A 41,829-nucleotide genomic window follows, 5' to 3' on the forward strand; every position below is an offset into this window, starting at 1 on the left:
CGAGTACGTTACACCACCCGGAAGTCGCGGGCCAACACGTAGACTTCGGGGGATCGGGCCCGGGAGGCCTCCGGTTTGCGGGTCTTCACTCGCTGATAGCCGGCCTTGAGTCGGGCCATGAAGGGGTCGAACCCCTCCCCCTGGAAGGCCTTGGTCACCAGGCTGCCCCCCGGGCGCAGGACGCGCCCCGCCAGGTCCTCGGCCAGCTCCACCAGCTCCATGCTGCGCGGCTGATCCACGGCCTTCACTCCGCTCATATTGGGGGCCATATCGGAAAGGACAAGGTCTACCGGCCGATCGCCGACGACCTCCAAGAGCGCTTGCAGGGTCGCCTCCTCGGTGAAGTCGCCTTCCAGGATCCGTACCCCGGGGATGGGGTCCATGGGCAGGATATCCAGGGCGACCACCAGCCCGGAGTCGCCCACCTGCCGAGCGGCGTACTGGGACCAGGCGCCGGGGGCGGCGCCCAGGTCGACCACGGTCATGCCGGGGGCCAGTAGCTGCTCCCGCTCATCCAGTTCAGTGAGCTTGTAGGCGGCGCGGCCGCGGTAGCCTTCGCTACGTGCCCGCTGCACCCAGGGATCGCGCTCGTGTTCGTCCAGCCAGCGGCGGCTCGAGCCTCCCCGTGCCATCAGCCCCCCTCGCGTTCGCGGCGCCGGACCCACCAGGCGCGCCCCAGGACCCACAGGGCGGCGAGCAGCGAGAAGGCGGCCAGCCAGCCGGCCTGCGCTTCGGCGCCGGTAACCACCCGATGGATGACGAGCCAGGCCAGGGGAAGCAGGATGAGGATGAGACCGAGGTCGCGCTTGACGGCATTGAAGGGGCTGGGCGCCACTGTCATGCCGCCGGAGCCGCGGGTTACACTATCTTTTTGCCTTCGGAGCCCCATCACCCATGCCCCTGAATCCGCGCCAGCGCCAGTTCCTGCGCCGCCAGGCCCATCATCTCAAGCCGGTGGTCACCCTCGGCCAGGCCGGCCTCTCCGAGGCCGTGGCCGCCGAGGCGGATCGCGCCCTCACCGACCATGAACTGATCAAGGTGCGCATCGCCGCCGGTGACCGCGACGCCCGCTCGGCGATGTCCAAGGAGCTGGCGCGGCTCACGGCGGCGGAGACGGTCCAGGTCCTCGGCCGGGTGGTCATCCTCTACCGCGCCCCGGCCGAGGGCGAGCCGAAGATCGCCCTGCCCCGGTAGCCTCACTCGTAGCGGACCTCGGCGATCTCGTATTCCTTCAGACCGCCGGGGGTCTCCACGCGGGCAATGTCGCCCTCCTCCTTGCCGATGAGGCCCCGGGCCACCGGGGAGGTGACGGAGATGAGGCCCGATTTGATATCGGCCTCCTCGTCACCGACGATCTGGTAGGTAAACTCCTCGCCGGTGGCCTCGTCCACCAGGTCCACCGTGGCCCCGAAGACCACCTTGCCATCCGCCTTCACGGTGGTCGGGTCGATGATCTGGGCATCGGCGAGCTTGGATTCCAGCTCCTGGATCCGCCCCTCGATGAAGCCCTGCTGCTCGCGCGCGGCATGGTACTCGGCGTTCTCCTTGAGATCGCCGTGCTCGCGCGCCTCGGAAATGGCATCGATGACCTTGGGGCGGTCCTCGGTCTTGAGGCGATGCAGCTCCTCGCGCAGCTTTTCCGCGCCCCGCACCGTCAGCGGCATCTTCTGTTCGCTCATTGGGTCAGCTCCCTGTGCAGTCGCTGCATGCTGTTCACGTCGAAGGGGTCGTTCTGGTGGATGGCGATGGCCGTCGCCTCCGCCCCGGCCAGGGTGGTGGTATAGGTCACCTTGTGCATCAAGGCCTCGCGCCGGATCTCGTAGGAGTCGGCGATGGCCTGCTTGCCATCGGTGGTATTGATGATGAGGGCGATCTCGTCGTTCTTGATCATGTCGACGATGTGCGGCCGCCCCTCGGTCACCTTGTTCACCACCTCACACTCCAGGCCGGCCGCGCGCAGGACCTCGGCGGTCCCGCCGGTAGCCACCACCTCGAAGCCGCTGGCCACCAGGCGCTCCACCACCGACGCGATACCGCCCTTGTCGGCGTCGCGGACGCTGACGAAGACCCGCCCCTCCCGGGGAAGGATGACGCCGGCGCCGAGCTGCGCCTTGGCGAAGGCCTCGCCGAAGGTACGGCCCACACCCATGACCTCGCCGGTGGACTTCATCTCCGGGCCCAGCAGGGGGTCCACGTTGCGGAACTTGATGAAGGGGAAGACCGCTTCCTTCACCGCGTAGTACTGGGGCACGACCTCGCCGTGGATCCCCTGGTCGGCCAGACTGCGGCCGGCCATGCAGCGCGCGGCGATACTCGCCAGCGGGCGGCCGGTGGCCTTGGCCACGAAGGGGATGGTCCGCGAGGCGCGCGGATTCACCTCCAGGATGAAGACGTTGTCCCCCTGGACCGCGAACTGGACGTTCATGAGCCCGACCACGGAGAGCCCCTGGGCGAGCTTGCGCGTCTCCCGGCGCAGTTCTTCCTGGAGTTCGGCGCTCAGATGGTACGGCGGCAGCGAGCAGGCGGAGTCGCCGGAGTGGACCCCGGCCTGCTCGATATGCTCCATGAGCCCGCCGATGACCACCTCCTCGCCGTCGCAGACGGCGTCGACGTCCACCTCGGTGGCGTCGTCCAGGAATCGATCCAGCAGCACCGGCGCCTCGTTGGAGACCTGGACCGCCGCGTCCATGTAGCGCTGCAGCTCTGCCTTATTGTAGACGATCTCCATGCCGCGCCCGCCCAGGACATAGGAGGGGCGGACCACCAGCGGGTAGCCGATCTCGTCGGCGAGCTTCTCCGCCTCCTTCTCGGTCCGCGCGGTCCGGTTGGGCGGCTGGCGCAGGTCCAGGTCGTCCAGCAGCTGCTGGAAGCGCTGGCGATCCTCGGCCAGGTCGATGGAGTCCGGCGCGGTGCCGATGATGGGGGCACCCGCGGCCTCCAGATCCCGGGCCAGCTTCAGCGGCGTCTGGCCGCCGTACTGGATGATGATCCCCTCGGGCTGCTCCAGGTGGACCAGCTCCAGGACATCCTCCAGGGTCAGCGGCTCGAAGTAGAGCCGGTCGGAGGTGTCGTAGTCCGTGGAGACGGTCTCCGGGTTGCAGTTGACCATGATGGTCTCGTACTCGTCCTCGCGCAGCGCCAGGCTGGCGTGGACGCAGCAGTAGTCGAACTCGATCCCCTGGCCGATACGGTTGGGGCCGCCGCCCAGGACCATGATCTTGGGCTTGTCCGTGGGCGCGGCCTCACAGGCGCGCTCGTAGGTGGAGTACATGTAGGCGGTGGTGGAGGCGAACTCCGCCGCGCAGGTATCCACCCGCTTGTAGACCGGTCGCAGCCCCAGGTCCTGGCGGCACTTGCGCACCGCCGACTCGCGCACGCCGGTGAGCGTCGCCAGGCGGCTGTCGGCGAAGCCCAGCCGCTTCAGGCGGCGCAGACGCGGCTCGTCCAGGGCATCGAAGCCCTGCTCGCGGACCTCTTCCTCCAGCTGCACCAGGGCCTGGATCTGCTCCAGGAACCAGGGGTCGATGCCGGTGGCCTCCTGGGCCTCCTCGCGGGTCATCCCGGCCCGGAAGCCGTCGGCGAGGTACCAGAGCCGGTTGCTGCCGGGGAAGCGGCACTCGTGCCGGATCCGCTCCAGGGCGTCGGCCTCGTCGATATCCACCCGCTCGGTGAGGCCGTCGGCACCCGTCTCCAGGCTGCGCAGCGCCTTCTGCAGCGACTCGGGGAAGGTCCGGCCGATGGCCATGGCCTCCCCCACCGCGCGCATCTGGGTGTTCAGGCGGTCGTCGGCCTGGGGGAACTTCTCGAAGGCGAAGCGCGGGATCTTGGTAACGACGTAATCCAGCGCCGGCTCGAAGGAGGCCGGGGTGAGCCGGCCGGTGATGTCGTTGCCCAGCTCGTCCAGGGTGTAGCCCACCGCGAGCTTCGCCGCGATCTTGGCGATGGGGAACCCGGTGGCCTTGGAGGCCAGCGCCGAGGAGCGCGACACCCGGGGATTCATCTCGATGACGATCATCCGGCCGGTCTTCGGGTCCACGGCGAACTGGACGTTGGAGCCGCCGGTATCCACGCCGATCTCCCGCAGCACCGCCAGGGAGGCGTCGCGCATCACCTGGTATTCCTTGTCGGTGAGCGTCTGCGCCGGGGCCACGGTGATGGAGTCGCCGGTGTGCACCCCCATGGGGTCGAGGTTCTCGATGGAGCAGACGATGATGCAGTTGTCCGCATGGTCGCGGACCACCTCCATCTCGTACTCCTTCCAGCCGAGGACCGACTCCTCGATGAGCAGTTCGTTGGTCGGCGAGAGCTCCAGGCCGTTCTCGCAGATCTCGACGAACTCCTCCTTGTTGTAGGCGATCCCGCCGCCGGAACCGCCCAGGGTGAAGGAGGGCCGAATGATGGCCGGGAAGCCGATGCGCGCCTGGACCTCCAGCGCCTCCTCCATGGAGTAGGCGACATCGGACTCCGGGACCTCCAGGCCGATACGGCGCATGGCCTGCCGGAACTGGTCGCGGTCCTCGGCCATGTCGATGGCGTCCACCGAGGCGCCGATGAGTTCCACGCCGTACTGGCTCAGGACCCCCTGGTGGTTGAGGTCCAGGGCGCAGTTGAGCGCCGTCTGGCCACCCATGGTGGGCAGCACGGCGTCGGGCCGTTCCTTCTCGATGATCCGGGCGACGGTGCGCCACTCCACCGGCTCGATGTAGGTGGCGTCGGCCATGTCCGGGTCGGTCATGATGGTGGCCGGGTTGGAGTTCACCAGGATGACCCGGTAGCCCTCCTCCCGCAGCGCCTTGCACGCCTGGGCGCCGGAGTAGTCGAACTCGCACGCCTGGCCGATGATGATGGGGCCGGCGCCGATGACCAGGATGCTCTGAATGTCGGTACGTTTCGGCATGGGGGTGGCGCTACCTCAGTGGGCACTCCGGGAAGCCTTCATGAGCTCCACGAAGTGGTCGAACAGGGGGCGGACATCATGGGGACCCGGGCTCGCCTCGGGGTGGCCCTGGAAGCTGAAGGCCGGGCAGTCGGTGCGCTCGATGCCCTGGAGGCTGCCGTCGAAGAGCGACCGATGGGTCGGCCGGAGATTCTCCGGCAGGCTCGCCTCGTCGATGGCGAAGCCGTGGTTCTGGCTGGTGATCATCACCCGGCCGGAGGCGATGTCCTGCACCGGGTGGTTGGCCCCGTGGTGGCCGAACTTCATCTTCTCCGAGCGCGCCCCGCTGGACAGCCCCAGCAACTGGTGGCCGAGACAGATCCCGAACAGCGGCACCCGCCGCTCGGTGAGTTCACGGATGGCGTCAATGGCATAGTCGCACGGCTCCGGGTCGCCGGGGCCATTGGAGAGCAGCACCCCGTCGGGCGCCAGTTCCATGACCTCCGACACCGGCATCCTCGCCGGCACCACGGTGACCCGGCAGCCGCTCTCGGCCAGCATGCGCAGGATGTTGCGCTTGATACCGTAGTCGTAGGCGACCACGTGCCAGGGGTAGTGCTCCTCGATGGGGTGGGGCGCCTCCGGATACCCCTCACCGTGGCGCCAGGCCTTCTGGACCCACTCGTAGGGGGTGTCCGTGGAGGCGACGGCGGCGAGGTCCATGCCGGAGAGGCCGGGGAACTCCCGGGCGGCCGCCACGGCGGCGGCCTCGTCCACCTCGCCGGCCATGAGGCAGCCGCGCTGGGCGCCCTTTTCCCGCAGCAGGCGGGTGAGCTCACGGGTGTCCACCTCGGCGATGGCCACGGTCCCGTGGCGGCGCAGGTAGTCACCGAGTTCTTCCCGGGAGCGGTAGTTGCTCGCCTCCAGGGGCAGGTCGCGGACGATGAGGCCGGCGGCCTGGATGCCGTCGGACTCCTCGTCGTCCTCGTTGACCCCGGTGTTGCCGATGTGGGGGTAGGTCAGTGTCACCAGCTGGCGCAGATAGGAGGGATCGGTGAGGATCTCCTGATAGCCGCTCATGGCGGTATTGAAGACCACCTCGCCGACGCTCCGGCCCTCGCTGCCGATGGCGACGCCGTGGAAGATCGTCCCGTCCTCCAGGGCGAGAATGGCAGGCTTTTCCAAGGCAACCCTCCGGTCTGGACATGCAAAGCGGGAGCACCCCTCGGGGTGACTCCCGCACAACGTTCATCGTCGACTCGTGAATGGCGTCAGTTTAATGGACCCCCGCACAGGCCGACAAGCGCCCGATACCCCGGGTGGTCAGCCACCGGCCCCGCGCAGACCGAGGACATCCTCCATGTCGTAGAGCCCGGGCTTCTGCCCCGCCAGCCAGGTGGCCGCCCGGACCGCGCCGCTGGCGAAGGTCTGGCGGCTGGAGGCCTTGTGGGTGATCTCCAGGCGCTCACCGTCGCCGGCAAAGAGCACCGTGTGCTCGCCGACGATATCCCCGGCCCGGATGGTCTCGAAGCCGATGGTATGGCGATCCCGCTCGCCGGTGTGGCCGTGGCGGCCGTAGATGGCGTGCTCGGACAGGTCGCGACCGGTGGCCTCGGCCACCACCTCGCCCATGCGCAGGGCGGTCCCGGAGGGGGCGTCCACCTTGTGGCGGTGGTGGGCCTCGATGACCTCCACGTCCACGGTGTCCCCCAGGGCCCGGGCGGCCAGTTCCAGCAGCTTGAGGCTGAGATTCACCCCGGCGCTCATGTTCGGGGCGAAGACCACGCCCACCGACTCGGCGGTAGCCGCGATAGCGCGCTTGCCCGCCTCGTCGAAGCCGGTGGTCCCGATGACCAGGCCACAGCCGGCGCGCTGGCAGGCGGTAAGGTAGGCCAGGGTCGCCTCCGGCCGGGTGAAGTCGATGAGGACATCGCACTTCGCTGCCGCCGCCTCGATATCGTGGCCGATGGGCACACCCAGCGCGCCCTCCCCGGCCAGGGTCCCGGCATCGGTGCCGATGACCTCGCTGTCGGGATGCTCCACGGCCGCCGCCAGCTCCGCCCCGTCGGCGGCGGCCACGGCGGTGACCAGGTTGCGCCCCATGCGCCCGCCGGCGCCGGTGACTCCGATTCGGGCCATTATGCGTCTCCCCTACCAGGCGATATAGGCGTAGCCATCTTGCTGCAGCTCCATGAGTTCGGCGGCGCCGACCTGGACCACGCGGGCGAAGTCGACCATGTCGTCCTCGCCCCAGCCCAGGCCCTCCATGGTATTGCCGCAGGCGACGAAGTCCACGCCGTACTGGGAGAGGCTGGAGATCCGCTGCTGGATCTCCTCGCTCACCGGCCGTTCCGGCTCCTTCGCCAGGGTGTGGATACCCTCGGCGAAGGCGACCACGGCCACCTCCACGTTGTCCCCGTAGCGGCGGATCATCTCGCCCACGGAGAAGATGACGTGGTCGTGGTAGTCGGGATCGGCCCGGTTGAGCTGGTAGACCACCTTGTGCTCGGCCGGGTCCCCGGGGAAGCGCATCTCGTCCGCCGATTCCTGGGCCCGCGCCCGGCCCCCGAGCAGCCAGCCGGCGGCGCCGGCGGCCAGGGCCCCCACACCGCCGAGCATGCGCCGTCGGCCGGAATCGACGGCCGGCGTCGTGGTTTCCGTCTCGCCTCTGCGTTCCATATCGCTACCCCTCTGGCTGTGGCCGTTCACCTACCGCCTACGACTTCAGGCTATCGAAGAAGTTCTTCACCCCGTCCAGCCAGGAATGGGCGCGCGGCCGGTGGGTGGCGCGATCCTGATGGAGGGATTCCTCCAGCTCCTCCAGGAGTTCGCGCTGGCGCTCGTTGAGCTTCACCGGCGTCTCCACCACCACGCGGCAGACCAGATCGCCGGCGTCGCCGCCGCGCACCGACTGGACCCCCTTGCCGCGCAGGCGGAAGGCCTTGCCGGTCTGGGTCTCCGCCGGGACCTTCACCGAGGCCTTGCCCTCCAGCGTCGGCACCTCCAGCTCGCCGCCCAGGGCGGCGGTGGCGAAGGAGATGGGCACCTCGCAGTGGAGGTCGTTGCCCTCGCGCCGGAAGATGGAGTGGGGCTTGACCTGGATGTGGACATAGAGGTCGCCGGCCGGTCCGCCGTTCTCGCCGGGCTCGCCCTCGCCGGCGAGCCGGATGCGGTCGCCGGTATCGACGCCGGCGGGCACCTTCACCGAGAGGGTGCGCTCCTCTTCCACCCGGCCCTGGCCGTGGCAGTCGGGGCAGGGGTCGGTGACCACCTGGCCCTGGCCATGGCACTGCGGGCAGGGCTGCTGGATGGTAAAGAAGCCCTGCTGCATCCGCACCTGGCCCTGACCGTGGCAGGTGGGGCACTCCTGGGGCTTGCTGCCGGGCCTGGCCCCGGAACCCTCGCAGGTCTCGCAAGCCTTGGCGGCCGGGAAGCGGATCTTCACCGTGGTCCCGGCGACGGCGTCCTCCAGGTCCAGGGAGAGGTTGTAGCGCAGGTCGGCGCCGCGGAAGACCTGCGGCCCGCCGCGGCGACCACCGCCGCCCCCGCCGAAGATGTCCCCGAAGATATCGCCGAAGATGTCGTTGAAGCCGCCGGCCCCGCCGCCGAAGCCACCGAAGCCGCCGCCTCCGCCCATGCCGCCGCCTTCCACGCCGGCGTGGCCGAACTGGTCGTAGGCGGCCCGCTTCTGGGAGTCGCTGAGGACGTCGTAGGCCTCCCGGGCCTCCTTGAAGAGGCGATCGGCCTCCTCGTCATCCGGATTGCGGTCCGGATGGTACTTCATGGCCATGCGCTTGAAGGCCTTCTTGATCTCGGCCTCGCTGGCATTCTTCTGGATGCCGAGGATCTCGTAGTAGTCGCGTTTTGCCATGATCCCTTCGCTGTTCGGGCACCGCTCGCGGTGCGTTTACCAAGGTCCCGACGTGCAAAGACAGGCGAGGTCGCCCCCGCCTGTCGGACCGTCGGCCGGACCGCTACCTTCGCGGTCTAGCTCTGGTTGCGCTTGTCGTCGTCGACCTCTTCGAACTCGGCGTCGACCACGTCGTCATCGGCGGAACCGCTGCCCGCCTGCTGGCCGCCGGCGGCCTCTTCACCGCTGCCGGCCTGCTGGTAGGCCCGCTCGGCCATGCCGGACGACGCCTCGGAGAGCGCCTGCATCTTGGTCTCGATGGCCTCCTTGTCCTCGCCCTCCATGGCCTCCTCGAGCTCCTTGATGGCGTTCTCGATGGTCTCCTTCTCGTCGCCGCCGAGGTCATCGCCGAGATCGGACATCGCCTTGCGGGTGGCGTGGATGAGGTTGTCCGCCTGGTTGCGGGCCTCCACCACCTCGCGGAACTTCTGGTCGTCCGCGGCGTGCTGCTCGGCATCCTGCACCATCTGCTCGATCTCGTCCTCGGAGAGGCCGCTGGAGGCGCGGATGGTGATGGACTGCTCGCGCCCGGTGGCCTTGTCCTTGGCGGAGACGTTGAGGATACCGTTGGCGTCGATGTCGAAGGTCACCTCGATCTGCGGCACCCCGCGGGCGGCCGGCGGGATGTCGGAGAGGTCGAACCGGCCCAGGGACTTGTTCTCCGAGGCCTTCTCGCGCTCGCCCTGGAGGACGTGGACGGTCACGGCCGTCTGGTTGTCCTCGGCGGTGGAGAAGACCTGGCTCGCCTTGGTCGGGATGGTGGTGTTCTTCTCGATGAGCTTGGTCATCACACCGCCCATGGTCTCGATACCCAGGGAGAGCGGGGTGACGTCCAGCAGCAGCACGTCCTTGACGTCACCGCCCAGGACGCCGGCCTGGATGGAAGCACCCACGGCCACCGCCTCGTCCGGGTTCACGTCCCTGCGCGGATCCTTGCCGAAGAACTCCTTCACCCCCTCCTGCACCTTGGGCATGCGGGTCTGACCGCCCACGAGGATGACATCGTCGACATCGGAGGCGGAGAGGCCGGCATCGGAGAGCGCGGTCTTGCAGGGGTCGATGGAGCGCTGCACCAGGTCCTCCACCAGGGACTCCAGCTTGGCCCGGGTCACCTTGACGTTGAGGTGCTTGGGCCCGGTCTGGTCGGCGGTGACGTAGGGCAGGTTCACCTCGGTCTGCTGGGCGGAGGAGAGCTCGATCTTCGCCTTCTCCGCCGCCTCGCGCAGGCGCTGCATGGCCAGGTGATCCTGGCGCAGGTCGATACCCTGGTCCTTCTGGAACTCGTCGGCCAGGTACTCGATGAGGCGGCTGTCGAAGTCCTCACCACCCAGGAAGGTGTCGCCGCTGGTGGAGAGCACCTCGATCTGGTGCTCGCCCTCGATGTCGGCCACCTCGATGATGGAGATGTCGAAGGTGCCGCCACCCAGGTCGTAGACCGCCACCTTGCGGTCGCCGCGCTGCTTGTCCATGCCGTAGGCCAGGGCCGCGGCAGTGGGCTCGTTGATGATGCGCTTGACCTCGAGGCCGGCGATCTTGCCGGCGTCCTTGGTGGCCTGGCGCTGGGAGTCGTTGAAGTAGGCCGGGACCGTGATGACGGCCTCGGTGACCTCTTCGCCGAGGTAGTCCTCGGCGGTCTTCTTCATCTTCTGCAGGACCCGCGCGGAGATCTCCGGCGGGGCCATCTTCTTGTCCTTGACCTCCACCCAGGCGTCGCCGTTGTCGGCCTTGACGATCTTGTAGGAGACCAGGTCGATGTCCTTCTGGACCTCGTCGTCCTCGAACTTGCGGCCAATGAGGCGCTTGACGGCGTGGAGGGTGTTCTGGGGGTTGGTGACCGCCTGGCGCTTGGCCGGCTGTCCGACCAGGACCTCGTCGTCGTCGGCGAAGGCGACGACGGAGGGCGTGGTGCGGTCCCCCTCGCTGTTCTCGATTACCCGGGCCTGGCCGCCCTCCATGACGGCGACGCAGGAATTGGTGGTACCCAGGTCGATGCCGATAATCTTGCCCATTGTCTTGACTCCGATTCTGATTCGCGTGAATTCGTCGATGCTGCGTGAATCTTGACTCTCAGGTGGGGCGCCCTGCCTCCCCTTTCAAGGGGCTCCGCTCAGGAGTCGGCCGGCGCCTTGGCCACCATGACCATGGCCGGCCGCAGGAGCCGGTCATTGAGGAGGTAGCCCTTCTGCATCACGGCGGTCACCCCGTTGGGCGCCACCTCGGTGGATTCCTGGGTGGACATGGCCTGATGCCGCTCCGGGTCCAGCGTGTCGCCGATGGCCGGCTCCACCGGCTGGATCCCGAACTTCTCCACCGCCGAGCGCAGCTGCTTGAGGGTCAGCTCCATGCCCTCGCGGGTCTTGGCGGCCACATCGCTGCCGCCGTCATCGTCCGGGATGCTGGCCAGGCCCATCTCCAGGCTGTCGATGACCGGCAGGAGTTCGTTGGCGAACTTCTCCAGGCCGTACTTGTGGGCGTTCTCCAGCTCCTTCTCGTGGCGGCGCCGGAGGTTCTCCATCTCCGCGTGGGCCCGGAGGTAGTGGTTCCAGTTCTCGTCCGCCTTGGCGCGCAGGTCCTCCAGGAGCGCCTCGGGGTGCTCCTCCAGATGGGCCTCGGAGTCCTCTTCCAGGGGGGCCTCGCCCTGCTCGCCGGTCACCTCTTGGGTCGGCTCTTCCGCCGGTTGCTGCTCGTCGTCTCGTTCCGCCATGGGTCTCTCTTGTCCGTTTTCTGGATTAAAGCCGGGGCGCGCAACGGCGCCGATTCCCTCGCCTATGTGGGGTTCTTTGGCCGCGTTTCAAGGAGGGGTCACGTACCCCGGTTCAGGGCGGCCCCGAGCAGCCGGGCCGTTACGTCCACCACCGGGATCACGCGGTCGTACGCCATCCGGGTGGGCCCGATGACACCGAGTACCCCCAGGGTGCGGCCGTCGGCGCCGTAGGGGGCAGTGACCACCGAGAGGTCCTCGAAGACCTCGTAGCCGGACTCCTCGCCGATGAAGATCTGGACGCCGTCGGCCACCGAGGCGCGATCCAGCAGGTCCATGATGTCGCGCTTGCGGGAGAAGGTCTGGAAGAGTTCCCGGAGCTTGTCGGTATCCGCCATCTCCTCGTAGTCCAGGAGGTTGAACTCCCCCTCCATGACGTAATCACCGCTCTCCTCCTCCGGATCCGCGGCGAAGGCCTTCTCCGCCATCTGGATGGCGGTGACCATGAGCCGGTTGGCCGAATCCCGGGCCTGGCGCATCTCGCGCAGCAGGCCGGCGCGGATATCATGGAGGTTGCGCCCGGCGAAGTGGTGGTTGAGGTAGTTGGCCGCCTCCTGCAGCTCCGACTCGGAGAAGGCGCGCTCGGTATGGATGATCCGGTTCTGGACGTCGCGCTCGTTGATCACCCAGATGACCAGCACCCGCTCGTCATCCAGGCGCAGGAATTCGATGTGCCGGAAGGCCGCCTGCTCCTGGCGCGGGAGCACCACTACCCCCGCCATCCGGGTGATGGAGGAGAGCAGGGACGAGGCGTGGGAGTAGAGCTCCGGCGTGGTCGTATCCGGGTCGAGCTGGTCACTGAGGCTGTCCAGCTCGCCCTCGTCCAGGGAGCCGACGGTGAGCATACTATCCACGAAGAGCCGGTAACCCCGCGCGGTAGGGATGCGCCCGGCGGAGGTATGGGGCGAGCGCACCAGCCCCATCTCCTCCAGGTCGGCCATGATGTTGCGGATGGTCGCGGGGCTGACGTTGAGCCCCGAGGCCCGGGACAGGGCGCGCGACCCCTGGGGCTGACCCTCATTGATATGCCGCTCGACCAGGGTCTTGAGCAGGGTCAGGGCTCGCTCGCTGAGGTTGTGGGTCTCGTCGGTCACGGTCTCTCGTCGGCGTCCGCCCTCTGGCACTCACCCATCGCGAGTGCTAACGAACGCTATCAGCGCCCCGCACGCCCGTCAAGCCGGGCTTGGTGGCCTCCCCGGCCCGTGCTAATTTCCCTGCAAGGAGGGAATCCCAATGACCCACGCGCGCTTCGACACCGTCGGCCTCATCGGCAAGTACAGCGACCCCGGCATGAGCGATGCCCTGGGCCGGGTGGCCGACTTCCTCACCGCCCGCGACCGCCGCGTACTCCTCGACGAGAGTACCGCCGCGGTCTGCGCCGGCCACGACCTGGAGGTGGCCACTCGCGCGGGGCTGGGGGAGCACGCCGACCTCATCATCGTCGTCGGCGGCGACGGCACCCTGCTCAACGCCGCCCGCACCCTGGCCGACTACGGCCCCCTGCTGGTGGGCGTGAACCTGGGCCGACTGGGCTTTCTCACCGACATCTCCCCGGACCACCTGGAGGACCGCCTGGAGGCGATCCTCGAGGGCTACTACCACGTGGAGGACCGCTTCCTTCTGAAGGCGAGCATCCAGCGTGACGGCCAGACCATCAGCGAGGCCACCGCCCTCAACGACACGGTCATCCACAAGTGGGAGATCGCCCGGATGATCGAGGTGGACACCTACATCGACGGGCGCTTCCTCAACTCCATCCGGGCCGACGGGCTCATCGTCTCCACCCCCACCGGCTCCACCGCCTACGCCCTCTCCGGCGGCGGCCCCATCCTGGAGCCGTCGCTGAATGCCATGACCCTGGTGCCCATCTGCCCGCATACCCTCTCCAACCGCCCCATCGTCGTCGGCGGCGATCGCCACGTGGAGCTGCGGGTCAGCGCCAACGGCCAGCCCCAGGCGCAGCTCACCTGCGACGGCCAGATGAACCTCGGCCTGGCCGCCGGCGACCGGGTCATCATCAGCAAGCACCCGGCCCCGCTCCACCTGCTCCACCCCGCGGACCACGACCATTACGAGATCCTGCGCGCCAAGCTCCACTGGGGCGGCCCCCCGCTCGGCACCGACTAGGGGCGACGCTTGTCCGGGCCGTGCAGGAGGCCGCATACTTGCTCCATGCTGCGCTCCATCCACATCCGCGATTTCGCCATCGTCCAGGCCCTGGAGCTCGACTTCGAGGCCGGCCTCACCGTGCTCACCGGCGAGACCGGCGCCGGCAAGTCCATCCTCCTGGACGCCCTGGGCCTGGCCCTGGGTGACCGGGCCGACAGCGCCCATGTCCGCGCCGGTGCCGACCGGGCCGAGGTCAACGCCGAGTTCGATACCACCGGCCTGGAGGCCGTCCAGAACTGGCTGACCGAACAGGAGCTGGACGAGGACGAGCCGGAACTCCGCGTCCGCCGGACCGTGGGCGCCGATGGCCGCTCCCGCGCCTGGATCAACGGCCGGCCGGTGGCCATCTCCGCCCTGCGTGAACTCGGCGAGCGGCTGGTGGACATCCACGGCCAGCACGCCCACCAGTCGCTGCTCCGCCGCGAGGCCCAGCGCGACCGGGTGGACGAGTACGCCGGCGCCCACGAGCTGCGCAGCCGGGTGGCCGCCGCCCACCGTCGGGAGCGCGAGCTGGCCTCGGAGCTGGCGGCCCTGCAGCAGGCGGACAGCGACCGCGAGGCGCGCCGGGAGCTGCTGGCCTACCAGGTGGAGGAGCTGGAGGCACTGGCCCTGGAGGAGGGCGAACCCGACCGCCTGGAGGCCGAGCACGAGCGCCTCTCCCACGCCCGCCAGCTGCTGGAGGCCTGCGAGCGCGCCATCGCCGTGCTGCACGAGGGCGAGGAGATCACCGCCGCCGGGCTCCTGGGCCGGACCACCAGCGAACTCGGCAGCCTGCGAGAGGTGGATGCCGGCCTGGGTCCCGCGGCCGACCTGGTGGAATCGGCGGCCGTCCAGATCAACGAGGCCACCACCGAGCTGCGCCACTACCGCGACGGCCTGGAGCTCGACCCGGAGCGGCTGGCCGCGGTGGAACAGCGGCTGGACACCGCCCACGAACTGGCCCGCAAGCACCGCTGCGAGCTGGACGAACTGCCCGGCCTGCTACCCCGGCTGCGCGAGGAGCTCGACGGCCTGGACGCCTCCGGCGACCGGCTCCAGCGGCTGGAATCCGAGCGCGCGGAGGCCGCCGCCGAGTACCGCGAGGCGGCCGAGGCGCTGACCGCCGCCCGGAAGGCCGCCGGCGAGGCGCTGGCCGAACAGGTCAACGGCCACCTCCCGGAGCTGGGGCTGGCCAATGCCCGCTTCGAGGTCGCCCTGGAGCCCCTGGAGAGCCCCGGCGCCCAGGGCGCCGAGGCGGTCCAGTTCCAGGTCACCACCAACCCCGGCCAGCCCCTGCGGCCCCTGCAGCGGGTGGCCTCCGGCGGCGAACTGGCCCGGATCAGCCTCGCCATCCAGGTGGTCACGGCGCGCAACGCCGCCATCCCGGTGCTGGTCTTCGACGAGGTGGATGTGGGTATCGGTGGCGGCGTCGCCGAGATGGTGGGCCGCCGGCTGCGCCAGCTCGGGGAGGAGTACCAGGTGCTCTGCGTCACCCACCAGCCCCAGGTGGCCGCTCAGGCGCACAACCACCTGCAGGTGGCCAAGGCGACCGATACGGATTCCGTGGAGACGGTCATCACCCCCCTGGACGAGGCGGAGCGGACCCGGGAGGTGGCGCGGATGCTGGGCGGCGTCGAGATCACCGACCAGACCCTCTCCCACGCCGAGGAGATGATCCGGCGCGGCCGGGAGGCGGCCGCCGCCAGCGCCTGAGGCAGTTGCCGGGAGAGTAGCGGGAGGGTTCCGGAGGCCTTTACTTGGCCTTTTGGCAGTCGGGGCAGACGCCGTAGATGTAGAGGCAGTGGCCTGTCATCTCGTAGCCGTAGTCATCGGCGATGGCCTTCTGGCGCTGCTCGATGGTCTCGTCCATGAACTCGTCGATCCGTCCGCAGCGCACGCAGAGCAGGTGGTCGTGGTGCTCCCCCTCGTTGAGCTCGAAGACCGAGTGGCCGCCCTCGAAGTGGTGGCGTTCCACCAGACCGGCCGCCTCGAACTGGGTCAGCACCCGGTAGACGGTGGCCAGTCCGATCTCCTCGCCGGCCTCCAGCAGGGCCTTGTAGACATCCTCGGCGCTCATGTGGCGCTCGGTGGCGTGCTCCAGGATCTCGAGGATCTTGAGCCGCGGTAGGGTGGCCTTGAGGCCCAGCTTCTTCAGCTCTTGGCTTTGCACGTTTGCCCCCTGTAGGATGCTCGTTTTGGCCCTGTCAGAGCCGGCTGGAAGCGTAAATGCAACGCACTCTCGTTACAACCACACTTTCCCTGTCACTACTGGTGGTGCTCCTCGGCGGGTGCGTTCACAAGCCGGATATCCAGCAGGGCAACCTGGTCACCCCGGAGATGCGAGACCAGCTCCGCGAGGGCATGTCGGCCAGCCAGGTTCGCCGCGTTGCCGGCTCCCCCATGCTGGTGGATCCCTTCCATCCGCGGCAGTGGGTCTATGCCTATCGCTACCGCCGCGACGGCGAGCAGGTGGCCGACTACACCCTGACCGTCCGCTTCGACGAGGCCGGACAGGTAGCCAGCATCCGGGGCGACGTGCCGCCGGAGGGTCGCCACCGCGAACTCGTGCGAGGGAGCGAGGCCCGCACCACGCCCACCGATCCGGGTCAGCCAGTGGCGCCCAGCTCCCCCGCCGGCGGTGGGGGTGGCGCGCCTCAGCCCGGCGGCGGCATGCCGGCGCCGGGCACACCCTGATCACGGCCCCGGGCCGCCGCCACATCTAGCGGCCGTCAGGCCTCTTCGCCACTCCCCTCGCCGGCCGATTCCTCCGGCTCCCCGGCCGGGTCCTTGCCCTTCTTCTGCTTGGCACGCTGACGCCGAACCTCCTTGGGGTCGGCGATGAGGGGGCGATAGACCTCCACCCGATCGCCGTCGCGCAGGGGCTGGTCCGGCTTGATCAGCTTGCCGAAGACACCGAGCTTGTTCTCCCCCATGAGGTCGATGTCGGGGAACTTGTCCAGGATCCCGGAGCGCTCCACCGCCTGCCGGGCCGTGATCCCCGGCTCGGCCTCGAAGCTCAGCAGGACCTGGCTCTCCGGCCGTGCATGGGCCACTTCAACCTTGATGGGCCCGCTGCTCTCCTGGTTGGCCGCCTCATCCGCCATGCACGGCCTCCGCACGCTTGCTGAAGGCATCCACCAGGCTGTTGGCCACCTGGGTAAAGACCGGCCCCATGGCCATGCCGACGATGCGGCTGCTGAACTCGAAGGTGAGATCCAGCGAGACCCGGCACCCATCCTCCCCCAGCGGCTCGAAGCGCCAGAACCCCTCCAGATGGTGGAACGGTCCATCCACCAGATGGACCTCGATAAGGCTGGGCCAGTGGTTGTAATTCCGCGTGGTAAAGGACTTGTGGATGGAGCCGTAGGCCAGCTCCAGGGTCGCCTTCACGGAGTCCTCGTTGCGCTCCAGCTCCTGGGCCGAACGGCACCAGGGGAGGAATTCGGGGTAGTGCGGGATATCGTCCACCAGGCGGAACACCTGTTCCGCGGACTGGGGGAGCAGCGCCTGACGATGGATGGTGGTCATCCTACCCTCCGATAAGGCCGATGGCGTGGAGGAAGACGATCCCCACCCCCACCGGCGTGACGTAGCGAACCAGGCCGTACCAGACCCGGAACAGGAGGCCGGTCAGCCCCACCTCCTCTATGACAGCCGAGCGCGGCATCACCCAGCCGGCAAAGATGGCGATGAGCAGCCCGCCCAGCGGCAGCATGATATTGGTGGTCAGGTAATCGGCGAAGCCGAACCAGGTCAGGCCGAAGAAGATATCGAAGCCGGAGGCCACGTTCAGGGAGACCACCGACCCCAGGCCCACAACCCAGGCCGCCCCGCCGCTGGCCACCGCGGCCGGAATCCGGCCCCAGTCCCGGTTCTCCACCAGGTAGGCGACCATGGGCTCGATGAGCGAGATGGCCGATGTCCAGGCGGCGAAGACCAGGAGCAGGAAGAAGAGCGTCCCGAAGAACACCCCGCCCGGCATGGCACCGAAGGCCAGCGGCAGGGTCTCGAAGATGAGCCCGGGCCCGCTGCTCGGGCTGAGACCGTGGGTGAAGACCAGCGGGAAGATGGCAATGCCGGCCAGCAGGGCGACGGTGGTGTCCATCACGGCGATGGTGGCCGCCGTGCGCGGGATGGAAGCATCCGCCGGCAGGTAGGAGCCGTAGACCATGATGGCCCCCATCCCCAGGCTCAGGGTAAAGAAGGCCTGCCCCATGGCCGCCAGGATCCCATTGGCGGAGAGGGCGCCGAAGTCGGGCCGCAGCAGGAAGGCCAGCCCCTCGTCGAAACCGCTGCTCTGCATGGCGTAGCCGGTGAGCACCACCAGCAGCAGGAAGAGCGCCGGCATGAGATAGCGCACCGCCTGCTCCAGGCCGCTCTGGACCCCCCGGGCGACCACGCCGATGGTCAGGGCCATGAAGAGGGTATGCCAGAGGAGCAGCCGCCACGGGTCCCCTTTGAGATCGTTGAACAGCGCCGTAATGGTGGCCGACTCGACACCCACGAAGGCACCGGACGCCGCCTCCCCCACGTAACTCAGAGCCCAGCCGGCCACCACGCTGTAGAAGGAGAGGATGATGAAACCGGCCAGCACCCCCAGCCAGCCCACGAAGCGCCACCCATCCCAGTGGGCGCCGTCGGCTACCAGGGCCCGCATGGTGTTGATGGGGCTCTGCCGCCCCCGTCGGCCGATGAGGATCTCGCCGATCATCACCGGAAGCCCGATGATGGCGATACAGGCGAGGTAGACGAGGACGAAGGCGCCTCCCCCGTTCTCCCCCGCCATGTAGGGGAACTTCCAGATGTTCCCGAGCCCCACGGCGGAGCCGGTAGCGGCCATGATGAAGATCCAGCGCGAGGACCACTGGCCGTGATACGAGGTGCGTTGAGCGGACATACCTGCCTCTCGGGCTGCCGGAACCGCGAGGCGGTATTGTGGTGGAAAGCCCCCACCCCCTCAAGACGGCGGGGCAGAAAGCGGTATCAGCCAGCGGCTTGCGGGCGTTATAATGCGTTCATGGCTAAGGGGACGAAAAAGGGCAAGCTCGGCGAGAATGTCATCGCCGTCAACCGCAAGGCCCGCCACGACTTCACCATCGAGGAGACCTTCGAGGCGGGCGTGGCGCTGGAGGGCTGGGAGGTCAAGGCGCTGCGCGCCGGCCGGGCCCAGATCCAGGAGGCCTATGTCCTCATCCACCACGGCGAGGCCTTCCTCCTGGGCGGGCTCATCACCCCTCTGCCCACCGCCTCCACCCACGTCGTGGCCGACCCCCAGCGCACGCGCAAGCTCCTGCTCCACAAGGACGAGCTCAAGAAGCTCATCGGCGCCACCGAGCAGAAGGGCTACACCGTCGTCCCGCTGCAGCTCCACTGGAAGCGCGGCAAGGCCAAGCTGGACATCGGCCTGGCCAAGGGCAAGAAGAAGCATGACAAGCGCGCCGACATCAAGGAACGCGACTGGGAGCGCGAGCGCGCCCGTCTGCTCAAGGAAAAGAATCGCTGATCACCCTTGGAAGGGAACCCTCCCGACCCTATACTGTCTTATGTAGCAACGGGGGCGACCTGGGTTCGACGTGGAAGAGGACGCCCGAGGTGCATGCCGAGGATGCAGAGTCCCTCGTAAATCCCTCTGCAAAAAAGATAGTTGCCAACGACGACAACTACGCCCTAGCCGCTTAAAGACGGCTAGCCTCCGCCCCGAGGTGTGCCTGTTCACACGGGTAGCGGGGGTCGCCAATAACAGGATCGCGGGAAGGTTCGTCCAGGGCCGACCCGTTAAACCCCAACTGGACTAGTTGGCCGTGCTCCCTGTCCGTCGGGTAGCGGTCAGCGAATGTAATGGACGGACTAAGCATGTAGAGCCGACGGTAGAATCTCCGCGGACGCGGGTTCAATTCCCGCCGCCTCCACCATCCATCCCGGAGAATCAATCACTTAGGAGCGATTCTCCAACGGGTATGCCAACCGGCATGCCATCCCCGAAACGGTAGGATCGGCCTTCCCTGATCACACGGACCACGAACAGGAGAAGCGCCATGCAGTACCTCAACACCCGCATCCCCGAAGGTCGCACCGTCGAGGGCCTGGAGTACGGGAGCCACGTCACGGCCCCCGACCGTAGCTGGAGCGGCTACCACGTCCGGCCGGCCGATAGCGACCTCCCCATGATGGTGGCCCGCCTGACCCCGGCCACGGATGAACAGGAAGACAGCGACGCGGAGACGGTGGAAGCCATCGAAGCGGAGATCCTGGAGCGGATGACCACGGCGGAGCATGTGGTCACCGCGTTCGGCAACGACGGCCAACGCTGGACCCACCCGGTCAGCGGCGACACGCTGGCGGAGTTCGCGGAAGCCCAGGGCGCCAGGGTCGAGCGCCAGGAGGAAGGGCTGGACGAAGCAACCCGCTTCGCATTCCAGGACGGCTCGGCCATCGTCGCGAAGGGCGGCGGCTGGGATATTGAGGGCGCGGAGCCCTATAGCTGGGAAGGTGCGGAGTGAGGTAGACTCGCCCGCACAACGCGAAGGGAAGCCGGATCGGGGCCGCTCAGGGATGGGCGGCCCCTTTTCGTGCGCGCATGAAAAAGCCCCGCGCGCTGGCGGGGCGTGGATGGTGTGGTCACAGGGGGCGAGCCGGGCCGGCTACAGATCGTCGGCTTCCAGGCTCGACCCGGGGCCGCCGATCCGCTCCGGTAGGAGGTCGTCGAGGCCCAATCCCCGCGCCTCCAGGTTCCGCCGGAGCTTCGCCAGGGCCTGCGCTTCGATCTGGCGGGCGCGTTCCCGCGTGACCCCCAGCTCGGCGCCGACTTGCTCCAACGTGGCGCCGCCGCGCGGGATTTCGTCCCGGCTCGACCCGCTCATGGCTACCGGCCCCAGCCCGCCGGCAGGTCATCGAGGGTCAGCAGCCCTTTACCCACGGCCTGCTTGGCGGCGGTCTGGAGCCCCTGCCCCAGCGGGCCGCGAAGGGCGAACGGGGGCAGCCCGGCCGACTCGGCGGAATTTCCGGGTAGCTGGTCCTGGATGGCGTGATAACGCTCCATCGCCGCGGCCAGCTCGGCCACCAGCCGGGCTTGCTCGGCCACCAGCGCATCCCACCCGGGCCGGATCGCATCGCCCACCGCGCGGGCGGCCTGCCTCTCCAGCGCCTCTACACGCTCGGCCGCTTCGGCGGCGGCCACGCTGGCCTGGTGGCGGCGGGTCTGCAGTGCCTCCAGCTCCGCCCGGTTGCTCTGGACCGGCTCGGCCAGGGCCGCGTCCAGGTCGTCGGCGTCCAGCAGCGCCGACGGGTCCGGCGCCTCGGACAGCCGCCGGGACTCCTCCGCGATCTGGCTGTCCAACCGGCTGACAGCGGCCCGCAGCTCGTCCCGGCGCTGGCGGGCGGCCCGCAGCTCCGGCGACAGGTCATCCACAGCGGGGACGTTCTCGGGGGTCAGTTCGTTCTTGCGTTTCATGTTGGCATACCTCTTGCTTGCTAGTGGTGGCCGGCTACTCGCCGGCGGCTACTCGCAGGGCGGCCGCCGCCTGGCGACCGTCGATCTGCCCGTGGTGGGCCAGGCTCTGCGCTACGGCAAGCAACCCGGCCCGGTATTTGTGGATGGCGGCGAGGGCCAGCGCCTCGCCCCGCAGTCGAAGCCGGCGGCCCGCGGACTCGTCGGAGCCGGCCAGCTCGAAATCGACTAGCCGCTGGTCGTCGGCGCTGATACAGTCCGGCCACTGGCCGCCGGCCAGGTGACGCTCGGCCAGCGGGCCACCCAGCGCACCGGCGATCCGCGGCGCCGACGTGGTGAGGTTCGGCAGGTCGTACCGGCAGCGGCCGCCCTCGGCGTAAACCTCCCCGCCACGGAGCGTGGCCCCGTGAGCCCAGGCCACGGTGAGGTGGCCGGCCTCATGGACGGCAGCCCGCCACCGCTGCAGCCCCACGCCGGGAGGGGGCGGCGCCGGTCGCGGCGGCGGTCGGCGTTGCTCCAATTCCACACGGGCCTCGGCCCTCGCGCGTGCGCGCGCACGACTGGCGGTTGGCATGGTACTTGCACCTTGCTTCATGGGGTTTCTCCCGAAATATTCCCGGCAAGCGATCTAGATTGGGTGCCCGCCCTGCTCCGTCGCCTCCAGGTTGTCAACTTTTTTCCAGCTTCTCGCCGCGAAAAGTAATCCCCCGGCTATGCGTGTGTTAGCGGTCAGAATCGAGTTCCCGCGCCGTTCCGCCGCCGCCAGCCCCTGAACTTTTTTCCGACTTCTGCGCATCGAAGCGACCGCCGGGGGCTGGCGGTGGCGACGGTCAGCCGAAGCGCGGTGGCACCAACTTCGCCGCCTCCCAGGCTGCCCCCAGGTCGCCAGCTTCGGCGGCCCACAGGAGCGCGTCGGCAGCGGCAAGCGCCTTCACGGCGGCCGGGTACGGGTTCGGGCTGTCGGCTCCCTCGCTGCCTGCCATGATTTTTGCTGCTAATTCCACACGGAATTGCTGATCGTCGCTCATTTTTCTGTCTCCTCTGAAATTTCACAGTTTTGATGACTCGAATGACGGGTCTGACGCTTCGCCCATTTTTAGCCGTCATATGTATTAGGGATGGTTTCTCGCGGACGCCGAAAATATGTGCAAGCGTCAGACCCGTCAGGACCGTCATGGCCGCATGGCGTGACCATCCAGCCGGCGGGCATCCTCGGTCCTCCGAATGTGGAAACCGCGCTCCCTCAACGCTTGCCCGAACGCTCGCTGACTCCACGGCCGCTCGCCCCGCCGGGTGGTCCACGCGGTATGCGCCGCGTGCAGCTCGCCCACTGGGACTCCGGGGCCGGTCGGGTCAGCGGTCACCAGCTCGGTCAGGAACTGCCCCAGGGTGTCCTCCCCGGCCAGGTACTCCGCCGCGGCCGCGTGGACCCGCTCCGGCGCCTGGAGCCCGTCTCGATACCACGCGACCGCTCCCTCGATGGCCCACCGCAGGATGGCCGGGAACTCCGCTCGCAGGATGGCCGGGAGGCCGGGGTCCTGTCGTTCCGGCGGCAGGCTCTGGTCGAAGGGGATCAGGTGCAGGCGCCGGGTGATGGCGGCGTCCACGGTCCCCAGGCTGGGCAGGTGGTTCCCCACGACCGTCAGCAGGCATTGCGGCCGGAACTCGAAGAAGTCTGACCGCATCCGCCGGGCGGCGATGGGGTCACCGCTCGAAAGATCCTTCACCAGGCTCGCGTTCCAGGAGCGCCCGGCCGGGATTTCACTCGTCACCGCCAGCCGGGCGCCGGCCAGGCTGGCGAGGTCGGTCGGGTGCCGCTGGCCACTGGTAAGCAGCAGCGCCTCGGCCGGCAGCCGGACGGCGTAATCCGCCAGCAACTCGAAAAGGGCATTGATCAGGGTAGACTTCCCGTCACCGCCCGGGCCGTGGATGAAGGCGACGGCGTGCTCGTCCACACGGCCGGTAAGCATGTAGCCGGCCAGCCGCTGCAGGTAGTCGGCCAGCTCCCGGTCGCCGCCGGTCGCCGTCTCCAGGAAGGCCAGCCAGCGGGCGGGCGTGGCGCCCGGCTCGGCTGGTGTGGCCGCCGTCAGCTTGGTCACACCATCGGCCGGTGTGGCCGCCCGCAGCTCGCCGCTCCGCAGGTCCACGACGCCGCCGGGTGTCCCCAGGAGGTCGGCGTCGGCGTCGAACTGATCGGGGCCGGCGGTCAGGTCGGGGTTGCTACGTGCCGTCGACTCCACGTTGGCCCTGCTCTGCGCCTGGCGGAGCTGACGGGATTCGCCCCTGGCCCACTTTTGCAGCTTCTCGCCGGCCTCCGGCTCCATCGTCGCCGCGCGGGTGGCGGCCCACCGCTCCAGGTCGGCGGCCACGGTGCGCAGAAAATCGCGGACCTCCGATAGGTGACGCAGGCGCTCGTCGGGCTTCCAGCGGCTCCCGGTCCAGAAGAGCCACCGCCCCCAGGCGGCGACGTAGCGGGCGCGGTCATTCCAGCCGCCGGCCGCACCCAGGGCGAGCGCGAGGCCGTCATGGGACAGGTCCGGCGTCCCCGGTTCGTCGGGATCGAATACCGCCCCACCCGTGGCCGCTGGCTCCACCCCGCCCCGCTGGTGGACCTCCGTCTGGCGCTCGCAGGCCCGGGCGATGGTGCGCGGGAGGTAATCGGCCCTCTCCCACTTCTCCCGGGCCAGCTCGGAGCGGCGCATCAACCGTTCCATCCGGCCTGTATCGCACCCGGTCCAAAAGGCGAGATGCTGGGCAAGAGCGGCGTCGGCGTGGCTGGCGTCGAAGGCTCGCCCCTGCTCCGGGTCGGGCCACTGGCGCCCCAGGGCGTCCTCGTCGCCGTGCCACAGGTCCGCGAAGGTCACACCGTGGCCGAATACGGCCCGGGCGCCGCCGGACTCGAGCGCAGCGGCCAGGAGGTCGTCGTCATCGGCGTGACCATCCCAGTCCGACCGCGGCCCCTCGTCGGGGACCTCGCCGCCGGTGCCGCCCGCAGGCGCGGGGAACAGGTCGTGGATCGTCTGGTACAGGGCGAGCGTCTGGTCGGCGTCCATCGAGCCCCGGGCGCCGCTTCCGGTCAGGGCGATGAAGCGGCCGCTGGTGTAGAGCTCCAACCCCTCGGCCACGTTCTTGCAGCCGTGGGCAGGCTCGGGGCCGGTATAGCTGCCGATGATGTGGAGCCCGTCGCCGGAGTAGCCGACCTCCACGTAGGCGCCGGCGAACCGTTGGCACAGCTCCACCGCCCGGGGGCTCCACTGGCCGTCGCGCAGGCAGTGGTCTAGGTCCAGCGCGAACAGCGGGTCCCCGGCGGTCAGTACCAGGGCGACCCCCAGGCCCCGGGCGGCGGCTTGCGCGTCGGCGGTCGCTCGGTCTACGTGGTGCGCGGGGTCGTGGGCGTTGACAGTCTCCCCCGTGTGCGGGGATACCGGGAACTTCTGCCACTTCTGGCGGCCGGCGTCCCATTCCGGCCGCCACAGGATGAAGGCGACCTTGTTGACATTGCCGACAACGCGGGCGATATTGGGGGCGCTAGTGGTGAAATCTCGGCCCTCGCTCCCGGTGGCCGCCGGGGCGGGGGCTTTCTCGTTGAGGCCCTCCATCATTCCGCCCCGGCAGCGGCCGCGCGCTCGGCCAGCCACGCTTCGATGTCGCTCTCGCGCCAGCGGGAGCAATTGGGCGCCAGGCGGATCGGTTGCGGGAAGTCGCCCCCGGCCGCCCACCGCCAGGGCGTGGTCCTGTGGACACCTAGGCGGGCGGCGAGGTCACGGTCAGTAAGAAATTGGTCGGTCATCGTCTGCCCCGTTGCTTGGCTTTGCAGGGCAAACGATAGGGGGCGGCCGCCCCGTGATGTCAGGGAAACAAATCGGGGGTTACGTTACCCTGCGTCGGCACGGCGAACGCAGCGCGAGGTAGCGGCCGGGCTCGGCTTCCATCCGCCGCTTTACGCGCTGGTGGGCTTTCTTCACGGCGTCTTCGTGGCCGTCGTGACCGTAGAGGACCCTCGACGCCGCCGCGTAGGCGTCATCCCACGCGTACCCCTCGACCGCCACGGCCTCGCGCACCGCCTCGAAGCGGTCCAGGTCCTCCATGTCGTCGGCGTGCTGCCCTTCCCAGGGCTTGCGGCCACGCTGGCCGCGGCTCTCGTTGCGCCGGTCACGCTGCAGGCTCTCCGCCAACGGGCGCACGGCCCACCCCGGCAGCTCTCGGCCGGCGGCGTCGCATTGCTTCAGCGCGGCCTCCAGCGCCTCCTGGTGGCCGTCGTTGAAGGCCCGCCGGAACTTCTCCAGCCGCTCGGAGATCGCTTCCTCCCGCGTCCGCTGGTCTGTATACCACGGGTGCAGCGGGTCCAGCGGGTCGCCGTTCTCGTCGCAGCCGCTCATGCCCGGCCCTCCCCGATGCTGGTCACCGTGGCCGCCTCCGGCTCGCCGTGGCGGCAGAAGTGCGCCCAATCGGCCATGAGCCGCGCCCGCTGGGGCAGCAGCTCGTCGCGGGCATAGGCGCTCCGCGTGGCGTCGCTGTTCACGTGGGCCAGGGCCAGCTCGGAAACCTCGTCCGCGAAGGTGGTACAGGACCGCGCCCAATCTTTCAGGCTCGACCGGAAGCCGTGCGGCGTGGCATCCACACCCATGCGCTTACAGACGGCGGAAATGGTGGCGTCCGAGAGCCCGCCGCCGCGCGATGTGGTGAAGACCAGATCGGACCCCTCGAACCTCGGCAGCGACTCCAGGAGCGCGACGGCATCGTCGGACAGCGGGACCCGATGCTCTTTCCCGGCCTTGATTCGGTCGGCTGGCACGGTCCAGACGCGGCCCGGCAGGTCGATCTCGCTCCATCGGGCGCCGCGGACTTCCCCGGAGCGGGCGGCCGTCAGGATCGCGAACTCCAGCGCCCGCGCCCCCATGCCCTCGCGCTGGCGTAGCGCCGCCATGAAGCCGGGAACCTCCTTCCACGGGAGCGCCCGGTGGTGCTGGACCTTGCGGATCTTGCGGGGCGCCGGCAGCGCGACCTCCAGATTGCCCGCCCACCGGGCCGGATTCTCGCCCTCCCGGTAGCCGGAGACGGTGGCCCACGTCAGGACCGTTTCGATCCGCTGACGAACCCGTGTGGCCGTCTCGGTCTTCGTGGACCAGATCGGCTCCAGCGCCTTGAGCACGTGGGGCAATTCGATTTCTGCAACGGAAATCGAACCGAGTTCCGGGAACGCGTACCGCTCCAGGCTGATGATCCAGTCGCGCTGATGCTTCTCGTTGCGGAACTCCGCGGCCTTCGCCTCATGACACCGCCGGGCGGCCTCCTCGAAGGTCACGCGCTTGGCTTCCTCGGCCCGCCGGGCGTCTTCTGCGGCCCGCCGCGCGGCCAGCGGGTCCTCGCCCCGCCATATCTGTTCCTTGTACTCCCGCGCCCTCTCTCGAGCTTGCGCGAGCGTCACGTCAGGGAAGCCCCCTAGGCCGATGTTGTGCCGCTTGCCGCTCAACGTGGTGCGGAGCACCCATTGGCGGCTGCCGGTCTCCTTCACACGGAGCACCAGCCCGGAGACACCCCCGACCGCGTGAAAGCCGGGCTTGGATAGCCGCTTGACCTCCACCGCCGACAGCTCTTTCGCAACCTTGGGCATCCGCTCCCCTCCTCTGTGGATATGCCATTGGGTATACCATACCGCTTGACATGGGACGCGACAAGGAGCAACGATAAGCAACTAGGGAAGGCCGATAACTGCCGCCATATCAACGACGTATGGCTTACAGGGGCAACGGGGTGCAACGGGGCGACGGTGGACGCCGCCTCCACCAAACACCCTTCCAAAGCCGCCCTCGGGCGGCTTTTTTATTGCAAGGAATAAGGACATCCAGTAGAAATATTGCTGCCAGGGCTCGAGGCTCCGTGGCGAGAGCGGACGGTCGGATGACGAGCATGGAGTGCTTACCGACATCAGGAGGCCACAAGGGGAGTGCAGCCGCCAAGCGGTTGTCGGTCGCGGCAGAACAACAGCGGGGGGTAATGCCCCGGCCGCTGAAACCAGGAATCTATGGAATTGGACAGTCGCATTCTGGTAGCGGAAGACGACGACCTGCTGGCGGAGCTTATCGAATTCAAGCTTCAGGAAGCCGGATTCTCTGTGGAGCGGGTCAGCGACGGCGAGTCCGCCCTGGATAGCGTACAGAAGAGGACGCCCGATGCGCTGCTCCTGGACATCATGCTGCCCGGGATGGATGGCTTCGAGGTCCTGCGTACCCTGAAGACCAAATCCGCCCATCCGGACCTTCCGGTCATGGTCCTTACCGGCCGCGGCCTTGAACAGGACGTGGTCAGCGGACTGGACCTCGGGGCCAGCGATTACCTGGTCAAACCTTTCATGGTCAAGGAACTATTAACCCGGATCCAGAGACTTCTCGACAAGGACAAAACAGCCGGATGAGGATCCGAGCCCTTCGGTGGCCCATTACCGTCGGTGCATTTGCCCTTGTGGCGACCCTTGCTACCCCGGCCTCAAGTGCAACATCCGGCGAGAGTGCTTCCCTCCGCGAACAGGCGGAATCCTCCTGGGCCGCCGGCAACTGGGCCGCCGCCGAGGAGCAGCTCGGAAAACTCCATCGCCAGCAACCCGGTAACGCCGAGATCCTGCGCCGCTGGGGACTCGCAGCAGCCTATCAGGACGATTATGAGCGAGCCCTGCAACGGCTCCGCCAGGCCCGCACGCTTGAGCCCGAAAATACGGACATTCTGCTGGACCTCGCGCGAGTCCACGCCTGGCGAGAGGACTATCCAGAAAGCGAGAAACGGATCACCGCGGTGCTGGAGCGGAACCCGGATCTGGCGGCCGCCCACTCCCTGCGCGGTCAACTGGCCTTCTATCGCGGTGACCTGACCGCAGCGGCGGGTCACTATCGAGATGCCCTGGAACGGACCCCTGACTCGGAGCAGGCCCGCTCGGGACTCGAGCGCATCCGCCAGGCCCGAGACGCGCATACCCGCTGGCGCTTCGACCTGACCCACGCCCGCAGCCGCGTGCGCATCGGCGATGCCGAGCTCGACTGGCAGGAAACGAATCTTGCCGCCGCCCGAACTTTCGGGGGCCCGGCAGCCAAGCGCCCCTGGACGCTGACCGGCCATGTCCACCGTGCCGTCCGCGTGGGCGACTCAGCCACGCAGCTCGGGCTGGGCGGCATCCTTCCCCTCCTCCCCAATGCGACTCTCCGGGCCGAGGCAGGCGTTGGCCGAGGAGCCGAGTTCCTGCCTCGCAGCTACTGGTTGGTAGGCGGAAACTGGCGCCTGCGACAGGGGGGAACCCTCCTCGGTCCAACGGCTCTGGACACCACAGTAAGCCGACGCACCTATGCCGATGGCACCACGGATCTGTTGGGCCCCGCTGTGGAGCAGTCCTTTTTCATTGCCGACCATGGTGCCCGCCTGCGAACAACCCTACGGCTTCTGGAGATCCGTGACAGCCAGGGCGAGTGGCGAACGGGGTATTCGTTGCGTCTGGACAGCCGACTGAACCGCGATTGGGAAGTCTACGGCGGCTACAGCGTGGCATACGAAACTGACGGCGACTTGGTAGGGGAAGAGGCGCCCGAGGTGCGCACCGCCTTCGGCGGGCTCGCCTGGCAATTCGCCGACAACCAACGTTTGTCCTGCACCCGGACCCGGCAGGACCGTGACCATGTAGCTGGATGGCGGCGCCAGGAATGGCGTTGCAGCCTCACCTTGCGGCACTGAATCGGGGTCCACCCATGTTCATGATCTTCTGGTGGACGGCCCTCGGCCTCGCTTCGTTTTCGCTCCTCGTCATGGGCTTTCTCATCCTGCGGCGCCTGTGGCTTCGCCGCCGCCACAGGCGGGACGAAGAACGCAAGACCGTTCTCAAGGGCCAATTGTTCAACTGGGAGGACGGCACGGAACCACCTGACCTCTCCCGCCGGGACCGACTTTTGATGATGGAGCTCGGCCACCATCTGCTCAATACGGTGCGAGGCGAAGAGGCCCGGCGCATAGCGCGCCTGCTCCAGCAATCGGGCGCGGTACGCGAGGAAATCGGTCGCCTCGGGAAACGGAGCCTGCCGGACCGGGTCCAGGCCGCGGTCCTCCTGGCCGATCTGGTGGATCAGGATAATGAGGTTCGCTTTGCCCTGGGGAACGCCCTGAAGAACGACCGGGATGCCTCGGTGCGGCTGACCGCCGCCCGCGCTCTGGTGGATGGCGGGAGCCCGCCTTCGCTGGAGCGAATCATCGTTCAGACCTGGTATCCCGGCGCAATATCCGTGCGGAGCTTTCAGGCCCTGTTGCGCAAGAAGGCTGCCCATGCACCGGGAGAGTTCAGCACCTATATCCAGGAGCAGGCGAAGTGCGAGGAGGACCACCAGCTTCTGGCCCTGCTCACGGACGCCCTCAGCCACGGCAGCGACCTGGGTTACCTGGCGCTGCTGCGGAATCTGGCCACGGACGGATGCCATGCCGATGTCCGGGCCGCGGCCTTCCGGGCCCTCGGTAGCCTCGGCCATCCCTCGGCCCGTTCCGCCATCAGCATCGGGCTCACCGATGAGAGCTGGGCAGTTCGTGGCCAGGCCATCATCTGCGCCTCCCGGATCGGTCTGCGGGAGTTTACGCCCCGGATTGCCGAGGCCCTGGCCGATCCGCAGTGGTGGGTCCGTTTCCGTGCCGGCCAGGCCCTGCTGAAGCTGGGGCCCCAAGGGCTGATCCTTCTCCGGGAAGCGGCTCGGCGAGGCGCTGTTGCCGAACCCCGGGGGCTGGACCTGGCACAGGAAGGGCCCGAAACCGTAGCTCGGGCCATACTGGCGGAGAATGGGCTTTGATACTGGAACTGATCAGTGGTGAGGCGACACTTCCAGAAGGCAGCCTGGGCACCCTGTTACGAATCGGCCTGTGGTTCAGCGTCCTGATCTTGGCCACAGGACTCCTGCAGAACCTGCTCTACACCTTTCAGTTGTTCACTGCCTACCGGGCCCTGCGACGGCGGCGGGTACTGTCCGGCAATCTCTCGGCCTGGTGGAACTTCGCCGAGACAACCGTGCCCATTTCCATCCTCATGCCGGCCTACAACGAGCAAGCCGGGATCGTGGAGAGCGTGCGCTCCATGCTCTCCCTGCACTACCCCAATTTCGAAGTCATCGTCATCAACGACGGTTCCACCGACGACACCCTGACGGCGCTCCAAGAGGCCTATGGTCTCGAGCCGGTCGAGCGTGCCTATCCCGAGGCCGTACCCCATGCCGAGATTCGAGGCCTGTATGCCAATCCCGACTACCCCCGCTTGCTGGTCGTGGACAAGGAAAATGGCGGCAAGGCCGACAGCCTGAACGCCGGCATCAATCTCTCCCGGATGCCCCTGTTCTGCTCCGTGGATGCCGACAGTCTGCTCGAGAACGATTCCCTGCTGCGAGCAGTCCAGCCTTTCATGGACGATCCGGATCGGGTAGTGGCGGTCGGGGGGACAATCCGGGTCGTCAACGACTGCCGGGTACGCCGCGGGCGAATACTGGAGATGGGCCTCCCCCGCAGCTGGCTGGCCCGGTTCCAGATCAATGAATACCTGCGCGCCTTCCTCATGGCGCGGCTGGCCTGGAGCGAGTGGGGCGCCATGATGCTCATCTCGGGAGCCTTCGGGATCTTCCGGCGCAATGTGGCGATCGAGGTAGGCGGGTACAGCCACGGCACGGTGGGCGAGGACATGGAGATCATCGTCAAGATCCATCGCCTGCAAGGGGAGAAGGACCGCGACTACGCCATCCGGTTCGTCCCCGACCCGGTTTCCTGGACCGAGGTTCCGGAACGGCTGGGCACCCTCGCCCGGCAGCGCCGGCGCTGGCAGCGGGGTGGACTGGAGACCTTCTTCAAGCACCGCGTCATGTTCATGCGCCCTCGCTACGGGATCTCCGGAACCGTGGGCTATACCAACATGTTGATCTCGGACGTGGCCGGACCGCTGCTGGAGCTACTGGGCTACTTCCTCATCCCCCTTTTCTACGCCACGGGCCTGCTGGATCTGGAATTCTTCCTGGCCTATCTCGGCATGGTGTTCGCCTACGGGGTTTTCCTGTCGGTAGGCGCCCTGGTCCTGGAAGAGCTTGAGCTGCGTCGCTACCCGGAGCCGGGCGACCTGGCACGCCTGACCCTGAGCGCGGCGCTGGAGCACTTCGGATATCGGCAGATCAACAACTTCTGGCGCATGCTCGGCTGGTGGGACTACCTCCGCCGCAAGCAGGGATGGGGGGAGATGCGACGCAAGGGGTTCGCGGAGAGTCAGGACTGACAGCGGACCAGACGCATGGCGATAGTCGCGCAGGGCCACCACCGGCGCCGAAACCGCCAGGGCTGCACTTAATCCCGGTGGTCGCGAGACTTGCCCCGGCCCGGGCGGGGCGTGTAGAACGTGCGCTTCCCCGGATGCGATCGGAGTTGCGATGAGCCGCCCCAGCCACGGCGACCCCCACCGCATCCTGCGCGAGGTCTTCGGCTTCGACGCCTTCCGCCCCTTGCAGGGCGAGGTAGTGGAGGCGGTGACCGCCGGCCGTGATGCCCTGGTGGTCCTGCCCACCGGCGGCGGCAAGTCGCTCTGCTATCAGGTGCCCGCCCTGGCCCGGACCGGGACAGCCATCGTGGTCAGCCCCCTCATTGCGCTGATGGGCGACCAGGTGGCCGCCCTGGAGCAGGCCGGGGTCCGCGCCGCGGCGCTGAACTCCACCCTGGAGCCGGAGACGGCACGGGCGGTGGAACAGGGGCTCATGGCCGGTGAGTACGACCTGGTCTACGTGGCCCCGGAGCGGCTGCTCACCGAGCGCTTCCTCGCCCTGCTCCGGCGGGTCCACGTGGCGCTCTTTGCCATCGACGAGGCCCACTGCGTCTCCCAGTGGGGCCACGACTTCCGCCCGGACTACGCCGGCCTCGGCACCCTGGCGGAGCGCTTCCCCGATGTTCCCCGCATGGCACTCACCGCCACCGCCGACGAGCCGACGCGGGCGGAGATCATCCAGCGGCTGGCGCTGCACGACGGCGAGACCTTCATCGGCGGCTTCGACCGCCCCAACATCCGCTACCACCTCACCCAGGGGGGCGACGGCCGCCAGCGGCTGCTGGACTTCATCCGGCGCCGCCACGATGGCGAGGCGGGGATCGTCTACTGCCTCTCCCGGCGCAAGGTGGAGGAGACCGCCGCCTGGCTGGCGGAGCGCGGCCTCACCGCCCTGCCCTACCATGCCGGCCTGAGCCAGACCGAGCGGGCGATGAACCAGCGGCGTTTCATCCACGAGGAGGGCGTGGTGGTGGTGGCCACCATCGCCTTCGGCATGGGGATCGACAAGCCGGATGTCCGCTTCGTCGCCCACCTGAATCTGCCGCGGAGCATCGAGGCCTACTACCAGGAGACCGGACGCGCCGGCCGCGACGGCGAGGCCGCCGATGCCTGGCTCCACTTCGGCCTGCAGGACGTCATCACCCTGCGCCGCATGGTGGACGAGTCCGGCGCCGACTCCGCCCGCAAGCAGGTGGAACGGCACAAGCTCGAGGCCATGCTCGGCCTGGCGGAGATCACCGCCTGTCGCCGCCAGGCCCTTCTGCGCTACTTCGGCGACGATCTGGCCGAGCCCTGCGGCAACTGCGACAACTGCCTGGAACCACCGGCCACCTGGGATGCCACCGAGGCGAGCCGCAAGGCGCTCTCCTGTGTCTGGCGGACGGGCCAGCGCTTCGGCGTCTCCCACCTCAGCGAGGTCCTGCGCGGCCGGGCCGACGACCGGATACGCCGCCTGGGCCACGATCGGGTCTCCACCTTCGGCATCGGCACCGAGCTCGGCGCCAACCAGTGGAAGGCGGTCTACCGCCAGCTCATCGCCCGCGGCATGCTCGCCGTGGACGCCGAGGGCCACGGCGGCCTCCGGCTCACCGAGACCGCCCGCCCGGTCCTGCGCGGCGAGGAGGTGGTCCACCTGCGCCGGGAAGAGGGCAACCGCAGCCGCAGCGGGGCCCGGGGCGACAGTACCGTGGCCTTCGAGACCCCGGAAGACGAGGCCCTCTGGCAGGCCCTGCGCCGGCGCCGCCGGGAGCTGGCCGAGGAGCAGGAGATCCCGCCCTACGTCATCTTCCCCGACCGCACCCTGGCCGAGATGGTCCGGCGCCGCCCCGCCGGGCCGGCGGACTTCGCGGCGCTGCCCGGTGTGGGTGAGCACAAGCTCACCCTCTGGGCCGACGAGTTCCTGGCGGTCATCGCCGATGAGGAGGGGGGCTAGGGCGGCCGTCAGGGCTCGCCCGGTACCCACGACTCGCACGCCACCAGCTCCCGGTAGGCGGCCCGCTCCTCCTCGCTGGCGAAGCGTTCGAACCGGGCCTTGAGCCGCGCCAGGCGGCGCAGCCGCAGGACCCGCTCATACCCGGCACGCTCGCGCTGGACCGCCAGCTCCTCGGCCTCCAGTCGGCGCTGGCGATGGATGGCCTCCACCAGTGCCGGATAGTCGGGATCGGCGCGCAGCCAGTCCAGCACCGGTTCCGGGTCATGCATGAGCTGCTCCAGGGCGGCGGTGGAGTAACGGCTGGCCAGCGCCGGCCAGCGCTCCTCCGCCCGCTCGCGCACCGTCCGCTGCAGCTCCCGAATCCGCTCCCGGGCGGTGTCCAGCTCGCGGCGCAGGCGCTCCCATTCCCGCTTGGTCCGGTCCAGACCCTGGTGGACGGCCGGCATCGGGTCGGTGGGATCCAGCCCCCGGTCGGCGGCCACCTCCACCGCCAGATTGCCGTAGACGTTGTCGGGGACGCCCGCGGTCCCCACCCAGCGCAGCCACCAGGGCTCCCAGTCCTCCAGGAAGGCCTCGCTGGTAGCACGGGAGAGGTCGGCACTGTCGGCCGTGGCCAGGGCGTGGAGGTGAGCCTCGCGCAAGCTCACCCGGCCGTCGCCATCGCGGTCGGGATCCCGCTCCAGCGCCTCGCCGGTGCGCCGCTCGCCGGTCAGGGCGGCGAAGAAGTAGGTGGAGTAGTCGCGATACTCCCCGGCCTCGATACTCGGCGTGCAGCCCTCGGACTGGCGGTCCGGCGCCTGGGCCAGAAAGCCGCAGCGCCCCCCGGCCAGCGCGTCGGGGTCGGCCGGGTCGTCGTACATCAGCCGGGCGAAGCCGCCGGAATAGCACTGGGGGAAGAAGAATCGGGTGGTCACCCCGGGCTCCAACCTGTCCAGCAGCCCCTCGAGGCGGCGCACGGAGAGCTCCGTGTCGCCCCAGAGGCGGAGGGTGTTACGGGAATGGTCTTCCGGATCCTGGAGGCCGTGGCCCTGGTAGAGGAACCAGAGGTCGTCGCCGGACTCCAGCTCCTGGACGTCCGCCTCCAGGGCCGTGACCAGGGGCCCCACGACTGTAGTGCCCTCCACTCCACGCACTCGGTGGTTGCGATACCGTTCACCCGCCGTGGAGGGGGCGCCGAAGACGTAGACCAGGGGGGTCAGGTCCGGTCCTTCACCGGTGCCCTCCCCCCGCGGGCGCAGCTTGACGTCCGCCCCGGGGGCGTCGCCATCGTTGTAGCGGATCCGCAGGCCATCCTGCAGGCCCTCCTCGCGCAGCCAGTCAGCGATCCACCGGGTATTCAGCTCGATGGAGACCTGAGAACCGGAGGCGTGGGGACCGCCCCCCACGAGCCAGACACGATCCTCGGCAACCACGGCGCCAGCACCCAGCACCATGAGCAGCGCAAAAGGCCAGTGTGCCTTCATCCCCTCACCCCCGGCACCAGTCCACCGACCCGAGTGAGCAGGACCATGACCAGGGAGAGCCCCAGGAGTGCCATAGCGGCCGCGACGCCACCCAGCCCCCAGCCCGTGGCGGCAGCGGCGACCAGCACCAGGAACAGGGAAGGCAGCGGGGCCAGCCACGCGAAGAGGGCCGCATGAAGGAGCTGCAGACCGGCCAGCCAGGGCAGAGACCGGAGGTAGTCGGTGGCCAGTTCCGCCAGCAGGCCCTTCCAGCCGGTGTGGAAAAGGCGATAGCGGAAGAGCCCGTCGCCAAGGAGCTCGTCCACCAGGACCACGGCGGCCGTGACCAGGGGCCAGGCGAGCAGGAGCGCCATCAGCCAGACCGTCAGCGTGCGGGGCATCGTGGTATTGCGTCGCATGGGACTCGCCCTCTTACTTGGTTAGCACGTAATCGCCGAGCACCAGGGCATCCAGGCCCGTGGAGTAGAAACACCGGATGGCGTCCCAGGGCGACTCCACCATGGGCTCGCCCATGATGTTGAAGCTGGTGTTGAGCACCACCGGGATGCCGGATAGCTCGCCGAAGCGCTCCAGCAGCTCGTGATAGCGCGGATTGGTCTCCTTGCTCACTGTCTGCAGCCGCGCACTGCCATCCACGTGGGTGACCGCCGGGATCTGCTCCCGCGCCTCGGGCCGGACATCGCAGACCTTGAGCATGAAGGGGGCCTCCACCTCCGTCTCGAACCACTTCTCCTTGTGCTCCGCCGGCACCGAGGGGGCGAAGGGCCGGTAGGCCTCGCGGTGCTTTACCTCGGCGTTGACCCGGTCCTTGGTGTCGGCGCGAGTGGGATCGGCAAGGATGCTGCGGTTGCCCAGGGCGCGCGGTCCGATCTCCATACGGCCCTGGAACCAGCCGATGATCTTCCCCTCGTGGAGCAGGCGCGCGGCGGTGCCCACGACATCCTCGTCGCGCTCCGCCGGCAGCTTGCACTCGGCCAGCACCGCCTGGATGGCGGCATCGTCGTAGCCGTTGCCGATGTACGGGTCCATGTGGACGAAATTGCGCGGCCGGCCCAGTTCCCGGTTCCAGACCCAGTAGGCGGCACCGATGGCGGTGCCGTTGTCACCGGCGGCCGGCATGACGTAGATATCGTCGAAGCCGGCCTCCCGCACCAGGCGGCCGTTCATCACCGAATTCAGGGCGACGCCGCCGGCCACCACCAGGTGGCGATGGTCGGTCCATCGCCGGAGGATCCCGGCCAGTTCCAGCCCCCGCTCCTCCATGACCTGCTGGAAGGCGGCGGCGACATCCAGATGGTGCTGCTGGAACTCTTCCCCCTTACGTCGGGGCTGGCCGAAGACGCGGACGAACTTCTCGCCGTAGCGATGCCCCTTCCAGTCGGGATAGTCGAACCAGCCGAGGTCCACGCGGACAGCACCGTCCGGCTCCACCCACACGGTGTCCCGGGCGGCGTCGATGAAGCGCTCCGGGTCCCCCAGCGGGGCGAGCCCCATGGTCTTGCCCTCGTCGTAGTTGGGCTGGAAGCCGCAGAACTCCGTGGCTGCCTCGTAGACGCTGCCCAGGGACATGGGGAAGTAGCTCTCCCGGAAGACCTCGACATCGGTCCCCCGCCCCTGGCCGATGAGGCCGGTGGCCCACTCACCGGAGCCATCCAGGGAGAGCAGCGCCGCCTCCTCCCAGGGGCAGATGAAGAAGCTCCCCGCCACGTGGGCCATGTGGTGGCCCACGGCGTGCAATCGGGGGCGCTGGGCCGGATTGGGCCAGGTCTGTGCCATCCACCGCCGTAGATAGCGCGGCTTCTGCACCACGGTACGCCACTCGTGGCTAGCAAAGCCCTTGAGGGCCCGAGGGTGGCGAAGGGGGTAGAGCGCCTTTCGCCCCAGATCCAGGCGGGGATCGAAGGCGACGGCCACGTGGTCGATATCCTCGTAGGTCAGCCCGGCCTCCTTCAGACATCGATCGATGGCCCGCTGGGGGAAGGCGGCGGTGTGCTTGTCGCGGGTCAGTCGCTCCTCCTCGATGGCGATGACCAGCTCCCCGTCCCGCACCAGGCAGGCGGTAGAGTCGTGAAAGGCGTAGTTCAGTCCCAGGATGACCATCGTTAGTGCCCTGCTCCCTTTTCCTTGGTGTTGCCGCCCCGGAGATGCCGGAGGCCGGCCAGTACGGCGCGCAGGCGGCGAAGGCCGCTCCTGGCACCGTCAGTCGCCCACGCCACCCGGCCGGACAGCCCGGGGGTGTAGAGGGTGACGCGGTAGACGGCCCGTTGCCGTGGCCGCCAGACATCCTGATAGCGATTGCCGGTGACGAAGGTCAGCCGCTGCACTGCCGGCTCGGCGTCCAGGGCCTCGATGAGGGAGGCCACCGCCAGCAGGCCCGGACTCGCGCCGGCATACGCCTCGTCGAAGGCGATCTTGAGGAGATAGACCGTCCCGCTGCACTCCACGGCGAGTTGCGCGGCCACGCACTCCTCGCCGAGGAACAGGCGATGGATCCGCCAGCGCGGCTCGGTGGTGAACTCATCCAGCAGACGGGCATAGAAGGCGCGCAGTTCCGGGTGGAGGGCGATGGCCGTACCGGTGCCGTGGGCACCCTTCCAGCCGCCCGCCTCCAGGCGGAGGAAGTCGGCGAAGGCCTCTTCCCGTTCGGCCGCCGTGGCGGAACCGGCCAGCGAGGCCCGGAAGGCCAGCGGGCCGTGCTCCTCGGCGCGACGGCGCTTGCGCCGTAGCTCCTTGCGAAAGTGCCGGCCCAGATGGGCGAAGACCGCCTCACTACCGCCCTCCAGGTCCACCCAGTCACTGCGCTTGTCGGGCAGGGATTCCACTCGGGCACCACCGCCCGGGACCAGCAGGTTGCTTCCCGCCAGCACCCGGTCGAAGACCAGACGCCCCCCGCCGTGGCGCCCGACCACGCGCGGGAGCAGGCGCAGGGCCTCCCGCGCCATCGCATCGTCGGCGGCCACGAGGTCCACATAGCTCGTCTGGTCGTTCCGGGGGGCGCGCCATTCCCCGCCCGCCTGGCGCACCAGGGGGATCAGCGCCCGCAACTGGCCGGCCTCGTCCCGAAAGAGGAAGAGCCAGGGATCCCCCGTGGCGGTATAGAGGTGCTCCAGGCTGGCCAGCAGCCAGCCCGGGTGGTGGTAGTAGTGGGCCCGGGAATCACCCCGGGCGAGATCGGCCCATTCCTCCCGGACCCGCTCCAGCCCGGCCAGGCCGCGATGGACCTCCGCATGCAGATGGGCCCGGCCGGCTGCCACCGCCTGGACACTACCGCTCGCCTCGCTGACTTCCTGCATGGACAGCTCTCCTCTGCTAGGAGGCAAGCGTACGCCATGCTTCGGCGCCTACCCTACGCAAAAATCGGGCATTCGGGTGTAATCCCGCGCGATTGAGCAGCTTCCGAACAAGAAACGGATCCACGATGTGTTAGGAAGGAGACTGGCGGCGCATCCGTTCGGGAGAATGCCATGGGAAGTACACCGGTCGACCCCACGTTCCTGGTCATCGGGGGCCAGAAGTGCGGGACCACCTGGCTGGCCGAGATGGTCAGCCAGCATCCGCAGGTGGGTACGGGGGAGCGCAAGGAACTGCACTTCTTCAATATCCCGCAGCACCGGGCAGAGGGGCTGGAGGGCTATCGCCGGCAGTTCCGGCGCCCGCCGGGGATCCGGGCACTGGGGGAGTTCACGCCGGACTACCTCTACGCCAGCGAGACGGGGGAGAACGGGGAGCGGATCCCGGCGGCCGAGACCGTGCACCGCTGGTTTCCCGGGATCCGCCTGGTGGTCTGCCTGCGGGACCCGGTGGAGCGGGCCCTCTCCGCCCTCCATCACCATCAGCAAAGGGGGCGGCTCCCGGCCGGGGCCGATCCGTTCACCGCGCCACCGGAGCTCGGGATCCTGGACAAGGGACGATACGCGGACCATCTCGCCCCGTGGCTGGAGCGATTTCCCCGGGAGCAGCTACTGGTGCTCTTCCACGAGCGGGAGATGGCCGACGAGCACAAGGCCGAAACCATGCGGCAGGTATTCACCCACCTGGGCGTCGCCCCCGACTTCACCCCGGCGCACCTCTACCACCGCTACAATGCCCGACGGGACGACCCGACCACCTGGCTCTCCCGGCTGCCCCTCATTGGCGACCATCCGGGCCTGTGGCGCCCCCTGGTTCGCCCCCTCGCGCGGCTACGGCGAGAGTCGCCAGGGGTGACCGCCACCACGCGCCAGGACCTGGCCGAGTACTACCGGGAACCCAACCGGGCGCTGGCGCGGCAACTGGGGGTCGAACTCCCGTGGCCGGCCCGGGCCGGCGAGGTCGCGGTCCAGCCGGCTCAGTAGGGCGCCAGCCGGTAGACGGTCTCGCGCAGCGCCGTGAGGCCGCGGTCGCGGAAGTGCGGCTGCTCGTCCAGCACGGCCGCCTGCCAGAGCCGCTCCACCCGCCAGATGTCGGTATAGAGGGCACGGACCTCGTCCTCGCTCACCGGGAAGGGAGGCCCGTCCATCTCCGCCGGGTCGTACTCCAGGGTCACCAGCAGGGTCTGGGCCCAGCCGGGTAGGATGGCCTTGAGGTGGGCGGCATAATCGGCGCGCATGGAGGGCGGCAGGGCGATGAGGGAGGCGCGGTCGAAGACCCCGGCGCAGCCGGCCACCTCCTCCTCGGTGATATCGAAGAAGTCCCCGCGGATGATGGTGAAGCCGTCCTCACGCCAGTATTCGCGATCCTCGAACTGCTCCACCACCGGGCGCAGGTCGTTCTCGGCGAAGAAATCGCGCACGGCGATGGCCGAGACCTCCACCGCGACCACCTCGTGGCCCTGGGCGCGCAGCCAGAGCAGATCCCGCGCCTTGCCGCACAGCGGCACGAAGACCCGCGCCCCCGGTGCCAGGTCGAGCTGGTGCCAGTAGTTCTCCAGGTGGGTATTCACCCGCCCCTCGTGGAAGCCGATACGGTTGTTCTGCCACCGCTCCAGCCAGAAGGCGTTGTCCATGGGACTATTTCCCCTTGATATAGCGCTCGTCCGAGAAGGTGGCCACCCAGTCCGGCCGGAAGACCACGGCCAGGGTCATCAGCATGCCGGTGAGGAAGGCCTCCGCAAACATGATCAGCGGCGTGAAGGCCAGGAAGTGGTCGAAGACCCGCTGCAGCGGATAGGCCCCGGTCACCACCAGGGTCAGCGCCGAGGCTACCGCGGTTACCCCCACCACCAGCGCCGCCCCGAAAAAGCCGCTGCCGTAGACGTAGATGAAGAAGTGGTCCGGCAGATAGCGCTCCTGCATGCGCAGGATGCTGAAGGTCAGGTAGACCGGCAGAACCGCCAGCAACAGGGCATTGAGCGAGACGCTGTGCCAGTCACCGAGCCCGTAGGCCGTAGCGCCGAAGACGGTGACGATCATCCCCCACAGGCCGAAGGGCCAGCCGAACATCAGGGTGAACAGCGTCGCCCCGAGGAAATGGTAGTGCAGCCCCTCGGAGGCGGAGACATTGATCGCCCAGAGGATGAGCAGGCTCACCGTGAAGCCCGCCAGCACGTGGATGAAGGGCCGCTCCTGCAGTTGTCGCCAGGGTGTCGTCCACACCAGATAGAGCACCAGGACGCCGAAGAGCAAATGGCTGAGCCACAGCCAGAGATCGGGGACCAGATCCGCGGTGATGTTCATGGGCGCTCCCTCGGTTATCCCGTTCGATCCTCGCGCGGCGGCGGCGGCGAGTAAAGCGGCTCATCCGGAAAAGACCGCGGCAATCGGGAGGGGTTCCAGCAGGGCGGACAAAAAAGAAGGGCTGGCGGCGGCCAGCCCTGGAGGCAAAGCAAGCAAAGGGTTGAACCCCGCCGTAGCGGGGCGGATAGGTGCCCGACGGGCGTCAGGCGCTGGCGGCCTCGGCGGGGGCGCTATCGGAGGCCGCTCCGGAGCTGTGGGACTCGTAGTCCTGGATGGCGGACTTGATGGCGTCCTCCGCCAGCACCGAGCAGTGGATCTTCACCGGCGGCAGCGCCAGCTCCTCGGCGATGTCCGTGTTCCGGATCTGCTGGGCCTCCTCCAGCGTCTTGCCCTTCACCCACTCGGTGAGCAGGCTGCTGGAGGCAATGGCCGAGCCGCAGCCGTAGGTCTTGAACTTGGCGTCCTCGATGACGCCCTCGTCGTTGACCTTGATCTGCAGCCGCATCACGTCCCCGCAGGCGGGGGCGCCGACCATGCCGGTGCCCACCGACTCGTCGCCCTTCTCGAAGGCGCCGACGTTGCGCGGATGCTCGTAGTGGTCGATGACCTTGTCACTGTAAGCCATGTCCGTTACCTCCTGGTGTTGGCCGTTAGGCAGTGGAGCCGCTGACGGCGAGCTCCGGATTGTAGAGGTACTCGATGTTGCCGGCCTCGACTTCCTTGAGGTATTCCTCGAAGTCCTTCTTGGCGTCCGTCCAGCTGATGCCCATCTTCTCGACGAGCTCCTCGCACGGCGAGGCGTGCCACTGCAGCTGCACAATCTTGAACGGGTCCGCACCACACGCCAGCGCCGCAAACTGCACATCCGCCATGATGGGCATGCTGTACGCCTGCTCGTGCGCCTTGCCGATCCACTGGTTCTTGTCCATGGTCGTGATACAACCCGTATCAATCCCCAGCATCACGTCCGCCTGCGCCTCCTCGCGCGCCACCCGGATCTTGCGGTCCATGGTGAAGCTGCGCGTGAACTCGCGCTCGGAAATGATGTGCCGGAATCCGAAACCGCAGCAGTCGTACCACGTGGAGTAGTCAATGAGCTGCGCACCCATCGCCTGCACCAGCGAGGAGCCCGGCGCGGTGCGGTTGCCACCCATGACCTCCGGGTCGTAGATGGCATCCTCGTGCACCATCTTGTAGTAGTGGCACGCCGCGTGAACCGTCGCCCGGATGTGCGAGATGTCCTTGGTCTGCAGCTCCGAGGCAATCCGGTTGCGCATGACGTGCACCCACTCGGAGTAGTGGATGACCTCTTCCGGCAGCACGATCTTGCC

The 41,829-nt window shown here is 68.5% G+C and carries 42 protein-coding genes, 1 other RNA gene and 1 pseudogene; 13 read left to right on the plus strand and 31 right to left on the minus strand.

Going from position 1 to position 41,829, the window contains the following annotated elements:
* Window positions 1-8: 8 nt before the first annotated feature.
* Both rlmE and BM272_RS12200 read right to left on the minus strand, forming a co-directional pair.
* A complete protein-coding gene (gene rlmE, locus BM272_RS12195) occupies window positions 9-632 on the minus strand; it encodes a 23S rRNA (uridine(2552)-2'-O)-methyltransferase RlmE (RefSeq protein WP_093429072.1) in 624 nt (207 codons plus the stop codon).
* Entirely contained in the window at window positions 632-841 is a 210-nt protein-coding gene (locus tag BM272_RS12200) for a hypothetical protein (RefSeq protein ID WP_143613270.1), read from the minus strand. Before BM272_RS12200 ends, rlmE begins: the two co-directional genes overlap by 1 nt.
* Window positions 842-894: 53 nt before the next feature.
* Between BM272_RS12200 and yhbY the strand changes: the two genes are divergently transcribed.
* Window positions 895-1,194 carry a ribosome assembly RNA-binding protein YhbY gene (gene yhbY / locus BM272_RS12205; protein ID WP_093429074.1) on the plus strand — a complete coding sequence of 100 codons (300 nt, stop codon included), beginning with the start codon at window positions 895-897 and terminating at the stop codon, window positions 1,192-1,194.
* A gap of 2 nt (window positions 1,195-1,196) precedes the next feature.
* Here yhbY and greA read toward each other — a convergent pair whose 3' ends face one another.
* From greA to hrcA, 9 genes are all read right to left on the minus strand, one after another.
* Window positions 1,197-1,679: a transcription elongation factor GreA gene (gene greA / locus BM272_RS12210; RefSeq protein WP_093429075.1), complete on the minus strand. Its 483-nt coding sequence runs from the start codon at window positions 1,677-1,679 to the stop codon at window positions 1,197-1,199.
* The gene (gene carB / locus BM272_RS12215; RefSeq protein ID WP_093429076.1) at window positions 1,676-4,897 is read right to left on the minus strand and encodes a carbamoyl-phosphate synthase large subunit; all 3,222 of its coding nucleotides are present in this window, start codon (window positions 4,895-4,897) and stop codon (window positions 1,676-1,678) included. The genes greA and carB overlap by 4 nt, the downstream gene beginning before the upstream one ends.
* A gap of 15 nt (window positions 4,898-4,912) precedes the next feature.
* A complete protein-coding gene (carA, locus tag BM272_RS12220) occupies window positions 4,913-6,061 on the minus strand; it encodes a glutamine-hydrolyzing carbamoyl-phosphate synthase small subunit (RefSeq protein WP_093429077.1) in 1,149 nt (382 codons plus the stop codon).
* Window positions 6,062-6,199: 138 nt separating this feature from the next.
* Window positions 6,200-7,015: a 4-hydroxy-tetrahydrodipicolinate reductase gene (dapB, locus tag BM272_RS12225; RefSeq protein ID WP_093429078.1), complete on the minus strand. Its 816-nt coding sequence runs from the start codon at window positions 7,013-7,015 to the stop codon at window positions 6,200-6,202.
* 12 nt (window positions 7,016-7,027) lie between these two features.
* Window positions 7,028-7,555: a DsrE family protein gene (locus BM272_RS12230; protein ID WP_093429079.1), complete on the minus strand. Its 528-nt coding sequence runs from the start codon at window positions 7,553-7,555 to the stop codon at window positions 7,028-7,030.
* A 37-nt stretch (window positions 7,556-7,592) separates the two neighbouring features.
* Window positions 7,593-8,747: a molecular chaperone DnaJ gene (dnaJ, locus tag BM272_RS12235; protein ID WP_093429080.1), complete on the minus strand. Its 1,155-nt coding sequence runs from the start codon at window positions 8,745-8,747 to the stop codon at window positions 7,593-7,595.
* A gap of 116 nt (window positions 8,748-8,863) precedes the next feature.
* A complete protein-coding gene (gene dnaK, locus BM272_RS12240) occupies window positions 8,864-10,795 on the minus strand; it encodes a molecular chaperone DnaK (RefSeq protein WP_093429081.1) in 1,932 nt (643 codons plus the stop codon).
* Between the two features lie 98 nt (window positions 10,796-10,893).
* Complete coding sequence (gene grpE, locus BM272_RS12245) at window positions 10,894-11,490, minus strand: nucleotide exchange factor GrpE (RefSeq protein ID WP_093429082.1); 597 nt, start codon at window positions 11,488-11,490, stop codon at window positions 10,894-10,896.
* A gap of 98 nt (window positions 11,491-11,588) precedes the next feature.
* Window positions 11,589-12,641 (minus strand): heat-inducible transcriptional repressor HrcA, encoded by a 1,053-nt coding sequence (gene hrcA, locus BM272_RS12250; RefSeq protein WP_093429083.1) that lies wholly within the window; start codon window positions 12,639-12,641, stop codon window positions 11,589-11,591.
* A 139-nt stretch (window positions 12,642-12,780) separates the two neighbouring features.
* Here hrcA and BM272_RS12255 point away from each other — a divergent pair, with 139 nt between their 5' ends.
* A complete protein-coding gene (locus BM272_RS12255; RefSeq protein ID WP_093429084.1) occupies window positions 12,781-13,674 on the plus strand; it encodes an NAD(+) kinase in 894 nt (297 codons plus the stop codon).
* 45 nt (window positions 13,675-13,719) lie between these two features.
* Window positions 13,720-15,408 (plus strand): DNA repair protein RecN, encoded by a 1,689-nt coding sequence (gene recN / locus BM272_RS12260; RefSeq protein ID WP_093429085.1) that lies wholly within the window; start codon window positions 13,720-13,722, stop codon window positions 15,406-15,408.
* 40 nt (window positions 15,409-15,448) lie between these two features.
* Here the strand turns inward: recN and fur are convergent, their stop codons facing one another.
* Entirely contained in the window at window positions 15,449-15,865 is a 417-nt protein-coding gene (fur, locus tag BM272_RS12265; RefSeq protein WP_205407812.1) for a ferric iron uptake transcriptional regulator, read from the minus strand.
* A gap of 56 nt (window positions 15,866-15,921) precedes the next feature.
* Between fur and BM272_RS12270 the strand changes: the two genes are divergently transcribed.
* A complete protein-coding gene (locus tag BM272_RS12270) occupies window positions 15,922-16,389 on the plus strand; it encodes an outer membrane protein assembly factor BamE (RefSeq protein WP_093429087.1) in 468 nt (155 codons plus the stop codon).
* Window positions 16,390-16,424: 35 nt separating this feature from the next.
* Here the strand turns inward: BM272_RS12270 and BM272_RS12275 are convergent, their stop codons facing one another.
* The 3 genes from BM272_RS12275 to BM272_RS12285 are packed head-to-tail and all read right to left on the minus strand — an operon-like array spanning window position 16,425 to window position 18,592.
* The gene (locus BM272_RS12275; RefSeq protein ID WP_093429088.1) at window positions 16,425-16,799 is read right to left on the minus strand and encodes an RnfH family protein; all 375 of its coding nucleotides are present in this window, start codon (window positions 16,797-16,799) and stop codon (window positions 16,425-16,427) included.
* Window positions 16,789-17,223 carry a type II toxin-antitoxin system RatA family toxin gene (locus tag BM272_RS12280; protein WP_093429089.1) on the minus strand — a complete coding sequence of 145 codons (435 nt, stop codon included), beginning with the start codon at window positions 17,221-17,223 and terminating at the stop codon, window positions 16,789-16,791. The genes BM272_RS12275 and BM272_RS12280 overlap by 11 nt, the downstream gene beginning before the upstream one ends.
* Window position 17,224: 1 nt before the next feature.
* Window positions 17,225-18,592: a sodium-dependent transporter gene (locus BM272_RS12285; RefSeq protein ID WP_093429090.1), complete on the minus strand. Its 1,368-nt coding sequence runs from the start codon at window positions 18,590-18,592 to the stop codon at window positions 17,225-17,227.
* A 120-nt stretch (window positions 18,593-18,712) separates the two neighbouring features.
* Between BM272_RS12285 and smpB the strand changes: the two genes are divergently transcribed.
* The 3 genes from smpB to BM272_RS12300 all read left to right on the plus strand — a co-directional run bounded on the left by smpB (window position 18,713) and on the right by BM272_RS12300 (window position 20,195).
* Entirely contained in the window at window positions 18,713-19,198 is a 486-nt protein-coding gene (gene smpB, locus BM272_RS12290) for an SsrA-binding protein SmpB (RefSeq protein ID WP_093429091.1), read from the plus strand.
* A gap of 50 nt (window positions 19,199-19,248) precedes the next feature.
* Window positions 19,249-19,607: a transfer-messenger RNA gene (gene ssrA, locus BM272_RS12295) on the plus strand.
* A gap of 123 nt (window positions 19,608-19,730) precedes the next feature.
* Window positions 19,731-20,195: a hypothetical protein gene (locus BM272_RS12300; RefSeq protein WP_093429092.1), complete on the plus strand. Its 465-nt coding sequence runs from the start codon at window positions 19,731-19,733 to the stop codon at window positions 20,193-20,195.
* A gap of 141 nt (window positions 20,196-20,336) precedes the next feature.
* Here BM272_RS12300 and BM272_RS12305 read toward each other — a convergent pair.
* From BM272_RS12305 to BM272_RS12340, 8 genes and pseudogenes are all read right to left on the minus strand, one after another.
* Window positions 20,337-20,516: pseudogene (locus BM272_RS12305) on the minus strand (sigma factor-like helix-turn-helix DNA-binding protein); the annotation flags it as partial.
* Window positions 20,517-20,557: 41 nt separating this feature from the next.
* Window positions 20,558-21,145: a hypothetical protein gene (locus BM272_RS12310; RefSeq protein WP_093429094.1), complete on the minus strand. Its 588-nt coding sequence runs from the start codon at window positions 21,143-21,145 to the stop codon at window positions 20,558-20,560.
* 34 nt (window positions 21,146-21,179) lie between these two features.
* Window positions 21,180-21,668 (minus strand): hypothetical protein, encoded by a 489-nt coding sequence (locus BM272_RS12315; protein WP_143613272.1) that lies wholly within the window; start codon window positions 21,666-21,668, stop codon window positions 21,180-21,182.
* 304 nt (window positions 21,669-21,972) lie between these two features.
* Window positions 21,973-22,170: a hypothetical protein gene (locus BM272_RS12320; RefSeq protein ID WP_093429096.1), complete on the minus strand. Its 198-nt coding sequence runs from the start codon at window positions 22,168-22,170 to the stop codon at window positions 21,973-21,975.
* 144 nt (window positions 22,171-22,314) lie between these two features.
* Entirely contained in the window at window positions 22,315-24,744 is a 2,430-nt protein-coding gene (locus tag BM272_RS12325; RefSeq protein WP_093429097.1) for a phage/plasmid primase, P4 family, read from the minus strand.
* Window positions 24,741-24,932, minus strand: a complete 192-nt coding sequence (locus BM272_RS12330; RefSeq protein ID WP_093429098.1) for a helix-turn-helix transcriptional regulator — start codon at window positions 24,930-24,932, stop codon at window positions 24,741-24,743. The genes BM272_RS12325 and BM272_RS12330 overlap by 4 nt, the downstream gene beginning before the upstream one ends.
* Window positions 24,933-25,011: 79 nt before the next feature.
* Entirely contained in the window at window positions 25,012-25,521 is a 510-nt protein-coding gene (locus BM272_RS12335; RefSeq protein ID WP_093429099.1) for a hypothetical protein, read from the minus strand.
* Window positions 25,518-26,756, minus strand: a complete 1,239-nt coding sequence (locus tag BM272_RS12340) for a tyrosine-type recombinase/integrase (protein WP_093429100.1) — start codon at window positions 26,754-26,756, stop codon at window positions 25,518-25,520. Before BM272_RS12340 ends, BM272_RS12335 begins: the two co-directional genes overlap by 4 nt.
* Window positions 26,757-27,173: 417 nt before the next feature.
* Between BM272_RS12340 and BM272_RS12345 the strand changes: the two genes are divergently transcribed.
* The 5 genes from BM272_RS12345 (at window position 27,174) to recQ (ending at window position 33,381) form a co-directional block, all read left to right on the plus strand.
* A complete protein-coding gene (locus BM272_RS12345) occupies window positions 27,174-27,557 on the plus strand; it encodes a response regulator transcription factor (protein ID WP_205407813.1) in 384 nt (127 codons plus the stop codon).
* Complete coding sequence (locus BM272_RS12350; protein ID WP_093429102.1) at window positions 27,554-28,858, plus strand: tetratricopeptide repeat protein; 1,305 nt, start codon at window positions 27,554-27,556, stop codon at window positions 28,856-28,858. Before BM272_RS12345 ends, BM272_RS12350 begins: the two co-directional genes overlap by 4 nt.
* A 14-nt stretch (window positions 28,859-28,872) precedes the next feature.
* Window positions 28,873-29,952 (plus strand): HEAT repeat domain-containing protein, encoded by a 1,080-nt coding sequence (locus BM272_RS12355; RefSeq protein WP_159433092.1) that lies wholly within the window; start codon window positions 28,873-28,875, stop codon window positions 29,950-29,952.
* Entirely contained in the window at window positions 29,949-31,409 is a 1,461-nt protein-coding gene (locus tag BM272_RS12360; RefSeq protein ID WP_093429104.1) for a glycosyltransferase family 2 protein, read from the plus strand. The genes BM272_RS12355 and BM272_RS12360 overlap by 4 nt, the downstream gene beginning before the upstream one ends.
* Window positions 31,410-31,560: 151 nt before the next feature.
* Window positions 31,561-33,381, plus strand: a complete 1,821-nt coding sequence (recQ, locus tag BM272_RS12365) for a DNA helicase RecQ (protein WP_093429105.1) — start codon at window positions 31,561-31,563, stop codon at window positions 33,379-33,381.
* Window positions 33,382-33,389: 8 nt separating this feature from the next.
* On the opposite strand, the gene BM272_RS12370 is transcribed toward recQ, so the two are convergent.
* The 4 genes from BM272_RS12370 to BM272_RS12385 are packed head-to-tail and all read right to left on the minus strand — an operon-like array spanning window position 33,390 to window position 38,137.
* Complete coding sequence (locus BM272_RS12370; protein ID WP_143613274.1) at window positions 33,390-34,844, minus strand: hypothetical protein; 1,455 nt, start codon at window positions 34,842-34,844, stop codon at window positions 33,390-33,392.
* Window positions 34,841-35,242 (minus strand): hypothetical protein, encoded by a 402-nt coding sequence (locus tag BM272_RS12375; RefSeq protein WP_093429107.1) that lies wholly within the window; start codon window positions 35,240-35,242, stop codon window positions 34,841-34,843. Before BM272_RS12375 ends, BM272_RS12370 begins: the two co-directional genes overlap by 4 nt.
* Window positions 35,243-35,255: 13 nt before the next feature.
* Window positions 35,256-36,944 (minus strand): carbamoyltransferase family protein, encoded by a 1,689-nt coding sequence (locus BM272_RS12380; RefSeq protein ID WP_093429108.1) that lies wholly within the window; start codon window positions 36,942-36,944, stop codon window positions 35,256-35,258.
* Window positions 36,945-36,946: 2 nt separating this feature from the next.
* Window positions 36,947-38,137 (minus strand): GNAT family N-acetyltransferase, encoded by a 1,191-nt coding sequence (locus BM272_RS12385; RefSeq protein ID WP_093429109.1) that lies wholly within the window; start codon window positions 38,135-38,137, stop codon window positions 36,947-36,949.
* A gap of 171 nt (window positions 38,138-38,308) precedes the next feature.
* On the opposite strand from BM272_RS12385, the gene BM272_RS12390 reads away from it, so the two are divergent.
* Window positions 38,309-39,178: a sulfotransferase domain-containing protein gene (locus tag BM272_RS12390; RefSeq protein WP_093429110.1), complete on the plus strand. Its 870-nt coding sequence runs from the start codon at window positions 38,309-38,311 to the stop codon at window positions 39,176-39,178.
* On the opposite strand, the gene BM272_RS12395 is transcribed toward BM272_RS12390, so the two are convergent.
* From BM272_RS12395 to BM272_RS12410, 4 genes are all read right to left on the minus strand, one after another.
* Window positions 39,172-39,828, minus strand: a complete 657-nt coding sequence (locus BM272_RS12395) for a thiopurine S-methyltransferase (protein ID WP_093429111.1) — start codon at window positions 39,826-39,828, stop codon at window positions 39,172-39,174. The two genes, BM272_RS12390 and BM272_RS12395, sit on opposite strands and share 7 nt — an antisense overlap.
* Window positions 39,829-39,832: 4 nt before the next feature.
* The gene (locus BM272_RS12400; protein WP_093429112.1) at window positions 39,833-40,498 is read right to left on the minus strand and encodes an energy-coupling factor ABC transporter permease; all 666 of its coding nucleotides are present in this window, start codon (window positions 40,496-40,498) and stop codon (window positions 39,833-39,835) included.
* Between the two features lie 202 nt (window positions 40,499-40,700).
* Window positions 40,701-41,123 (minus strand): Fe-S cluster assembly scaffold IscU, encoded by a 423-nt coding sequence (gene iscU / locus BM272_RS12405; RefSeq protein ID WP_093429113.1) that lies wholly within the window; start codon window positions 41,121-41,123, stop codon window positions 40,701-40,703.
* Between the two features lie 25 nt (window positions 41,124-41,148).
* Window positions 41,149-41,829 (minus strand): heterodisulfide reductase-related iron-sulfur binding cluster (locus tag BM272_RS12410; RefSeq protein WP_275886941.1); only part of this gene is annotated, 681 nt, incomplete at its 5' end.

Origin of the sequence: Thiohalospira halophila DSM 15071, from assembly GCF_900112605.1 — a bacterium.
Lineage (GTDB): Bacteria > Pseudomonadota > Gammaproteobacteria > Thiohalospirales > Thiohalospiraceae > Thiohalospira > Thiohalospira halophila.

Coding starts and splice junctions, on each gene's coding strand:
- rlmE (WP_093429072.1), bottom strand. CDS start 632: ATGGCACGGGGAGGCTCGAGCCGCCGCTGGCTGGACGAACACGAGCGC.
- BM272_RS12200 (WP_143613270.1), bottom strand. CDS start 841: ATGACAGTGGCGCCCAGCCCCTTCAATGCCGTCAAGCGCGACCTCGGT.
- yhbY (WP_093429074.1), top strand. CDS start 895: ATGCCCCTGAATCCGCGCCAGCGCCAGTTCCTGCGCCGCCAGGCCCAT.
- greA (WP_093429075.1), bottom strand. CDS start 1,679: ATGAGCGAACAGAAGATGCCGCTGACGGTGCGGGGCGCGGAAAAGCTG.
- carB (WP_093429076.1), bottom strand. CDS start 4,897: ATGCCGAAACGTACCGACATTCAGAGCATCCTGGTCATCGGCGCCGGC.
- dapB (WP_093429078.1), bottom strand. CDS start 7,015: ATGGCCCGAATCGGAGTCACCGGCGCCGGCGGGCGCATGGGGCGCAAC.
- BM272_RS12230 (WP_093429079.1), bottom strand. CDS start 7,555: ATGGAACGCAGAGGCGAGACGGAAACCACGACGCCGGCCGTCGATTCC.
- dnaJ (WP_093429080.1), bottom strand. CDS start 8,747: ATGGCAAAACGCGACTACTACGAGATCCTCGGCATCCAGAAGAATGCC.
- dnaK (WP_093429081.1), bottom strand. CDS start 10,795: ATGGGCAAGATTATCGGCATCGACCTGGGTACCACCAATTCCTGCGTC.
- grpE (WP_093429082.1), bottom strand. CDS start 11,490: ATGGCGGAACGAGACGACGAGCAGCAACCGGCGGAAGAGCCGACCCAA.
- BM272_RS12255 (WP_093429084.1), top strand. CDS start 12,781: ATGACCCACGCGCGCTTCGACACCGTCGGCCTCATCGGCAAGTACAGC.
- recN (WP_093429085.1), top strand. CDS start 13,720: ATGCTGCGCTCCATCCACATCCGCGATTTCGCCATCGTCCAGGCCCTG.
- BM272_RS12270 (WP_093429087.1), top strand. CDS start 15,922: ATGCAACGCACTCTCGTTACAACCACACTTTCCCTGTCACTACTGGTG.
- BM272_RS12275 (WP_093429088.1), bottom strand. CDS start 16,799: ATGGCGGATGAGGCGGCCAACCAGGAGAGCAGCGGGCCCATCAAGGTT.
- BM272_RS12280 (WP_093429089.1), bottom strand. CDS start 17,223: ATGACCACCATCCATCGTCAGGCGCTGCTCCCCCAGTCCGCGGAACAG.
- BM272_RS12285 (WP_093429090.1), bottom strand. CDS start 18,592: ATGTCCGCTCAACGCACCTCGTATCACGGCCAGTGGTCCTCGCGCTGG.
- smpB (WP_093429091.1), top strand. CDS start 18,713: ATGGCTAAGGGGACGAAAAAGGGCAAGCTCGGCGAGAATGTCATCGCC.
- BM272_RS12300 (WP_093429092.1), top strand. CDS start 19,731: ATGCAGTACCTCAACACCCGCATCCCCGAAGGTCGCACCGTCGAGGGC.
- BM272_RS12310 (WP_093429094.1), bottom strand. CDS start 21,145: ATGAAACGCAAGAACGAACTGACCCCCGAGAACGTCCCCGCTGTGGAT.
- BM272_RS12320 (WP_093429096.1), bottom strand. CDS start 22,170: ATGAGCGACGATCAGCAATTCCGTGTGGAATTAGCAGCAAAAATCATG.
- BM272_RS12325 (WP_093429097.1), bottom strand. CDS start 24,744: ATGATGGAGGGCCTCAACGAGAAAGCCCCCGCCCCGGCGGCCACCGGG.
- BM272_RS12330 (WP_093429098.1), bottom strand. CDS start 24,932: ATGACCGACCAATTTCTTACTGACCGTGACCTCGCCGCCCGCCTAGGT.
- BM272_RS12335 (WP_093429099.1), bottom strand. CDS start 25,521: ATGAGCGGCTGCGACGAGAACGGCGACCCGCTGGACCCGCTGCACCCG.
- BM272_RS12340 (WP_093429100.1), bottom strand. CDS start 26,756: ATGCCCAAGGTTGCGAAAGAGCTGTCGGCGGTGGAGGTCAAGCGGCTA.
- BM272_RS12350 (WP_093429102.1), top strand. CDS start 27,554: ATGAGGATCCGAGCCCTTCGGTGGCCCATTACCGTCGGTGCATTTGCC.
- BM272_RS12355 (WP_159433092.1), top strand. CDS start 28,873: ATGTTCATGATCTTCTGGTGGACGGCCCTCGGCCTCGCTTCGTTTTCG.
- recQ (WP_093429105.1), top strand. CDS start 31,561: ATGAGCCGCCCCAGCCACGGCGACCCCCACCGCATCCTGCGCGAGGTC.
- BM272_RS12370 (WP_143613274.1), bottom strand. CDS start 34,844: ATGAAGGCACACTGGCCTTTTGCGCTGCTCATGGTGCTGGGTGCTGGC.
- BM272_RS12375 (WP_093429107.1), bottom strand. CDS start 35,242: ATGCGACGCAATACCACGATGCCCCGCACGCTGACGGTCTGGCTGATG.
- BM272_RS12380 (WP_093429108.1), bottom strand. CDS start 36,944: ATGGTCATCCTGGGACTGAACTACGCCTTTCACGACTCTACCGCCTGC.
- BM272_RS12385 (WP_093429109.1), bottom strand. CDS start 38,137: ATGCAGGAAGTCAGCGAGGCGAGCGGTAGTGTCCAGGCGGTGGCAGCC.
- BM272_RS12390 (WP_093429110.1), top strand. CDS start 38,309: ATGGGAAGTACACCGGTCGACCCCACGTTCCTGGTCATCGGGGGCCAG.
- BM272_RS12395 (WP_093429111.1), bottom strand. CDS start 39,828: ATGGACAACGCCTTCTGGCTGGAGCGGTGGCAGAACAACCGTATCGGC.
- BM272_RS12400 (WP_093429112.1), bottom strand. CDS start 40,498: ATGAACATCACCGCGGATCTGGTCCCCGATCTCTGGCTGTGGCTCAGC.
- iscU (WP_093429113.1), bottom strand. CDS start 41,123: ATGGCTTACAGTGACAAGGTCATCGACCACTACGAGCATCCGCGCAAC.